This window comes from Parageobacillus sp. VR-IP (genome assembly GCF_013357975.1).
Lineage (GTDB): Bacteria > Bacillota > Bacilli > Bacillales > Anoxybacillaceae > Saccharococcus > Saccharococcus caldoxylosilyticus.
This window is the reverse complement of the sequence record NZ_JABVYQ010000005.1, coordinates 228984-285254: the sequence shown is the minus strand read 5'-3', so window position 1 is coordinate 285254 and position 56271 is coordinate 228984. Positions and strand designations below refer to the sequence as shown.

Genomic DNA, 56271 nt, shown 5'->3' with positions numbered 1-56271 from the left:
CAGCGGCGACTCCGTGCTGCCCTGCACCTGTTTCGGCAATAATTTTTTTCTTGCCCATCCGCTTCGCCAAAAGCGCCTGTCCAATGGCATTATTAATTTTATGAGCGCCGGTATGGTTTAAATCTTCGCGCTTTAAATAAATTTTAGCACCGTTTAACAGTTTCGTTAAATTCGGCGCAAACGTAAGCGGAGTCGGGCGCCCGGAATATTGCTGCAAAATGCGGATATACTCCGCTTTAAACGTCTCATCAGCCAGCGCCTTCGTTAGTTCTTCTTCTATTTCCTCAAGCGGAAGCATTAACGTTTCCGGCACAAATCTTCCGCCGAAATCTCCAAATCTGCCATTCTCGTTTGGAACGTTATACATAGTTCGCCACCTTCTTTTCGATTTCTCTCATTTTTTCCACGCTTTTTTCGCCGTTTTCTTCAATCCCGCTGCTAATGTCAATGCCGTACGGCCGATAGGCTAAAAGCCGCTCAACATTTTTCGGCGTAATCCCCCCGGCAATAAAGCAGGGGACGGCTTGTCGGGCCGCTTCTTCTAAATAAAACGGAACATTGCTCCAGTCAAAGGCGACTCCCGTTCCTCCCCACGCCCCGCTTACCCGGCTATCAACGACATAGCCGTCGGCGACGCCAGCATATTGTTGCATCTTCCTAACGGCATCTTCATCATGATGAATCGCTTTCCAAACAACAAGTCCAGTCGCTTCTTTGATCGCTGCGACATGCGCCGCCGTTTCATGACCGTGGCATTGAATGACCGCAAGCGGCAGCTGCGATGCTACGTTGACAACCAGCTCCGTCGGCGCATTGACAAACACGCCGACAAGCTGCTTATTGCCAAGCTCGATTGTTTGCAGCCATTGCTTCACTGCTTCCACTTCTACTTTCCGCTTGCTGTCGGCAAAAATCAGTCCGATGTAATCCGCTTTGCTTTGCAGCGATTTTTGCAAATCAGACGCGGAACGGTTGCCGCAATATTTAAGACGGACGGGCAAGTGAATCAACCTCCCCAAACAATCCATACACCGCCGCCTGCACATCGGCTTTGCGCATCAGCGCTTCGCCGACAAGCATGGCATTGGCTCCGTACGTTTGCACTTTCTTGACATCGTCGAAAGTGGCGATGCCGCTTTCACTGACGAGGATGCTCGAATCCGGAATGAACGGAGCCACTTTTTCGGTTGTTTCCAAAGCTGTCACAAACGTATGCAAATCACGGTTATTAATCCCAATTATTTCTGGAGTAAACAAGTCCAAAATTCGCTCCAGCGTTTCGCGCGCATGCACTTCGACTAAACATTCCAGCCCTTTGTCATACGCCTCTTGATACAGTTCGTACAACAATCTTGGCGGCAGCGCTTCGCCGATTAATAAAATCGCATCGGCGCCAATGCGCACGCTCTCCTCGATCTGCAAGCGATCGATAATAAAATCTTTGCGTAAAACCGGAACGCCTACCGCCTCCTTCACCTCGCGCAAATAACGGCGATGTCCCTGGAAATAACGTTCATCCGTCAATACGCTGATCGCATCAGCACCTGCTTTTTCATACGCTTTAGCAATATCGACTGGATGGAAATCTGGGCGGATGACCCCCTTGGACGGAGAAGCCTTTTTCACCTCAGCGATTAAGCCAAGCGAGCGGTTAGGCTGCTCGAGCGCCGCCCGCAGCGAACGCTGCGTTCTCGTTGGCATCGGCTCCGGCAAGGTGAATGTTTTCATTTCTTCGCGTTTCGTGGCAATAATTTGTTCAAGCATATTTTTCCACCTCTTTCAGACGCAGGCGCTCGAATTGTTCATACGCTTTCTTTGTCATCAGCGCTTCTTTCGCCATTTCCACCCCTTCGTGAATCGTATCCGCTTTCCCCGCCGCATATAAGGCGACGCCAGCATTTAAAACGACAATATTGGTCGCACTTTCATTAGCCTTTCCTTCCATAACCGCTTTCAACAGCTCGGCGCTTTGCTGTACAGTGTTCACTTGAATATGTTCCAATTTTCCGCGCGTAAGCCCGTATTGTTCCGGCGTGATGACAAAGCGGCGGATTTCCCCGTGTTTCAGTTCGACCACATCCGTTTCTGCGGCGATACTGCATTCATCAAGCCCATCTTTCCCCGTTACGAACAAAACATGTTCAGAGCCAAGGCGGCGCAACGTTTCCGCAAGTTTTTCCGCATGCTGCGTCGAATAAACCCCGATGACTTGCCGCTTGCAGCGCGCTGGATTGGCGAGCGGCCCAATGAGATTAAACACGGTGCGAAAGCCGATCTCTTTCCGCGGCAATGCAGCATGTTTCATCGCTGAATGATACAGCGGCGCAAATAAAAACGCTAATCCTTTCATTTTTAATGCTTGTTTCGCTTCCTCTGGAGTGGTTTGAATGTCAATGTGAAGCGCTTCTAGCACGTCCGCGCTTCCGCTTTTGGAAGAAACGGCGCGATTGCCGTGCTTCGCCACTTTGACGCCGAGCGAGGAAACGACGATCGCTGCTGCTGTGGAAATATTAAACGTCGATGCCCCATCTCCTCCTGTTCCGCACGTATCGATGACTTCTTCTTCATAATCGAGGGTCATCATGCGGCTGCGCATTGCTTTCACCAATCCTGTCAATTCATCGACCGTTTCCCCGCGCAAGCGCAAAATCGATAGAAAGCTAGCAATTTGGCTCGCTGTCGCTGCCCCGGACATAATCGCTATCATCGCTTCATACGCTTCTTCCTCCGTCAGCACATATCCGTCAATACATTTATGAAGAAGTTGTTTCAACATATAGGTTCTCCCCTCTCATAAATAATTGCTCCGCACGCTCAATCGCCTTCATTAAAGCGCTCGCCTTATTGCGTGTTTCCTTCCATTCGAGTTCAGGAACCGAATCGGCGACAATCCCCGCGCCGGCCTGCACATACGCGCAACCGTCTTTGACGATCGCCGTGCGAATCGCAATGCATGAATCAATATTGCCGTCAAAGCCGATGTAGGCAATCGTGCCGGCGTACAAATTGCGCGCCGTCGGTTCTAGCTCCTGTAAAATTTGCATCGCTCTCACCTTTGGCGCACCGCTTACCGTCCCGGCCGGAAACGCGGCAAGCAAGGCGTCAATCGGATGCACCTCTTCCTTTAATTCGCCTGTTACTTTCGAAATTAAATGCATGACATGCGAAAACTTGCCGATTTCCATTAACACAGGCGTCCGAACCGTTCCATATTTGGCCACTTTTCCGATATCGTTGCGGGCTAAATCGACGAGCATATAATGTTCGGCTCGTTCTTTTGGGTCATGGCAAAGCTCCTCGGCAAGCCGCTCATCCTCTTCTGTCGACCGCCCTCGTCTTCTCGTTCCGGCGATCGGATGAATTTCCATATGGCGGTTATACACCTGAATGAGCTTTTCCGGGGAGCTGCCGACAATCTCAAAATTGTCAAGGCAAAAATAAAACATATACGGCGATGGATTAATGTGGCGCAGCATCCGGTATACTTGAAATCCGCTGACGCGAACCGGGACGGCAAATCGCTGCGATAAAACCGCTTGAAACACATCCCCGCTGGCAATATACCGTTTAATCGTCTCTACATCTTGTAAAAATCTTGCCTTGTCATAATTGGAGATAACCCCTTGAAAGGAAACGCCCGCTTCTTCGTCTGCGCGATCAAGCAATAACAAACGCTCTTCTCTTCCGCTTGCTGCTTTTTTCATTAATGCGGCGATCTGTTTAAGCCCTTGTTCATACTTTTTTTTCTTCGTTTCTTCCGTATCTTGCTCCGTTAAACGGACGTAATGGATGAAGACAAGCTCACGTTTATGATGATCCAATACGATCAAAGATTCGCAAAAAGTAAAATAGCCGATCTTCATGGAAAGGTCCCGGTTCGGATGAATGGGAACTTTTTCGATGGCAGAAATAAAATCATATCCTAAAAAACCAACCGCGCCGCCGGTAAACGGAACCGCTTCGTTCAGCTGCTTGACGCAAAGCTTCTGCTCAATGAAGCAAAACGCTTCTTTCAGCGAAGAAGTGTTTGCTATTTCTTCACCGCGCTCATCAATGACGGAAAACGTATGGCCATTTTTGCTTTCCAGCGTCAAAAACGGTGACAAGCCGATGAAAGAATAGCGAGCCCACGGCGACTGGTCATCTTTGCTTTCTAGCAAAAACACCGCATCCTCGCGCAAATTTTCAAAGATTTTTAGCGGCTCGAATACATCGGCTAAAAAGCGTCGCACAATCGGAATCGTGCGGAAGTGGCGCGCATCTTCCAAAAATGCGGCAAGCGTGTAGTTGGACATGATTCTCCTCCTCCGTTTATTCGGATGGAGAATGAGGGTTTGTGAGGCGAAATAGGGGAATGAAAAAACCCAAAGACAGAGATGTCTTTGGGTAGACTGTGCATTCATTGAACAAACGCTCACCTCAACTAAACTCGCTCATTCTCATCTACCCTAAACTCTGCTCTCACTCTGCTTATGGATAACTTTGCTTTCTATCATATTACATTTCGTTTTTTTTTGTCAACGATAAATCTGGCCGCAGGACGACTGCATCCCGCAAATAAACATGAGAGATTTCTTCTTGCTTTTTCGTTGTATGAACGGTCATCATCACCCGGATGCAGCGCGGCAGGGAATTTGGCACCGGAATTTCCCTCATGCACATGACCGGAACGTACGTCCACCCTTCCAAGCGGCGGAGCGCTTGCGCCGGAAAGGTCGCGGTAATATCTTCCGTCACCGAAATAAGCACAAACGATACATCGCTTGCTGCGACGTCGTTGGCCCGAATCATTTCCCTCAGCAACGTTTCCGTGGCGTCGACAATTTCGTTTGCTTCATTGTGCTCTACCGTAATCGCTCCCCGAATGCCGCGAATCATACTCTACCCCCTCCCGTTGGACAAATTCATGAAGCAAAGTGGATAATGTGTCGTCATCCAGCGTTTCGATGTCTACTTCGCCAATATCTTTTAATAGCACCATGCGCACCGTTCCCGCCTTTGCTTTTTTATCGCCTTTCATTTTTTTGAGAAGGCGCTCGAGTTTTAGCGATGCTGGGATGGAAACAGGAAATCCGTATGTACGAAACCAGGCTGAAAACTGATGGTCGGCAAACGAGCGCTTATATACTCTCTCGCTGACAAAAATGGCAAACAGCATCCCAAGCGCTACACCATCGCCATGGGTGATCGCTCCGTAGCCAAGTTCGCTTTCTAACGCGTGCCCAAGCGTATGGCCGAAATTTAAATGGGCGCGGACTCCCGTTTCTTTCTCATCTTCACGCACAACGCTTGCTTTGATTTCAATTCCTTTTTGAATGCAATATTGAAGCCGCTCTCCCGTTAAGTCGGCAAGCGTATGGATTTCCTGACGCAGCCATTCGTAAAAGCGGCGGTCGCGGATCAGCGCATGCTTAATGACTTCGGCAAAACCGGAGCGCAATTCTTTTTCCGGCAGAGAGCGCAAAAAAGCGATGTCATAAACAACCGCTTCCGGCTGGTGAAACGCCCCAATCATGTTTTTTCCGAGCGGATGGTTGATCGCGACTTTGCCGCCGACGGCGCTGTCATGCGCAAGCAACGTGGTTGGGATTTGTATATATCGAATGCCGCGCATATAAGTGGCTGCGACAAACCCGGCCAGATCGCCGACCACGCCGCCGCCAAAGGCAAGAATAAGGGAATGGCGGTCAAGGCCGCACTCGAGTGCGGCAGTTTGACATGCATAATATTGCTCGAACGATTTTGCTCCTTCCCCGCTCGGAATGACATGCGTGTACACTTCGTAGTCATCGGCCAGCATTGCACGAAGCTCCGCTAAATACAACGGTTCCAGCGTTTGATCGGTGATAATCAGCAGTTTCGTTCCTCTAGGGAAAGATAAAGATCGGAGAATTTCCGGCAGGGAATGGATAATCCCCTCCCCGAGAAAGAGCGGATACCGTTTTGTTTTCGTTTCAATAAGCAGCTGTTTCATCATTAAAACTCCCTCGCATAACGGCGCATTTTTTCAACGTTTTCCTTGATGAGGTCCATGCGATCCTGTCCGAATTGGTCGACGATCGCAGCAGCCACTTCCCAGGCCACCACCGCTTCGGCAACGACACTGGCCGCCGGCACGGCGCAGCTGTCCGATCGCTCAATGCTGGCCGCAAACGGCTCCTTCGTTTCAATGTCTACGCTTTGCAATGGCTTGTACAGCGTCGGAATCGGCTTCATCACTCCGCGCACGACAATCGGCATGCCGGTTGTCATTCCGCCTTCAAAGCCGCCGGCGCGGTTCGTCCGGCGCGTGAACCCTTTTTCTTTGCTCCAAATAATCTCATCATGCACTTCGCTTCCCGGGCGGCGCGCCGCTTCAAAGCCGATGCCAAACTCCACCCCTTTAAAGGCGTTAATGCTGACGACCGCCGCGGCAATTTTAGCATCAAGCTTGCGGTCATAATGAACATGGCTGCCTACCCCTGCCGGCACTCCTTCGACAATCACCTCGACGATGCCGCCGATCGAATCGCCGTTTTTCTTGGCGTTGTCGATCGCTTCCATCATTTTAACGGCTGCTTCTTCATCAAAACAGCGCACCGGTGAGGCCTCTGTCACTTCCTGCAGCTCCTCGAGCGATTGATAATCAAGCCGCTTGGCGCGGACGCCGCCGATTTCCAACACATGTCCGGCCACGCGGATGCCAAGCTCCTCTAAAATCCGCTTCGCCACCGCTCCGGCCGCAACCCGCACCGTTGTCTCGCGCGCTGATGAACGTTCCAACACATTGCGCATATCACGATGCCCGTATTTTAACGCTCCGTTTAAATCGGCATGCCCTGGACGCGGACGCGTCACTTTTCGCTTCACTTCTTCCGCATTATCGATCGGTTCGATAGCCATGATACTTTGCCAATGTTTCCAGTCGCGGTTTTCGACGACAAGCGTAATCGGCGAACCAAGCGTTTTTCCATGGCGGACGCCGCTTAAAATTTTCACTTCGTCTTTTTCGATTTTCATCCGCCGCCCGCGCCCGTATCCTTTTTGCCGTCTTGCCAGCTCTTTATTAATATGTTCGGCAAGCAGCGTCAATCCCGCTGGCACTCCTTCCAAAATCGTTGTCAGCTGCGGGCCGTGTGATTCTCCTGCTGTTAAATAGCGCATGTTTTTCTCTCCCTTCAACTCTTTAACGCGGTTAAGTAAAAATATATCATAAATTTAAAAAATGAAAATAGTTTTGGATAAAAAAAGAATTCATCTTAGCGATGAACTCTTTGGCGAATGATTCACTTTTTGCGATAAAAAAACGTATCTTCTATTTCGAAACCGTACAAAACCGGATTAAAAATTTGCTCCGTGCTTCCGACAAACAAAATCCCGCCTGGCCGCAGGGCTTCGTTAAATTGATGATAAAGCTTTTGTTTTGCCTCTTCCGTAAAGTAAATAAGCACGTTGCGGCACACGATTAAATCAAAGAAACGCCCAAACGGGTCGGCAAGCAAATTATGTTTTTTAAATTTCACCGCTTTTTTTATCTTTTCGTCTATCTTATAATACATTCCTTCTTTTGTAAAAAACTTTTTTTTCATTTCTTCCGGAATTTCCTGCAAGGAGCGCTCTGTATACAGCCCGATTTGCGCGCGGGCGATCGCATTTTCATCGATATCGGTAGCGAGAATCGAAATATCAGCCAGCGGCACAAATTTGGATAATATCATGGCCAGCGTATACGGTTCTTCCCCAGTGGAGCAGGCGGCGCTCCATATTTTTAAACGGCGGTTTTGTGCAAGCAGTTTCGGCAGTATTTTCCTTTCTAGCACTTCCCACCGTTTCGCATTTCGATAAAATTCGGATACGTTAATCGTAATCCGGTCCAAAAACTCGTGAAACAGCCCTTCATCCTTTTCCATCGCTGCGAAAAATTGCTGAAAGTTTTTCAGCTCTCTTTTTTCATAAAGCGATGTCAGCCGTCTTTTCATTTGTGCTTCTTTATACAAAGACAAATCAATGCCCGTTTTTCGCTTGATATTCGCGATAAATTGCTGATAGTCGTTCATCCCTGTTTTTCCACACTTTTCTCCCTTTTTCCAGCGATAGCTATCTATGCCATAAGTATATCGCAATGCTGATAGGGAAGAAAGGAAAAACCGCAACACAAAAACCGGTCATATCGCTGACCGGCTTTTTAGTATACCCATTGATTGATTAATTTCGAATAATTGACAAGTTCTTCTTCTTTGAAAAAGAGATTGATTTCGCGTTCTGCGCTTTGCGGTGAATCGGAGCCGTGAATCACATTTTTGCCCACTGTTAGTCCGTAGTCGCCGCGAATCGTGCCAGGTGCCGCTTCTTGTGGATTCGTTTTTCCCATCATTTGTCGTGCAGTCGCAATGACATTTTCTCCTTCCCAAACCATGGCAAACACCGGACCGGACGTAATAAAATCGACTAATTCACCGAAAAACGGGCGTTCTTTATGCTCCGCATAGTGCTGTTCTGCTAATTCACGCGATACTTGCATTAATTTTGCCCCGACAAGCTGGAAGCCTTTTTTCTCAAAGCGGGAAACGATCTCGCCGATTAAATTGCGCTGAACCCCGTCAGGCTTGACCATGATAAACGTTCTTTCCATCACGTATACTCCACCCCTACTGTAATATGTACTAGGAATACTAGGAAACCGGGTTCCCCACCAAAATAGTACCATTGTTTTCAGCCAATAGCAATAATATCCTTGAAAACGCTAAGAATCCCTTTTTCCAATATACTTCGCTATATCATATAATGTCGAACGCGCTTTATTGTTCGGCAGCGTTTCTAATACACACAGCGCTTTGTGTAAATAGCGGTCGCTCAGCTCATACGATTTTTCAATCGCATCCGTTTGTTTAATTAGCGCAATAATTTCCTTCATTTCCTCCGCCGTTGTTTCCGGACGCACCACTGTTGTAATTTTAGCTTTGAGTTGCTCATTATTTTCCATGGCAAACAAAACAGGCAACGTTACATTTCCTTGCAATAAATCGCTCCCTGCCGGTTTGCCGAGCTGCGCTTCCGTCCCGGTAAAATCAAGAATATCATCGGTGATTTGAAACGACATACCAACGTAATATCCAAATAAGTAGAGGCGCTCCGCCACGTCTTTCGGCGCGTCGGCGACAATCGCCCCAAGCTGGCAGCTGGCGGCAATCAACAGCGCGGTTTTTCGTTTAATGCGCCGCAAATAACAGCGTAAATTTTGTTCAAAGCGATATTTATCTTTAATTTGTTCAATTTCCCCCCGGCATACTTCCACGATCGTATTCGCTAACACTTGATGGGCAAGCGGGTTGTCAAGACGTGTTATCTGTTCGAGGGAACGAGCGAACATATAGTCGCCGGTATACATAGCAAAACGATTGCTCCATTTCGCTTTAATCGTCTGTCTGCCCCGACGCAGCTCGGCATCGTCAATCACATCATCATGCACAAGGGAAGCCATGTGAATGAGTTCTAACGCCACCGCTACATGCTTAATGCGCTCGATATCATAATCACCGAATTTGGCGGCAAGCAATACAAAAACGGGACGGATCCGTTTTCCGCCCGCCTGCAATAAATGCAGCGCCGCCTCGCTAAGCTGCGCATAATCGGACTGGATTGTTTCTTCCAACTCTTTTTCCACTTCACGTAAATCCGTATTCAAAAACGAATACATCGCCTTTAGCTTCATGATGTTCACCTTAACTATTATCGTTTATAACCTAAGTGCATCGCCGCAACGCCAAAGGTGTACGGTTTCACTTCGATATCGACAAAACCGGCTTCGCGAAACATTTGCGCCAGCTCATCTCTGCCCGGAAAATCGCGCGCCGATTCTTGAAGCCATGAATATTCTTCATAACTTTTCGCCAATAATTTTCCGAATAAAGGCATAATAAAACGAAAGTAAAAATAATATAACTGACGAAAACCGATTAACGTCGGCTGAGAGGTTTCGAGACAAACAACCATTCCCCCCGGCTTTGCGACGCGGTACATTTCTTTTAGAACCGTCATATAATCAGGCACATTGCGCAATCCAAAACCGATCGTCACATAGTCAAACATGTTATCGGGAAACGGCAAATTCATCGCATTGCCGTGAATAAGCTTGACGTTCGTCAGCTGCCGCTCTTTTATTTTTTGTTCTCCTACTTTTAACATGTTTTGGCTGAAGTCAAGCCCGTATACTTCACCGCTTGGCCCGACCGCTTCGGCGAGCGCAATCGCCCAATCAGCCGTGCCGCAGCAAACATCGAGCGCTTTTTTTCCTTTTTGCACATTCATCCGCTTCATCGTATCTTCCCGCCATTTGAGATGGCGCCGGAAGCTAATGACCGAATTCATGCGGTCATAATGTTGATAAATTTTTTCAAACACATGATGAACCCGTTCTTCTTTCGATTGATGCATACTTCTACCCTTCTTCCACCGTCTTTTTCGCGATGGTTGAAAAACCGCCAGTTAGCTCAGAAATGCGGATTTGCAACATCTCATTGACTTGTAATTTCGCGTTTAGCACCGCTTCTTTGCAATGATCGATATATCGATTGCAAATATGAAGCAAATATTGCTTCTGCTCTTTCGTTACCGTTTTGGACTTTGGAAAGAGAATATTTCCCATTAGTTCAAATAAAGCGGAAGAACCGGAGCGGACGAACGTTTCCTTTTCCGCGATTAACCGCCTTAGCAGCAAATAATAATAGGAAAACTTCCCCCATACAGGTGTGGAAAAATGGGCGGCCATCTTGCAAATTAATGCGGATTCAATCGTTCCGACGCTGTCAAATAACGTTTCGATCCGCTCGATGTCTTTTTGATACAATCGGACTTTTTGCTCATTGATGTCGCGAATCGCCTCTGCAAAGAGACGAATGAGCGGTATTTCATTCAACTTCGCTAAATAATCGTAATATAAACCGCTATATAGATCGCCGGCGAGAACAACTAATTGCCGCGTTTTCAAATCATCCTGTTCAGAAACAGAATTCGTTACTTCATCGTGGGTATCAAGGGCGATTTGTACAAGCATCATTGGAATAATATAGTGATCGACTTTTTCTGGATCAATGGATGCATCTTCCAATACGGATAAGGATAATAAAATGCGGTCTTCATCAATTTGTCTCGCTGGTATATGCTCGAACAAATAGGAATGATGGAGAAAACGTTCGATTTGCTCTTTTAATAGCGCAATTTTTTTTATGATGTGTTTCAAAATCATCACCCTTGTCCCCCAAAAATTTGCATACAATATAACGGAGTAATTATACCATAATTTTTTTGCAAACGCTCTAGTTTCGTAGAAAATAGTACAATTACTTTTTCCCTTCCGACTCAATTTCACCGTGTCTTGTTTGAATATACGCCTTTCCTCTCACTTTAATCGCCGATGTATGCTCCGTAAATTGGGCGATTAACACTTCGCCTTTATCAAGCTTTTCCGAATGATGGAAACGTGTATCCGCCCCTCTTGTTAATCCGATGACATTCACTCCATCCTCCAGCGCTTTAATGACCACATAATCGCTGTTTACGTACATCATTCTCTCCTCCTTTTTTAATGATTTGCATTTTTTATGATTTTATAAGAGACAGAACCTCGGCCCGGGCGTTTTGATCGGTTTCAAACACGCCGCGCACCGCCGTTGTCACTGTTTTCGCTCCCGGTTTTTTTATGCCGCGCATCGTCATGCACATATGTTCCGCCTCGACAACCACCATGACCCCGTGGGGGTCGAGCGCTTCCACAATCGAATCGGCCACTGTCGCGGTAATGCGTTCTTGCAGTTGCGGACGGCGCGCCACCGCCTCGACTGCCCGCGCCAGCTTGCTTAATCCTGTCACTTTCCCTTCGCGAGGAATGTAGGCGACATGGGCAACGCCGAAAAACGGGACTAAATGATGTTCACACATCGAATAAAACGGAATATCTTTCACCAGCACAAGCTCTTCATGGTCTTCGCTAAACACTGTTTGAAAATGTTCCTTTGGATCTTCGTGCAATCCTGCAAATACTTCGGCATACATTCTCGCGACCCGCTTCGGCGTGTCGATCAGTCCTTCGCGATTTGGATCTTCGCCAATCGCTTCTAAAATTAACCGAACGGCATATTCGATTTGTTCATAATTCACGTGTGACATAAAAGCAACATCCTCCTGCATCATAAAAGCTGAATGTAATCCGATTCTAGCATAACTAGCAAAAAAAAAGCAAAAAAGAAGGGCAGCGCGTCGCTTACCCTTCCCTTCTAAGCTCCTTTTATGTAAGCTTATTTTACAGCGTCTTTAAGAGCTTTGCCTGGTTTGAATGCAGGAACTTTGCTCGCAGGGATTTCCATTTCCTCGCCTGTTTGCGGGTTACGCCCTTTACGAGCCGCGCGCTCGCGCACCTCAAAGTTCCCGAAGCCGATTAATTGGACCTTATCACCTTTTCTTAGCGCTTCTGTAATAGATTCAAATACAGCGTCTACCGCTTTCGTTGCATCTTTTTTGGAAAGACCGCTAGTTTCGGCAACTGCGTTAATTAATTCTGTCTTATTCATACCATTCACCTCCTCCCAAGAGGATTATCAAAATTGCTTGCTTAATACCATTTCTTCACACTTTCTCGCATTTCTATACGTATAAAATGCGGTGACATGCCTAATATTAACCAATTTATCGCTATAATTCAACATATTTTTCCGCGAATCGATAAAATTTAGGTATATTTCATCAAAAAACCAAACCCCTGCACGATGGAAATCGGCACACTCTATCATACAAAAAGGGTTTTCTGCACCTACAAGTCGAAGCTCATTCTTATTCCGCTAGACTTTCCTAGCAACCCTTTTGTTCGTGCTTTGCATCCTGCGGCTCGGTTCAAAAGCGGTCCCGTTTCATCCCGATGACTTCCGCACAGGCTTTCGATGCCAATGAATGCAGCTTTTTCTGATAAAAGATTACCATATGCGTTATAGGTTATCAAGACAAAATCCTTGTTTTTAAGGGTTTCTATTCATTTGTACCAGCTGCCAACAAAAAAAGACTCCAAACATGGAGTCCTTCTTATAAAATAATGGCGATTAACCCGCCGGAGCCTTCGTTAATGATGCGCTCTAGCGTTTCTTTTAGTTTATAACGGGCATTTTCCGGCATCATCGCTAGTTTTGCCTGAATTCCTTCGCGGACAATCGAGCTGAGCGAACGTCCAAAAATATCGGAATTCCAAATCGAGAGAGGATCATCTTCAAAATCTTGCATTAAATAGCGGACGAGTTCTTCGCTTTGTTTTTCCGTACCGATGATTGGAGCAAACTCCGATTCGACGTCTACTTTAATCATATGAATCGATGGAGCGACCGCTTTTAAACGGACGCCGAAACGGGAGCCCTGGCGGATGATTTCCGGCTCGTCTAAGCTCATATCGGAAAGCGCCGGCGCTGCAATGCCATAGCCGGTTTGCTTCACCATTTTTAATGCATCGGCAATTTGATCATATTCCGCTTTCGCATGGGCAAAGTCCTGCATAAGCTGTAATAAATGATCTTTTCCGCGAATTTCTACGCCGACAATTTCTTTTAAAATTTGATCATACAATTCATCCGGCGCGTATAAATCGATTTCGGCTATTCCTTGCCCCATTTCAATGCCGGCCAGGCTTGCTCTTTCAATAAAATCATATTCGCTAAATTGCTGCACCACTCTGTCGACATCGCGCAGCCGTTTGATGTCTTTTACCGTATCGCGCACGGCTTCTTGATAGCTTTCGCGAAGCCAATGATCTTCGCGGAGCACCATGACCCAGCTCGGTAAGTTCACATTCACTTCTAACACCGGAAATTCATATAATGCTTCACGAAGCACGTTATACACATCGGATTCTCTCATGCTTTCGACACTGATGGCTAACACCGGAATATCGTATTTTTCCGCAAGCTCGCGGCGCAGCGCTTCCGTTTCCGGATGGTGCGGACGTACGGTATTAATAATCATAATAAACGGTTTGCCGACTTCTTTTAACTCGTTAATGACGCGCTCTTCCGCCTCAATATAATGTTGGCGCGGAATCTCGCCGATCGTGCCGTCCGTCGTAATAACTACACCGATCGTTGAATGTTCTTGAATGACTTTTCTGGTGCCGATTTCCGCCGCCTCCTGGAACGGAATCGGTTCCTCGTACCATGGGGTATGAATCATGCGCGGGCCGTTTTCGTCTTCATATCCTTTTGCGCCAGGGACGGCATAGCCAACGCAGTCAACAAGGCGGATATTTACCTCCAATCCTTCGTCGACTTTTACAGTTACCGCTTGATTTGGCACAAATTTCGGCTCGGTGGTCATAATCGTTTTCCCTGCGGCGCTTTGCGGCAATTCATCTTGCGCACGCGCTTTATCTGCTTCATTTTTAATATTCGGGATGACGACAAGCTCCATAAACCTTTTTATGAAAGTCGATTTGCCGGTTCGGACCGCACCGACTACTCCTAAATAAATATCGCCACCTGTCCGTTCGGCGATATCTTTAAAAATATCGACTTTTTCCAAATGACTCCCCTCCAGTCTTTGGGTCGTTATCATAAACAACCAAATTTTTTGCTAGTATTGTAGGACACTATATGCATATGATGTTGTCCTATTCATTTATGACTAAAAATGTATAAAAAATCCCTTCTCTAGAATGTATTTTCCTAGAGAAGGGTTCATGACTCATTTTGTTAAAAAAATCGGTTCATTTGTTTTCGCATCAACGGTGTATGGAAGGGAGTAGGCGGGTACGAATAACGAATGCTTCACCAAAATGTCGCGAATATCATCGCCGGGACGGTAATGATGTTTCTCTTTTTTTAATGCGTTATATAAGTCGATGCGATAATCGATATAAATTTCCCCGCTCCCATTGATGACAAACGGCAAATTGTTGCCGGAAAACGGGCTGACCGCATACGGCGGCTCTTTATAACCGAGCTTTTTATAATCCAGGGTAAACACTCCCGGTGCGATCATTTTCTTAAATGGCGGATATCGATGATTGTCTTGGTACATTTGCAAACGCAGCTTTAAGTCGCGAATCCGTTCAGCCAGACGCAAGTCCAGCAATTTCACCGTTGGGTTCTTTTCCGCGTCGACAATGACATATTGGAAAACACCGCCGCTTTCATATGCGTTTCCCGGTGGTTCCTGCATATAGCGGGGAATTAGCTTGTTGAAATCAACCGGATATTTCTGATAAATCGGTGTTTTCATGTCGCGAGTTTTAATTGGCAAAAGCCCCCCTGTTGCTTTGCGGTACTGGTTTACTGCTGATTGTACCGCCGCCACTTGATCTTCATACGGAATTTGATTTTGTTTTAGGCGCTCTTTTGGGTATAAACAACCGGAAAGAGATAATATGATCAGACATGAGGCAATACAACGAATGATCCATCTCATTTACAATCCATCCTTTAACTGCGACTGTTATTCTGGTGTAGGGCCGCTAAAGACGACAAAAATAACAATAATTCCCGCTAAAATCATCGAAATATAGGCGATGAATGCCAAAATAAAGCGGATGGTCTTGTTTTTTGCTTTATAGCGGCTAATGTAAATAGAAGCGACAGAAATAAACATAAATACCATCGATGCAATGGCAACCCACATTTTCGCTAAAGCTGGCGACATCCGTTTTTCCTCCTTTTTCGACACTTATTATAACAGCAAACGTGTTTCATTGCACCTAAGTCTGTTTTCTTCGCCGCGCAAAAAAAAACTGAAGTAAAGCGGGGCTTTCTTTACTTCAGTTCAACTATAATACCCTTTCCGGAAGCTCAAGTCTATAATTGTTCGTAGTATTGTATGCAGTGCGTGAACAACTTGTATCATCGAACGCCTATTTTCTTCATTTTTACCGCTGCGGTTCCGTAAGAATATTCATTAAATCGTCCATCTCTTGCGTTTTCACGCGCGACATTAACGAATCGACCGCATCTTTTGGATTCTTTCCGGCGAACAATACTTCATAAAGCACTTCCGTAATCGGCATTTTTACTCCAAGCTTTTTCGCGAGCTGATAAGCCGCTTTCGTTGTTCTTACCCCTTCTACGACCATTCCCATGCTTTCAAGAACTTCATCAAGCTTTTTTCCTTTTCCCAACATATGACCAGCGCGCCAATTTCGTGAATGAACACTTGTGCATGTTACAATTAAATCACCAACCCCTGTTAAACCAGCAAAGGTCAGCGGATTAGCGCCAAGCGCGCAGCCTAAGCGGGCGATTTCTGCCAGCCCCCTTGTCATAAGCGCCGCTTTTGCATTATCTCCATATCCTAATCCATCCGAAATGCCGGCCGCTAGCGCAATGATATTTTTCAGCGCCCCGCCCAGTTCGACTCCGATTAAATCAGGATTGGTATAAACGCGGAAATATTGATGATTCATAAACAAATCTTGAATGCTCTCCGCCGCTTCCATGTTTTTCGCGGAAACGGCCACCGTCGTCGGATGGCGCAAGCTCACTTCCTCGGCATGGCTCGGACCGGATAAAACGACAACATCTTTTAAAAGCTCGCCCATTTCCTCTTCGACCATTTCGGAAACACGCTTATGTGTATCCGGTTCGATTCCTTTACTGACAGCGACGATCGTAATCGGTTCACGAATACAATCGCGCACTTTCCTCAGCACTTCGCGAATCGCCTTTGTCGGTACAGCCAGCACCACGGTTTGAATACGGTCTAACGCCTGGCAAAGATCGGTATAGCCAACGATTCCTTCCGGCAGTTGAATGCCGGGCAAATATTTTTCGTTCGTTCGCTTTTGATTTATTTCTTCGATTTGTTCTGCACGGTGTCCCCAAAGCCGGACTTGATGCCCATTATCGGCGAGGACCAGCGCAAGCGCTGTCCCCCAGCTTCCCGCTCCTAGCACTGCAATCTTCTTCACCGTTTCTCACTTCCTTTTATCCATGATCTGTCACCTATCGCGCCGCCTCCGCTTTTCTTTATTTCCGCGGTCTGGCGATGATTTTAATCGGCGTCCCTTCAAAACCGAACGCATCGCGGATGCGGTTTTCTAAAAAGCGCTCGTAGGAGAAATGCATCAGCTCCGGGTCGTTGACAAAAACAACAAACGTTGGCGGTTTTACAGCCACTTGCGTCATGTAATAAATTTTTAAGCGCCGCCCATTATGCGTCGGGGTTGGATTCATCGCCACGGCATCTATAATCACTTCGTTCAGCACGTTTGTTTGCACGCGCATCGCATGATTTTCACTCACCATGCGGACAAGCGGCAACAGCTTATGTAACCGCTGCTTTGTTTTTGCCGAAACGAAAAGGATTGGCGCATAGTCCAAAAACGGAAAGTGATCACGAATTTTCCGCTCAAATTCGATCAGCGTTTTGTCATCTTTTTCAATGGCGTCCCATTTATTGACGACAATAATGACACCGCGCCCTGCTTCATGAGCATATCCCGCAATTTTTTTATCTTGTTCAATAATGCCTTCTTCCGCGTTTAAGACGACAAGAACGACATCCGAACGTTCAATCGCTTTTAGCGCGCGCAGCACACTATATTTTTCGGTATTCTCATAAATTTTTCCTCTTTTTCTCATTCCTGCTGTGTCAATAATAACATATTCTTGTCCCTCCCTTACAAATGATGTATCGACAGCATCACGCGTCGTACCGGCAATATCGCTGACGATGACACGCTCTTCTCCTAAAATGGCGTTAACAAGGGACGATTTGCCAACGTTCGGCCTCCCGATTAAACAAAACTTAATCACATCTTCTTCATATTCTTCTTGACCTCGTTTCGGAAAATGGCGGACGACCGCATCCAGCAAATCGCCAAGCCCTGTTCCATGCGCGCCGGAAATCGGGTATGGATCGCCAAATCCAAGCGCATAAAAATCATAAATCAAGTCGCGCATTTCCGGATTATCGATTTTATTGACGGCGAGAACAACCGGCTTGTTCGAACGATGCAAAATTTTCGCTACTTCCTCATCAGCAGCCGTTACACCGTCCCGGCCGTTTGTCATAAAAATAATGACGTCCGCTTCATCGATCGCGACTTCTGCCTGTTGGCGAATTTGCACTAGAAGCGGTTCATCGCCAATATCGATTCCGCCTGTATCAATCAAGTAAAATTGATGGTTCAGCCATTCTGCACTGCTGTAAATTCTGTCGCGAGTTACCCCGGGCACATCCTCGACAATGGAAATACGTTCACCGACAATGCGGTTAAAAATCGTTGATTTTCCGACATTCGGACGGCCAACAATAGCCACGACTGGATTGGTCATACTATCACCCTTTCTTTACGTATCGCGACGGTAAAAAACGCCCTTTTCGGAAGGGCATGGCTACAACTGTTTTATTTTATCAAAAACACCATCTCCCAACAATCATCTAATGTTTGGCGATAATGAGCCATTTGATAGTTCGTCCGCAATAAATAAAGCCGTGTCAGCACCCCGATGACAACTCCGTATAAAATTGGAAAAGTATATTCGTTCATGACTGCCTTGTCCCCCTTATTGATTTCTTTCCGTCTATATACACCGGAATGTGATCGACTAGCGCCCAAATAAACATACAGCATGCGCTAAGGGACACCATATCTAAAAAAGTATAAGATCCAATAATATACGAAAATGAAATTTTGTGCGAAATAATAGAATACAACATTTCCCCCTGACAGCTGCCAATGACTAAACATAGTAAGCGCGATTGAATATTTTCGTAAAATAAAAAACATAGGATGAGTAATATGATTGCCAGCATCCATGTACGATCCATCCATATCCATACAGGATCAAAGAGAACAAGCAGTTGAAAGGATGTGTAAGCAAAAGCAATCGTCAATACAGCTATCGCCATATAGACAAGTTTTCGCCGAGATTGCTTTGCGGCGTAATAGCAAGACAAGAAAAAAAGAAACAGAAAAGAAAGCGTTATTTGGAAGCCGCCTATATTTAACGAAACAGAGGAAAGAATAATCGTGATGAGAGCGACTGCTGCCACCATCGTCCGCCAAGCTGTTTTTTTCATAAAAAAAGTGGCAATCACCCATACTATCCAAAAAAATGAATAAAAATAAATACCATCCATATTTTCCACCCCTTATTATGTTCATTATTTCATCTTTTATGAACATTCATTCGTGCATAAGCAAAACAAAAAATAGTCATAGTAAGAATGATATCTATATAAAAGAAAGGAGCGAAATTCATTGGGTAGAGACCGGCAAGAAAAAAAGCTAAAACAATCGAGACGCGTCGAATCAGACCGTGATCAATCCCTTGAATACAAAGGCGCGACAAGACTGGAAGACCCGCAAGCAACGAGAGAACGAAATCAGCACTAAGAAAAGCGGAGGGCGCCTGAAGCTAGCCAAAGAAGAAAAGCGGAAGCGACGCATTGATCTGCAACACGCGCAGGCGGACTCGGAAGGATGGCATCAAAAAAGCTGACTCCATGATTACAAATCGAGTCAGCTTTTTAAAGTGTTGAAAAAACTTTTCCCAAATAGTTGAAATGGATTTAAGTATTTGGCGTTCTCTTCCTTTCATCGCGGTAAGAAATGAACCTAGATCAGCCCAACCACAAATCTTCCTCTGCACCTTCTATGTTTCATCCATCATCTCCATAGACAAAGAGCCCGCTTCAGATGATACTGTTGTTCCCTAAGACCAAATACGTGTGGCAGAACAGGAAACCCTCCTTTATTTTTCCATTATTCGCCCAAGAGGTTGATAAATGTAATCAACCATCTGCGTCGGCCCTGGAAGATTGGGATTCCATATTAACACCATCGCAAGAATCGTTCCCAGACTTAAAAGTATAATAAAAACGACTTTTTCTTTTTTCTGTGTCCGGTTGATTCGCGGCCACTCGTATAGAAAGATGAGGGCAACCAAAACAAGAGTGCCCAGTATAAAAACAATCTTCATTATTGTTTCACCTCTTGTTCAGGCAATCCTTGCGGAGTGGTGCCTATGCCTGGTCTACGGACGTATGCCTTTGTTTTCACAACCACTTCAACGTCAGGGAAAATTTCCTCCCAACGATCCTTCACCCGGTTCCATTCTCTTGGATATTTTCGATGGAAAACCTCTGCAAAGCCAAAAATATCGGCCTTCATCTCTTTTTGTACTTTTTTCAATGCGGCTCTAATGCGCTTATCCGTCTCCTTTGCCAATTCTTTTTCGATCATTTTCGTATACTTAGGATTCATTAAGTTCAGTTTCGTTCCGTTTAATATGATATCATCTTCTGCGGTCGCCTTTACGATCATCTTCCATTTGCCTTTCTCATATTTAGGAATGAGTTCCGTATGCGCTCTTATCAGCATGGCCGTGATCTTTCCCTTTTCCCCTTTTAGCGTAACCGTGATATTCGCCTGTTTGACCTCATCTCTGAGCCAAAGCACCCCTCGAGTCAATTTATCATTAATATACCCGACCATTTTATCCTTCTTAAAAATGGCGGTACGTTGGATAAACGCAATGGTCTGCAACTCTTGTTTCCCTTTTTCCGGGGGCAAAATCTTCACCATGGGAAGAGCCGCTGCGCCGGCATCACCACTTAGCATTTGCAGAGCGTCTTTTGCCGTTACTCGCAGTAAAAGCTGCGATTCTGACAATTCCCGCAGCACCTCTGCTGAGCTTTGCTCGATTAGGGGGGACAATTCAAGCACACTTTTCGCGGTTCCTTTACTCACTAATACATCGGCACGAAGGCGGGCTTGCGGATTGCGGCCCAGAAAGTCGAGATGCTGGCGAATCCCTGCTTTTGCTGCTTTCTCACCGAACACGATCATCTCCGTGTGTCCCCAGAAAATACGTCGAGGAAGCTTCTCTTGCAGGTTTGAGATCGCATCAGCCACGGTGGCACCCGTTCCCGATCTTATTATCGTTTCAGCCCCGCCACCGCTATCGCCACCACCTATCATCTGACCTCCTCCACCGACTGCTTTCGGGACGATTATTTCCGCTGTAAGCATGATTTTCCCATCTTTTGTTTGATCAATCCCTAATCCTACGATTAGCGCTAAATCGTTGACTTCCTTCCTGTCCCAACAGCCGCTTAGCAAAATAAGATGAACACAAACGAAAAGAAGTTTTGCTGCTTTTTGCAAGATGCCCATTTTTGTTTATCTCCTTTCTCCCCTTGTTTCATTGCTATCCTGTTAATTTTTGGTTATTGGTTCTTTTGCGCCATTTTGCGATAAATAGGAGAAGGAGAGGAAGTCCCGTTTGAATCGAAAACCGGTAAAACAAGGAAGAACCTCCTAGAAAACGGGTCAATTCCATTAAATTCGGCGCCGACCAGACGGCAAATAACAGCATTAAAAATCCCATGGGAAAAACGACCGGGCGATAATCCGACAAATTCAACCATTGCGCCGTTCCCAACACCAAAGCATAATAAAAAACAGAAATTTTCAAAAATATACCCACTACCCAAAGAGCCGTTAAGAAGGCTTCAAGGTGTTCAAGAAAATCCGCGATGCTAATGTAACGGACGGCGCTCGCTACGGGATAAACAAAACGGTCGGTGATTCCTCCTAGGACGAAAAGGGTGGCAATGTTGATGAAAGTTAAAGTCAACATGACCGCAGTGACCGAGATCATGCCCCATTTCTTTCCTTTATTTTGATCGGCTACATAAGGAAGAAGAAAAGCGATGAGAAGGAATTCGCTAAACCAGCCTTGCGGGACCATCGCACCCATGAGCGAGGGCATTATTCCCTTTTCCATAATTGGAAACATATTCTCTACTTCCATATCCGGAATCAAAAGGATAATAATGATCAATATAAAGATCATCACAACAGGTACGGACAATTCCGCAAGCCTGCCTATTACTTCTACACCACCGCGGACAGCAAAGGAGCACACTAGGATCATACTTCCCATTACAAAAACTAATGGAGTATGAAAAAGAAAGTTACCTACAACAAATTCACCATACTCTCGGATAATAATTCCAGTTATATGCAAATAGAACAATAAAAAGATCAACCCAACCGCTTTCCCTAAAAATTTGCCGAGAATTTCCCCGCTGTACTCGATAAGGGTTTTCTGTGGATAGAGCTGATGCAGCCGGACAGCAATATGGACCGTCAAAAAACCAACGAGAGAAGCCCAAAGAGGAGAGAGCCACATATCCTGATTCGCGTGCCGGGCGGTGATCGCGGGAACTAAAAGAATGGCTGTGGCGATAATTGTAGGATACATCATCATCGCCATTTGCGCCGCAGATATTTTTCCTTTTTCGATCATATCATGATCCTCCTTTCCCTTTACTCGTCTCGTCATCTCCGTGATTAGGATTCGGTTTCTGATCCGGACCTTGCCGCTCAATGTTATTATCCGTTCCTGTTAAATGAGGGCGTGTATTGTACTTCCACAAAGGCGCGCGCAGCAGCACGTCTTTCATTTCGCCCCTTTGTATTGGAGCCATCGGAGATAAATAGGGAACGCCAAAAGAACGAAGCGTCGCCATATGAGTAACAATCATAATCAGCCCAAGCACAATCCCGAGAAGCCCTAACGTCCCTGCAAGGAAGATCATCGGAAAGCGCAGCATCCTTAATGCCATTCCAGCCGTATAGCGCGGGATGGTAAAAGAAGCAATCCCTGTCAAAGCAACTACCATGATCAGTGGAGCAGAAACGAGGCCTGCTTGAACCGCAGCTTGCCCAATCACCAGTGCACCAACGATACTAACCGCAGAACCCGCTTGTCTTGGGAGCCTCAACCCCGCTTCACGCAGGGCCTCAAATACAACTTCCATGAGCAATGCTTCGACCAGTGCCGGAAAGGGAATTTTCTCCCGAGAAGCAGCGATGGTTATCAAAAGTGTAGTAGGAAGCATTTCTTGATGAAAGGTAAGGAGCGCCACATACAACGACGGCAGTAAAAGAGATATCAAGAGAAATATGTAACGCAGCCAGCGAATTGCCGTGCTTATTAAGGATCGATTGTAGTAATCTTCACTTGATTGCAGAAAGGTATAAAAAGAAATCGGTACAATCAAAACGAAAGGAGTGCCGTCTTGAAGAATCGCTACTCGCCCTTCAAGCAGGTTTGCCGCTACAACATCAGGCCGTTCGGTACTCAAGACTTGAGGAAACGGGGAGTAAGGATTGTCCTCAATTAACTCTTCAATATAGTTCGTTTCCAAAATGCCGTCTAACTTGATCCGGTTAAGCCGTGCCTCTACTTCTTGGATTAAGTCTTGCTCGGCAATTCCTTCAATATAAGAGATGACTACTTCGGTCTGGGTGTACTTGCCAATTTTCATTGATTTCATTTTTAGCTGCGGACTTCTTATTTTTCTGCGCAACAAAGCAAGGTTAATCCCTAATGATTCGGTGAATCCCTCCCGCGGCCCCTTTACCACGGATTCTCCCACCGGTTCTTCGATGGAACGTTTTTCCCAATTTGCCAAACCTAAAGCGAATCCCTCGCTTTGTTGATCGATAAGCAAAATTGGGTTTCCACCAGAGATCTGTTCAATGCACTCTGTAATCGTTTGTACCTTCTTTACCTTGGAAACCGTCAATTTTTGTTCTAGTATATGATTGACATCAATGAACTGATCGGTATCCTCCTTGGCGTTATTTTCTTCCATCAAAGGGATGAGTACGCTCGCATCGATTTCTTCGATGTTGGCCAAACCGTCGATATAAATAAGAGCAGCCTTTGTTTTTCCACCAATTTTAAATGGGCGAAAAACGACATCCATACAATTTTTATAGATATTTTGCAGATTTTGTAGATTTTGATCTAAGTCGGTAGAAAGAAAGGCCTGTTGTTGCTGATTTTGATTTTGCTTTTTCTGGTTCTTTGCCATTTGTTTTTTTTTCTTGCTTTGTTTTAAAAAAAACATACAATATTCCCTTCTTTCTATCGATGGACGTTCTCAGCCTCTATTTTTTCCATTTTTCAATGCGATAATCACTTTTCTGGCAATAAAGTTATGCTAACGCATAATCTCATTTCTGAGAAAAACTGAATTCCAAAGGGGATGGGAAGCTAGCCGATAAGTGATGGGTGCCCATCAACCATTCGAATTTTTCCGTTTTTTATGGATAGTGAAGCCGTCTTTCGCCCATTTCGTGCTTGAAGTTTTTAGAGATAACGAGGTGGAAAATGTTAAATAAAAAAAACCCCTTCGTCCCGTGATTTTCGTTATCGGGATGAAGGAGGTGAATTATCGGCAACTATATACTTTCGTATCAAAACCTCTTTCTGTCAACCAATGATGGGTGTTGCCACGAATCACAAGCGGCACGCGTTGCAGCCCGGCGATCGTCTTTGCCCCCAGCGCTCCCATAATCAGCGTTAAATCATGATGAAGCTCCTCGATATAGGCGACTAGCCCTTCCACCCCTTGTTCGACAAGCGTCCGCAACAACGAGCCCGCCATTCCTACCGCCGATGCCCCCAACGCGATCGCTTTCGCAGCATCCAGCGCTGTGCGGACACCGCCGCTGCCGATCACCGCTAAGGAAGGAGCGGTTTGGACTACCTCGACGATCGATGCTGCAGTTGGAATTCCCCAATTATTAAAATGCGTTATGATGCTGGAACGTCGTTTATTTTCAATGCGGGCAAAATTGGTGCCGCCAAAGCCGCCAACGTCGACGATTTTCACGCCCACTTCTTTTAAACGCAAAGCGGTTTCCTTGCTCATGCCAAATCCTACTTCTTTTACGATAACAGGGACTTGGACGGTTTGAACAATCTGTTCGATACGAAGCAGCGCCCTGGTAAAATCGCGATCCCCTTCCGGCATGACAAGCTCCTGGACCGCATTTAAATGAATTTGCAGGCCATCCGCTTCAATCATATCGACGGCGCGCTTCGCATCATCCACGCTCACTTCGCTGCCAACGTTTGCGAAAATAATGCCGTTTTGGTTCACTTTTCGTACGACCGTAAACGTTTCCCGTTCTGCATCATCTTTTAACGCCGCCGTCTGCGAACCAACCGCCATCGCAATTTGGCCATGCTTTGCCGCTTCTGCTAATCCTTTGTTAATTTCTAACGTCTTTTTCCCTCCGCCGCCGGTCATGGCATTGATAAAGAAAGGCGAACTTAACGAAAGTTCGCCTAAAGTAGTATGCAAGTGAATATCGTTCATGCGTACATCAGGTAAACTTTGATGAACAAACGTAATGTCATCAAATCCGCTTTCACCTTGGTCGGCAGTAGAAAGCGCATGCTGAATATGTTCTATCTTTCGCTTTGCTCTATCCATTGCCTCATCCTCGTTATTTTAATTTTTTTAGCTGTTCCCCGAGGACTTCGCCAATTTGAAAACCACTTACTTCATTGGACGGTTTTGTATATTGGCTATAGTCTTCTTCGGAGGTTGTTTCTTCCCCGATCAGCTCGCGTATACTTAACGAAATGCGGCGTTCCGATTCGTTTACATCAAGCACTTTCGCTCTGACTTCTTCTCCTTCTTTTAGCACTTCATGCGGCGTTCCGATTCGTTTATTAGCGATTTGGGAAATATGGACAAGGCCTTCCACGCCTGGGAAAATTTCAATAAACGCGCCAAACGGCACAATCCGTTTTACCTTGCCAGTGACAATATCGCCAGGGGCGATTTTTTCCGCAATTCCTTCCCAAGGGCTCGGTATTGCTTCTTTTATCGAAAGGGAGACGCGGCCATTTTCTTCATCAACCGCAAGCACTTTTACTTTGACGGTTTCTCCCTCTTTTACAACCTCAGACGGATGGGCGACACGAGTATGGGAAAGCTGCGAAATATGTACAAGACCATCAAAGCCGCCAACATCGACAAACACACCAAAATCGGTGATGCGGCGTACGACTCCCTCAAGCACCTGCCCAGGTTGTAAACGGTTCAGCGCCTCCTTCCGTTGACGTTGCTGTTCTTCTTCGACAACGGCACGATGCGATAAAATGACGCGGTTTTTTTCGCGATCCAGCTCGACTACTTTCACGGCAAGCGCCTTTCCTTTATAATCAGAAAAATCCTCGACATAATGGGGTTCAACAAGGGAGGCAGGGATGAAGCCGCGCACTCCTATATCCGCTACAAGCCCGCCTTTGACAATATCTTTTACTACCGCCTCAAACGTTTCGCCGCTGGCAAATTTTCTCTCCAGCTCTTCCCAGGCACGGTCTGCATCTACCGCTTTTTTCGATAAAATCAGCAAATCCTCTTCTCCCTCTTTGCCTTCCTCTACTTTTTTCACTTTCGCTGTCACTTCGTCCCCGACGGAAACGGCGTCGCTTGTTTTTTCAATATGCAAGTTGGATAATTCACTAATCGGGATAATCCCGCTTTGTTTGCTATCTTCAATATCGACAAGTACCTGCTTGTCTTCTAGTTTCACCACTTTTCCTCGAACGATATCACCCACTTTATAGACGTTTACCTGCAAATTCATATCCTCTGCCATCGTTAACCCTCCTCCATCAACTGACGATCCTATAAAAAGCGTGCCTTCTTTGATCAACACCGCACCATCGAAAAACATTGACGATAACGGACGATAGGAACGCTTTTCTATTTAGTATACCATATTTTCTCAATATACATGTAATCGAATGCTTAACGATGTTGATCTAGCAGTGCCTGAATATGCTGCATAATATAATCTGTCGCTTCTTCCGGAGACGCTTTTCGTTCGCGCAGCGGTGCCATATCAATCGGTGCCCCGTAAACCACCTTCAGCGGCACAAATGCTCGGTACGGACCAATAATGGCGCAAGGAACAACGGCGGCGCTTGTCCGGAGCGCAAAAAAACCGATGCCGGGCAGCCCTTTCTTTAACTTTCCATCTTTGCTTCTTGTTCCCTCAGGAAAAATGCCCAACACCTGCCCTTGTTTTAGCACTTCCAACCCGGTTCGCAACGCTTGGCGGTCGCTCATTCCCCGCTTAACTGGAAACGCGTGCAAATGGTTGATCAAGTTTTTTAAAATGGGAACGCGAAACAATTCTTCTTTTGCCATAAAATGAATCGGCCTTGGCGCGGTAATGCCAAGGATCGGCGGATCGAGATTGCTAATATGGTTTGCGCAAAGAAGTACTCCACCGTCTTTTGGAAACTGTTCCACCCCTATTACTTTGATGCGGTAAAGCGGGGTTAAAATCCCTTTTACAACTCCCCTGGCAAACGAATAAAAGTCCAACGTCATTCAATCCTTTCGTTTACGATTTCCATAATGCGTTCAACAACTTCTTCGATGGATAATGATGTAGTATCGATTTCGATCGCATCTTCCGCCTTCTTAAGCGGCGCTACTTCACGTTCGGAATCGAGTTGATCGCGGCGGGCAATTTCTTTTTTCAACGTTTCTAAATCGGATGGAAATCCTCGCGCAATGTTCTCTTTGTGTCGGCGTCTTGCTCTCTCTTCTACGGAGGCTTTTAGAAACACTTTTACTTCCGCATTCGGAAGGACGTGTGTACCAATATCACGTCCATCCATGACGACGCCGCCATTTTTGGCCAGCGCACGTTGACGCGCTACCATTTCTTCCCGGACTAGCGGATGTTTAGCGACTAATGACACCGCATTGGTTACTTCTTTGCTGCGGATTACGTTTGTAACGTCCTCTCCATTAACCAGCACAAGCTGTCCTTCATGCGATGGCCTTAATTCAATATATGTATCTTTTAATAACGAAATCAACGCTTGTTCGTCGTCAAGCGCGATTCCTTGCTGCAGCGCCCGATATGTGAGCGCCCGGTACATCGCGCCCGTGTCAATATAAATATAAGAGAGCCGCTTGGCAATCATTTTCGCAACAGTACTTTTCCCTGCTGCCGCCGGTCCGTCAATAGCAATATTGATTCTTTTTCCCATAACTCCTGGTTACTAAAATCTATAAAAATCGACTCCTCGCGATGGAACCAGCAAAACTGCCTGCCGCTCAGGAAACACCTGAGTTCCATCAGGAAGGGAAATCCCTTGTCATTCACCTATTGTGAAAGACACCTCGTGGCTCGCCGTCAGCGACGGCGCCTGTCGTGCACCATTCCTTCCATCAGTCCGTACACGACAACGATTTTAGTAACCAGGGTTACACCTCCTTCAGTTAAATTTAGTCCTGGTTCAGCCAACAGAATTTGTGCAAGATGTTCCATAATAACCATTCATGCTCTTGTTTAAAATTCTCGATTGTGTGTAACATCATCGCGGTATATTGGTGTTGTTTCGTTCCGCTTTTTGATTGCTTGTAGGATTCTTCCATCGACCCTAACACCGCAATCAAATGGCGTTTCACTTTCGTTTTTATGAGGTGAATGAGTTCTTTTGGCAGCCGTTCACAATACCCTAATCCCCGTCTGCCAATCACCAAAGCGACGCTTTCATGAACGGATAACCCATACTTTTTCCTATACTTGAAATGTCCGATGACGCTGATATACGCCGGATTCACTTTTTTGACGCGAAACCCAAACCTTAAGCCCCGACGAATCATGATGTCAGTCAGCTTTTTCTTTTTAAAATGATGGGTGAAGCGATGGAATCGTTTGTCCGTATCATGCCGCTGTCTTAGTTGAATGTTTTCAATGACCACTGCCCCAACATTCTCTTGAAGCAGCCAGTCATATACATCTCGTATGGTTTCTCCAACGATGTTGTTTCGTTGATTTCCTTTCACATATTCGAGTTCATGACAGTAAAACACCTTCGACTTAATGAAGTTTCCTTGTTTTGAAACGATGCTTACGGCGATGCGGCCCATATTGATATCCATCCCATCGATTCGTTCCGCTTGAATCGGTTCCTCATAGGCAAGTTCCTTGCCATATACCTCTTCTTCATAGACGAGATGGACATAATATTCCCCGTTTTTGCGTTGGATTTCGACGGTATATGATATTGAATGACCGGCTTTCCTTTTGCATTCACTCCGACTGGGTTCTCCCATGACAAGATCGATGATTTCCTATTCATATTTTTCAGGAACAGACACAGGCAGCCTCAAGCGGGGAGCGTGTTTCCCTTCTTGTTGTCCAAGTGGATTGGTGATTTCTACATAACATTGGTACGTCTTGCTTTTATCGCCTCTGGCGTACAACTGATTCGATCGCAAATCTTTCCATTCTTCGTTCGTGATGTTTCCTTTCAAACGTTTGTAAAAATTTCGTTTTCCGCCAAAAATCACACGTGGAATTGTTCGTTGGTCGAGATGGCGCTTTAGCTCGGCTTTTTTCGCTTTGAGCTTCTCTAACCGTTGATGCAATCCACCTAGACATGTTGGAAGATCGACTTTTTTCGGTGTTTTTCTTCCGTGTTGGTAGTCATCGATTTTCTTTTCGGTTTTTTCGACTTTCGCCTGCACATCCTCCAAACGCGTTGGAAGCAACTCACGTTGGGAAGAAATCAACGCTTGAACAAGCAGAACCGCATCTTCGGCAAACCGTTTGTTGAGCCAAAATTGGCGCGGAAGGCGCTTGATGACGTCTTTGGCGTTTCATCCCTCGAGCAAACGGTGGAACGCGTATCGCTTCGCGGAACCAAAGACGCGCATCAGCTCATCTAATGAGCGAAGCTGTAATTCTTCATTGGAAACGATTTCCATCCCTCGAACCGTTTTCATCCCCTTGCCTTCCCCCTCGTTTGGATCCTTAAGAACATATATTCGCTAAATCTTCTTTATTTCCTTTTTACATGCAAAAGGGGGAGAGGATTTTTTATCAAAAGACAGGGGACGATGGAAAAGATGAAAAACATCCATCTCTTTACGTTCAATAACAGGAGATATTACATGATTTTATAAAGTTTAACAAACTGCTTATACCTCCTGCTCACTTAATATTTTTATCAAAGAAAAAAGCAGGAAACCCCTGCATGCTTCGATGTCATTTTATCATATAGACCGTCAACGGTCGACGGTTGTTTCGATCGTTTTTGTTTTTTCCTGCTTGCTAACCCCTTCATATTCATAAACTTTTCCCAAATAAAGATGAAGCGGAGTATATAAAATAAGCCATTGCGCTATGATTAAAAAAATAAATTGAATAATGACAAGCTTCCATAAAAGGGATTCAAACCGTTTCATTGCGATATCGGCCTGCCTTTCATTTTTTATAGGCCATTATTCCACGCTTTCCTCCCATTTATTCACTATGTTCTCTGCCTTTTTTGCTTCTAATTGCCGTTCAAAACTATAGCGAATTAATCGCAAGCGGTCCTGGGGAGCTACGTCTAAAAATTGCAGCGATGCTTTATAGACGCCATTTGCACCTTGAAATATACGGATAATTTTTGCCTTTAATTTTAAATAGTGATATTTGCCTGACCTCATTGCGAGCACTAGCCATGTTTCGACAACCATTCCAGGGAGCAGCTGCTGATGGTATGACGGCGGCAATACGACCGCCGCTCCGCCAGCACTAATATCGGTCGTCATCGTCGTAAATGGCGCAAACTCTTGATGAAACGAGTGAATCGCCACATCGGCATTGGCTCTTACTCTCACATAGCGGCGGCGCTGGATGCGCACGAGCTTGTCTGCACTAGGATAAGCAAGGACGATCATCGGCACCGGCCGCCGCAGCTTTCCGGTCACTTCTGTCTCAAATAAATAAAGGCAGCCATCTTGCCCGACAAAACTTGCTTTCAATCGCATTCCGTTTAGGAAAAACACAGTTTCCCCTGCCTTTTCATCAACCGGATAACCTATGTGGATATAGTGATCTCCTATTTCCATTACTTTGCCTTTATATTTTTCTTTCCCGCCATCCAATGGCTCTAACGTTAACATGTCCCCTATTTTCAACATGGTCTCTCCCTTTCGTTTTCCCCTTAATATTTTTATTAAAACAAAAAGGAAAAGCTTTCATCAAGCTTTTCCCTAAACAATGACCTTAACTGTAACTTGGTTCTGTGCTTTGCAGTCTTTCCACTTGTTCCTCCATTCCACTGTTTGCGTTAATAAAAATTTGATAGGTGTCTTCTCCGAGCGTCCCTAAAAATTCATAGCAGAGCACTGGTTCGTTCATGTCGTTCATAATGACGGCCTGGCGCTGTTCCATAATCTTTAAATTCGGATTGATTTTTTTCTTTGCTTGTTCCACCGTCAATTTCGGTTTCGGGAGCGGACGCTGGATGGAAGAAGACAAATAATCACGCGCAGAAAAGCCGACAATCGCCCCATTGTCAAGAGCTACTTTCATTTTAATTGTTTCCGGATAGATGCGAATTCCGTTTTCATTTGTCACAAATGTTAATACCGCAACGTTATCATATTGGGTGCTGTCATAAAGCTCCAAGTTTTTAAACTGATGTTGCTGCAAAAACTTCATTCCTCTATTTGCCGCTTCATGTAAACTAATTGCTTGTTTAGCAATTGGACGGCTATTGATCACCCAAATTGGGTAACCGCCTTTTGCTGTAATATCCATATAAATATCGCCTTTTGTTTTCGGATCATGAATCGTCAGACTGTAAAAACGCTCATCTGCTCCTTTTCCGCTCGCCGTTACTTTAATGCTTTCCGTACCCTTTAACCCAAGAAAAGAACGGGCTATGCGCTTTGCTTCATGTTTGGAAATCGGTTTTCCTTTTGCGCGGACAAAACCTTTTTCCGTATTTTCGAGGCCAATAAAAGTCGGTCCAAATTCAGACGACTTCGAGAAGGTATCTACATTTTTTTCTACTGCTTTAAACCCATCAATAATGACGTTATCTCCGGAACGATCGTTAGTGGCGAGCGCCAATTCGACATCCATCCAGCGCAAGTTATTTTTTAAAACTAAATGCTGGACGTTGCGCAGTTCTTGCTGAATGGTTGCCGCATTTTTATATAGTGCTTGCAGCGTACGGTATTCTTCTTTCGTAAGCGGCTCTTTTTCTAGATCGCGAATCGCTGTCCGGTAGCTGAACTCCCCTATTTTAGCGAGAAACTCCTGTGTTTTGTTAAACGGTAGCAGGGAAAGCGGCAGCTGCCCGACATCGGAGTGGGCTTCCGCAGCAATTTTCCATACTTCCGCTAAAGCTGGAGACAAGGAAGTGGAGGAATTCATGGCAAGCGTGTTTCCGATTTTATCATGCAGCAAATCGATTTGGTACGTTAAGTCATGAAAAGCACGCTGATAGTTATTTTCCGCATGAATTAAGATGGCATTTTTCTCCTGATGCTCCCGGTATCCCCAATACGCTGTTCCTACCACAGCAAGTGACAGTGCGCCGATTAATAAATTCCGTATCATTTCACTCACCTCCTGCATTATTTACAAAAGATATGTTTACCAATTCTTTTAACTTGCGGTCGATTCCAAATCCATGAACTCGTTGCGGTGGCCGGGTTGAAATAATAAATGGCTCCATTGGTAGGATCCCAGCCGTTAATCGCATCGAGTACCGCTTTTTTCGATGTTTCATCCGGCGTCAGCCAAATTTGTCCATCGGCTACCGCGGTAAATGCCCCAGGTTGAAAAATTACGCCCGCCACTGTATCCGGGAACGAAGGATGCTCAAGACGGTTTAAAATGACGGCCGCCACCGCGACTTTACCGATATAAGGCTCCCCGCGCGCCTCCCCATGTACCGCGTTTGCCATCAGTTGAATATCGTTTTGCGAAAAACCTTTTGGCACATTGGCTGCTGTCGCTTTTACCGATCTGTTTCCGTTGCTGCCTCTATTATTTTTCTTTACTTGCTGGCTTAACGGCTTGCCTCCATAATGGGTAAACTCATTTCCTTTGCGAATTTGCTCCTTCACAAATTGCTCATAATATTTCGATACCTTTACTAGTTTTGCTTTTGTGCTATTACCGACGAGGCCATCCACTGGAAGCCCATATTCATATTGAAAATTGCGCACCGCCCAATACGTTCTCCAGCCGAAAACGCCGTCAATTTTTCCATTGTAAAATCCGATATACTGCAGCCGCGCCTGCAATTCGATGACGTCATCTCCAACTGCCCCGCGCTGAATCACCTGGTTCGAAAATGCTTTTGCCTCTTCAGCCGGTTTTATACAAATAAACAGACAAGCAATAAGAATGCTAAACCATAGATATCTCTGCATTTTACTAACCATGCGCAAACCCTCCCGTATTGCAACTATTGTTTTATCCCTATTTTCTTTCGAATTTGCCTTTTTATGCAAAAAAAGCAAAAAGCCAAGCTTATTATGCTTGACTTTTTGCAGAAAAAATTTTTTCGTAACCATGTAATGCTTTTGCCTGTTTTATCTTGCGAAGCGCAAACCACCATAATAACAACATGAAGGGAACCATGTAATAACTCCATTTCTCCTGCGTTAACAAAATGAAATCGTACATTCCGTGCAGAAGAAAGGACAACAAAAACGCCAAAAATAAGTAGCGCGGTTTCTTTCTCGTAAATTTTGCTTTGCCAAAATAAAAACCCATGATGACTGCAAATAAAGCGTGGCTGGAAACCGGCAAAAGCGCCCTTGTCACAGCAAACTCCACACCGTTCGCCAATAAATACAAAATATTTTCCATCGTCGCAAACCCGAGCGACACACTGGCGCTATACACAATGCCGTCGTACGGCTCGTCAAATTCATAATGGTCATAAACAAAAAAATAAACAATAAACCACTTGACGAACTCCTCCAACAATCCTGACAAAAAAAAGGCGCGGGCGACTTTAGAAGTCGCCATTCCTTCAGCATGAAACACATATTGAATAAACATAATCGGAAACACCAGCAGCGCTCCGATGATAAATATTCGCAATACAAAAGATAACGGTTCTGTTTCGTATTCATCTTTCAAATAAAAATAGCTAAGCAGTGCAATTCCTGGAGCAACACCAGCGGAAATTAATGTGAACATACAAATCCCCGTTTCCATTCGTTTTCTTTATGGTAACATGAGAATGGAATATTTGAAAATGACCTTCTTCTATTATTGCATCATCGAACTTTCGAATGGAGGGAAAATAATGAAAAAAATCTTAATTATTCATACAGGCGGCACCATTTCCATGAAAGAGGATGAAGAAACAGGAGCCGTACGTCCTGATGAAACACATCCGTTGCATGATGTGGCGCCGCCATTGGCAAGCCTTGCCGATATTTATGTAGAAGAGCTGTTCCACTTGCCATCACCGCATATGACGCCGCAGGAAATGCTGCAATTGCGCAATCGCATCGAAGAAAAAATTGCCAATGAACAAATAGAAGGCATTGTTGTTACACATGGAACAGACACCCTTGAAGAGACGGCATATTTTTTAGATTTAACCGCACGGACCGATGTGCCGATTGTCGTTACCGGCGCGATGCGCTCCAGCAATGAAATCGGCGCGGATGGGCTGTACAACTTAATTTCGTCAGTAAAAGTGGCGATAAGTGACGAAGCGCGCGGAAAAGGAGTATTGGTCGTACTCAATGACGAAATCCACACGGCTAAAAACGTGACGAAAACCCATACATCCAACATTGCGACATTCCAAAGCCCGCAGTACGGACCGATTGGAATCGTCACAAAGCGGGGGGTGTTTTTTCACCACGCGCCGACGAAACGCACGACATATCCGGTTCAAACGATATCGAAAAACGTGATTTTATTAAAAGCATATGCAGGTATGGATGAAGCAATTTTTCATGCCATTCAAACGCTTCCGCTTGATGGAGTTGTCATTGAAGCGTTAGGGCAGGGAAACCTGCCGCCGCGCGCCGCTAAAGGGGTGCGCTCTTTGCTTGACGCCGGCATTCCGGTCGTTCTTGTATCCCGCTGCTTTAACGGAATTGTACAAGACATCTACGGATATGAAGGAGGCGGAAAACAGCTGAAAGAAATGGGCGTCATTTTTTCCAACGGGCTAAACGGGCAAAAAGCACGCATCAAACTGCTTGTCGCCCTAGAAATCACAAACAACCCGCAAAAACTGCAAGAAATGTTTATGGAATAATCAAGGGAGGCTGGCTTGTTCCAGCCTCCTCCCGTTATTGCTGCTTCTCCCGCTCCCGTTTGACAATGCAAGCGGCAATTTGCCCGCCGTGAAAGCGGCCGTTTTCAATAAAAATCTCATTGGCATCATTGCCGGCGGCGATGACGCCGGCAATGAAAATGCCAGGGACGTTCGTTTCCATCGTTTCGGGATTATAAAGCGGCCGCCCCGTTTCAGGGTCGACTTCCACTCCCATTTTCTTTAAAAATTCATGGTCAGGATGATATCCCGTCATCGCAAAGACAAAATCGTTTTTGATTTTTTTCGTTTCTCCTTTTACTTCGTAAATGACAGCATCTTCAGTAATTTCCTTTACATGAGCGTTAAACTCCATTTTAATGATACCTTTGCGCACGAGAGAATCGAACTCCGGCAAAACCCAAGGTTTTATGCTTGGCGAATAGCCGCTTCCCCGATACAAAACCGTGACGCGCGCCCCCGCTTTGACAAGCTCAAGCGCTGCATCAACACTCGAGTTTTTTCCGCCGATGACCACGCAGTCGGTATTGAAATATGGATGCGCTTCTTTAAAATAGTGTGTCACTTTCGGCAAATCTTCCCCCGGCACGTTCATATAGTTTGGGTGGTCATAATACCCTGTCGCCACAATGACATATTCAGCACGGTATAGTCCTTTTGTCGTGCTTACAAGGAACGTTCCATCTTTTTGTTTTTCTACTTGCTTCACTTCCTCAAACGTTTGCACGCGCACTTGCTTTCGCGCGACTACTTCGCGGTAATAGGCAAGCGCTTGATTGCGCTTTGGCTTCCGATTTTCCGTAATAAACGGCACGCCGCCGATTTCGAGGCGGTCGCTCGTGCTAAAAAAGGTTTGATGAGTTGGAAATCGATAAATGGAATGGACAATATTTCCTTTTTCTATCACTAACGGACGATAACCGACATCTTGTAAAGCAATCGCTGCAGCAAGCCCGCAAGGCCCCCCGCCGACAATAATGATCTTTTCTTCTTTCACCATGCCCTTCACTCCTTATAGCATCAAAAAATCCCCTATCATATGATAGGGGATTTTTCAGCATGTTGCAAATAAGTTAATTCATCTTCATTATACCCAGCCACGGAAACGGCACGCTTCCGCCATTTTGCGGACGCCGACCATATAAGCGGCCAAACGCATATCGACACGGCGTGTTTGCGCCATTTCGTATACGTTATTGAACGCTTTCACCATGACTTTTTCTAACCGCTCTTCCACTTCTTCTTCCGTCCAATAATATCCTTGATTGTTTTGGACCCATTCGAAATACGAAACCGTTACACCGCCGGCGCTCGCCAGTACGTCCGGGACAAGCAAAATGCCGCGTTTTGTTAAAATTTCCGTCGCCTCTAACGTCGTCGGGCCATTGGCCGCCTCCACGACGATGCTCGCTTTAATATTCGGTGCATTTTCTTCCGTAATTTGATTTTCAATCGCTGCCGGCACTAAAATATCGCAGTCGAGCTCCAACAACTCTTTATTCGTAATCGTATTTTTAAATAATTTCGTTACCGTGCCAAAGCTGTCGCGGCGCTCGAGCAAATAATCGATATCCAAACCGTTCGGGTCATACAGCGCCCCGTACACATCGGAAATGCCGATGACTTTCGCGCCAGCATCATGCATAAATTTCGCTAAAAAGCTGCCCGCATTTCCAAAGCCTTGGATGACAACGCGAGCGCCCTTTAAATCAATGCCGCGTTTTTTCGCCGCTTCGCGGATACAGATCGTAACCCCTTTTGCCGTAGCGGTTTCGCGTCCATGCGAGCCTCCCAGCACTAGCGGCTTCCCTGTAATAAATCCAGGCGAATTAAATTCGTCAATCCGGCTATACTCATCCATCATCCATGCCATAATTTGCGAGTTGGTAAATACGTCCGGCGCCGGAATGTCCTTGGTCGGACCGACAATCTGGCTAATTGCGCGCACATAGCCGCGGCTTAACCGCTCTAATTCACGGAAGGACATCGTGCGCGGATCGCAAACGATCCCACCTTTTCCGCCGCCGTATGGCAAATCGACAATGCCGCATTTTAGGCTCATCCAAATAGATAGCGCTTTCACTTCACGCTCCGTGACGTTTGGATGGAAACGAACTCCTCCTTTAGTTGGACCAACCGCATCATTATGCTGGGCTCGGTAGCCGGTAAAAATTTTCACCGTACCGTCATCCATGCGCACTGGAATTCTCACTGTCAGCATGCGAATCGGCTCTTTTAGCAACTCGTATACTTCTTCCGGATATCCCAGCTTTTCCAGAGCTCTATGTATAACGATTTGCGTTGCTGCTAATACGTCATATTCTTTTTCTTTCTGTTCTTTTTCTTCGCTGGTATGCTTATCGGCTACCATACGTAAACCTCCTATAAGTTCACTCTGATATTTGATATTGTCGCCTTCCATGTCATAGTATACACCTTCTTACTATTTATGCAAAGGGAAAAAATAAAATGGTAAACGATTTATGGCTATTTATAACTATTTCCATCTTTATTATGTTTATATGCTGTTTTTTCTTTATTATATAGCGGCTTTTCTTGTCCTTGAACAACAGAGCCGAGATAAAAAAAACAGACTCCTTGTCCACATGAAGGAGTCTGACTATGCGTTAACCTGCTGGAAAATAATGAACGAGTTGTTCAATCGCTCGATGCTCGATTAATTTTTTACCATATTCTTGCACACGATGTATCGTTATCGTTGAGGGGCTGCCGAATTCCGCCAACAAAGCGATAAAGTTATCGACCGGAATTGGAGGTTCTTCCGCGACATGCAAGTAAAATCGGTTTTGGTAAGAATAAAGCGTTCCGTCTAAACAACCGATCGCATAGAGACGATGAGCAAGCTGAATGACATCTTCAAACGTTTGAAATTCGTAAAATATGTCATCGCTCTCATCGAGCGTTACTTGCATTTCAATATAATCGTCGGAAAATTCTTCCTCCATTTCGTCATATTCGCCCTCGTTTGTCACGATAACAACCATTCCCTGTGCCGGTAAAGAGTATACTTCCACCGCGATCGACCCGTTTACTTCAAAGCCGAGCTCCTCGCTTGCCTCCTCAATCATATCGCGAAACAATTGATGAACTTTAAACGTATCTTTCCATAAATCCTCTTTCGTTAAACCGCGATCCATCAAATCGTCAAACGTAAGGAAAATTTTAATTTTATTGTGGGTTAAGCGTTCAAGACGCATCAACACCCCTCCTTACCTACACAGCCATCTCTTATGTTTATTGTATGAAATAATTCATAAATGGTTCGTTTGTTATTATTAATGAGTTTACATCGTTTTCCGTCATTTAGACAAGCATTTTTTCTTTATCTTCTTCTTTCCATGAACGAATGGTAATCAAATTCGTTTCCGCAGGGGCTCCAAGACGAAGCGGAATGGTTGTCGTCCCGTATCCGTTACTGACATAAACAGCTGTTCCGTTCACGCTTTTTAGACCGCCTTTTTCATAAAGCCCAAACGAAAAGAGACGAATTTGCCCTCCATGCGTATGACCGCTGATCACAAGCGAAATACGATGTTCAGGGCGAAGACGCCCGACAATTTTCGGATTGTGCGAAGCAAGGATGCGGAAGGCATTCTCATCCACCCCTTGAAGCGCTTTTTCTAATTTTGCGCGCCGTTTGCTCATATCCTCCACTCCAATGAGGGCAAGCTTCTCCCCATCTCGGGATTGCAGCATCACAGCACTATTTTCCAATATATGCACTCCTTCCTCGAGCAAAAGCGAGTGCAAATCATATTCCGCTTCATAATCATTATTCCCCCAAATAAAATAAACCGGTCCAATCATTTTTAAGCGGCGAATATTTTCCTTGACACGCGCAGCGGGCACCCCTTTTTCTGTAAGGTCCCCGCCGACTAAAACAATATCCGCCTTTCCTTTGATCTCCTCCACAATTTTTTTCGCCAATATCCGCCGATGAAGGTCGGAAATAAAAAAAATGGAAAACGCCCGAAAACTACTTGGAAACTGAGGAAAAGTCAACTCAATGTGAACAACGCGGTTTCGATGCGCTTCCCACCACATATAAGCCAATATACAGAAAAAAGAAAAAAAGACGATCCAAACCAAGTATAATGCCCCCTATAAATTTCGATGATATTGCCGAGAACGATCCAAATCCATCGATATCATACCATAAATAAAGGAGAAAATAAAAAATAAAACAGCCAGCTTTCTTTCCCATTGAAATAACCAATAAAAGGTCGCTATCCCTCCACAGCAAACAAACCATTCCACCCAGCGTACCCGCTTTCCCTGCAGGCATAACACAATTCCTTCGATGACGGTGCGAATCACTACCGCATTTGCCAAAAAACCAATAAAAAAGCAGATCAGCGCCAAAAACGTCCGCAAAGGATTAAAAATAAGCTCGGTGATAAAAAGGGTGAAATCAAACGGAGTCAATGGCGGCATCCAATGAATCAGCAAATATCCGCATAAAAATCCAACCATCACACACAACAGACGAACCCTCATACCATTTCCCCCTCCCTCTTCTACATGTATTCACGAAAAAGGGAGGCATGAGTAAAATCTTGCATTCATAAATATAGACTGAAGTTTTATAAAAAGGAGGTTTTTTATGTTCACCACACGAAAGCAATATGAACCCTATGTAAGCCCATTTGATCCTTGTCCGCCAATTCGCGTCAAAACATATGTCACCGCGCCGAACCAATATGTCGGATTTCAACCGCCTAACTTGCCGCAATTCCCTTTGCATGAAGCATTGAAAAAAGGTACCCTCTGGAAAATTTTTTATGATCCATATTACGGTCCTTACGAAATGAAAACTAAAGGTGATGGACAATGAAGCAGGTGCCACAAGAATACTATGAACTTTTAGAGCAGCTCCAAGCGGTTGATTTTGCCCTCGTCGACTTAACGTTATACCTCGACACCCATCCTACCGACTACCAAGCGATCCAGCAATTTAACCAGCTTGCGCAAAAACGGAAACAGCTAAAGAAACAGTTTGAGTCCTGTTATGGTCCACTGCAACAATATGGAAACAGCTATTCCAACTATCCGTGGAATTGGAATGATTCTCCTTGGCCTTGGCAAGTATAGCAACGCCACTCGCTGTAAAAGGAGGAAATGATAATGTGGATTTATGAAAAAAAATTGCAATATCCCGTTCGTGTCAGCACGTGCAACCCAAAACTGGCGAAATATTTAATTGAACAGTATGGAGGGGCGGATGGGGAACTCGCTGCTGCGCTTCGTTATTTAAATCAACGCTACACCATTCCTGATAAAGTAATGGGTTTACTCACAGATATTGGAACAGAGGAATTGGCTCATTTGGAAATGATTGCAACAATGGTATACAAATTAACAAAAGACGCCACTCTAGAACAGCTGAAAGAAGCAGGTCTCGACGCACACTATGTCGATCATGACCGCGCTTTATTTTATCATAATGCCGCCGGCGTTCCGTTTACGGCGACATACATTCAAGCGAAGGGAGATCCGATTACCGATTTGTATGAAGATATCGCTGCCGAAGAAAAAGCGCGGGCAACCTATCAATGGATTATTAATATGAGCGATGATCCAGATTTAAACGATGGGCTTCGTTTTTTACGCGAACGTGAAATCATTCACGCTCAACGTTTTCGCGAAGCAGTCGAAATTTTAAAAGAAGAACGTGACCGGAAGAAATTTTTCTAATCGGAAAATAGCTGAATGGGAGTACCATTCAGCTATTTTCATAATACAAATTAATATCGTACTCCTTTTTCATCATTTCAAACAGTTTATGCCGCTCTTTCCATTGCTGTTCATCTTTCCATAAATCGATGCTTTTTTGAATGATTTCGCAACGAAGGGAATGAAATTCCTCTTCCGCTTTATCACATTTTCCTTTGTAATATAAAACGGCCCAATACGAGGTAAACAGCAGTAACAATATATATAAATGCACTGTTTTTCCCAAAAATCCGTTGATCAGCTCCGCCCATGTGCCGCTTGGAAAAATTAAATAAAATAAAATGTAGATAGAAAACAGCGCGAACCCGCCGAAAGTAACGAGCTGCAAGGAAAAAACTTTTTTCTTCAGCCGTTCCCATTTTTGTTTTTTTTCAATCACTCCAATCAGCATTTGCCTTGTCACTTCATCTATCGGCACATGCTCGAGAAAATTTCCCATCATTCCATCCCCTCGATTTTTCCTCCACCCTTTCTTATTATAAACGTATGTACGAGCCTGCTTCGTTAGAACGAAAAAACGACCGTTTGTCTATCTCTCTATTTTTCCACATCTGTCACCGGAATTTGCAATACTTGTCCTTGATGGAGCTTTGCATTTTGCAAATGATTCCATTTTTTTATGATTTCCATTCCGCGATCGCTCTGATAATATTTCATCGCAATACTGTATAGCGTTTCATTTTCCTGCACGATATGTGTGATTACTTTTTTTCTTGTTTCTTTTTTGTTTTTCTTTAATGCAGGCTGATTTTGTGCCCTTGTTGTTGAACTGCTCGACTCGGTCGTTCCCTTCTTTACTGGATCAACATCAACTAATTCATAACTGCCTGTTTCGCTGCGGGTGACAACCGTCACCGTTTTTGAGTCTTGATTCGCATAATAAATGCTTAACATCGAGATCGGCAGCAAAATGAAAAACAGTACTAACAAACGTATGAGCGGATATTTCAGCTTCCACTTCTTTTTCTTTTCCCGCTTTCTTGTCTTCTTCTGTCGACGCACCTCGCTGCGCGATGGAAGCGGCAGCCCGTCTTCTTTTGCCGGCTTATTTTTTGGCTGCGCCAATTCCCGCAATACTTCCGCTTGATCTTCGATACGCTGCTCACTCACTCACGATTACCCCCGTTTTGTTTCCTTTCGCGCACATAATGGAGACGAATATCTACCGCTAAAATAAAATCGATCAGAAAATGGGCAAAAATCGTTGCCCACAGGCTTTTAGTCCACTCATAAATACATCCGAGAAAAAAGCTTAACAGCACTACCATCACAAACAAAAACCATTTTTCTAAATAGCGGATGTGCAACAAGGCGAACACCGTGCTGGCGACAAACAGGCCGAAATATGTCTGGATGACGCCGCGAAACAGCCATTCTTCGCTGAAAGCGATCAATAAACATAAAAAAAAGATATGCGGAATCGAGCGGCTACGGAAAATTTTTTCATTAATTCCCCCGTCATCCTGCCATTGCTTCGGCAAATAGCGCATTGCCAAAAAATCAAGCGCTAACACGAGGGCGGCGCTTCCCCCGCCATAGGCAATCACCGCAGCTAAATCAAACTGCCAAATTCGCCGCAACGTCGAAAGATCAAAAAGAAAAAATGCGATCACGACGGACGCGACAATTAGCAATAATTGCGTCAAATATAAATGGAGCAGTACTTCGCGATCGCTCATCATTTGGATTTGTTCACTTTGCCGCTTCATGTTTCACTACGCCTCGCTTTAAAAGAAAATACGCTGCAATTCGACCCGCCAACCAAGGAAACGGGTAGGGTGTTTTTCCTCGTTCGTACGCAAGTAGCCGTCTAATGACAGTCCGCAACAATCACAGCACTGCTCCGGCTTGTCCGTCAGGGTCTGCCCAAAGGTCTGGACAATCGCCTCGCGCCGGCAGGAACGACGAAAAATCCATTTTTCCATTTCCTTCAACTTTTTCCGCTTCCATTGCCGGCGTAGTTCGATGTTCTTTGTTACTTTTCCATATAGGCGGTCAATTTCCTGCTTGGCAAGCGGCCGGTTGGAAGAAAAAACCCCTTCTTTTTCCAAAAAGTACGTAAAAATCCGCTTCTGGACATCCGTAAACAGACACATATCCATGTATTGCTCGACATCATCTCGGGAAGCGCCATATAATAAATTTTCACACAGCTGTTTCACCTGCGCGTCGTCCGGCAGTTCCGCTTCCATTAGCGATTGTATCATGCCATCGTCCCCATTGGTATATAGTAAAATCGCAATGCTCTTTTCTCCGTCGCGCCCCGCCCTGCCGATTTCTTGAAGATATGCTTCCATTTGGCCGGGCATATGAAAATGAAGAACAAAGCGGATATTTTCTTTATTGACTCCCATGCCAAACGCAGCCGTGCAGCATACGATGTCTAACTGACCGCGTAAAAACTGCTGCTGCACCAGCATCCGCTGTTCGGCATCCATGCCTGCATGATAATACGCCACCCGCTCGATTCCTTCCTGCTGCAGTTGGCGCGCCATCGTTTCTGTCCATTGCCGGCTCGAAAAATAAATGATTCCAGGGCCTTGAAGACGCTTGACATAGTCGAGCAAGCGGTCCACTTTTTCGGAAAGTGAGCTCAACTTTTCTACCTTGATTGCGATATTCGGACGGTCGACGGAATGAATATGGCAACGCAGCGGAGAAAGCTGCAAAATATCGATAATATCATTCATCACTTCCGGAGGCGCTGTAGCTGTCAATGCGAGGCACGGCGGAGACCCAAGCTGGCGCCGGATCTCCCCTAACTTTAAAAAATCAGGACGGAAATCATATCCCCACTGAGAAATGCAGTGAGCTTCATCGACGACAAATAAAGAAATAGGAGTATTCGTTAAGGCAATAAGCAGCCGCTCCGACTGCAGCATTTCTGGAGAGACATAAATAAAGCGAAACTGATCGAGCTGCTCAAGCGCCCGCCACTTTTCCCTTGTTTCTAAAAAACTATTAAAGGCAATGGCCCGTTTTTCCCCGCGCTCCCGTAGCTGCCGCACTTGATCTTCCATGAGCGAAACAAGCGGAGAAATGATCAAGACGCTGCCTGGCAATAAATAGGCCGGAAGCTGATAGCAAAGCGATTTTCCTCCGCCCGTCGGCAGCATCGCCAACACATCATATCCGCGCAAAAGGTCTTCGATAATCTCCTGCTGTCCTTTGCGGAACGAAGAATAGCCGAACTTTTTCTGAAGCAGTTGCGTCAACGTCACCACATTTCCCCTTCCTTTGCCAATACGAGGCGGATTTCAAAATAGCTGACGTCGTCACCGATCGCATCGCGAATTCGCTTTAATTTGCGAGTCTTGAGCTTTCGCGCCGTCTCGATAATTTTCGCCGCCTTTTTTTCATGCACAAACGGCGCGATTGAAAACTGTGGAATATTGGCAGCAATTTCCACGACATGATCTTCAATCGTGCTTCTTTTTAAACGGCGCAGCCGCGCAATTTCGCCGAGCGATTTCCCGCGCAACAGCCATTCATACGTTTTTTGTGCGGACAGCGTCAGTGGTATAGGTAATGACAATCCGTGCATTAATTCATATAAAATAGAGGAACGGTCCGCTTCTGCTGACGCCATCATGTAATGAAGCACATTTTGAAATTGAAACTGAACGCATACGCGATCTTTTTGCAAATACGATGCAATTTGTTCGTTCGTCCAGCCGATTCGCTCATAACTCGTCAAACGCAAGGTAAACACCGTCGCCTCTTCTTCGGAAACATCATCGAGAAGACAGTATAGCTCCCCATAAAGCGTTTCTGCTAATGTTCGCACCGTTCTTCGCTGTGATAGTAAATAGCGCTTCACCCACATCAATGTTTTTTCATGGCGGTGAATCGGCTCAAAACTGGTGTGGTGAAGGAGGTTCGATAATGTTTGCACAAGCAGGGACAAACGGTACCAAAACCATTTTTCCAAGTCGTGATAGCGCCATCCATTGAGATGCGTCGGAAAAAATGTCCGCTGCAGCTGTTCATCCAGCCATCCTCTTCCTTTTTCTGTCAATATATAAGCGCGATTTTGCACAGGGACAATCAAGCCGTTTTCGAACAACGACTGTGCTGCTGCCTCGATCTCGCTGAACGTAATATCTTTCCATACGCCAAAAAACGGCGCAAGCTGAAACCATTTACTGTCCTGCAGCGTTTGCGCTGACTTTTTTCCGGAAAATAAATGATAGACCGCCGCCAACGACCTTTCGCCGTTGAAGCGGTGCAGACAAAACGACAGCAAAAACGCAGCATATCCGTCTTTCATGTCAGCTGCTCCTTTACGTAAATCTACATTTATTGTAACAGAATTACCCACCTTGTTTCGCGCATAAAGTTTTTCCGTTTAGAAAGAATGCATAATAGGTAAAGTAGGCACTGTTTTTTATATAAAAGTAGGCACTGTTTATATATTTAAAAATGCAGTTGTGACATTTTTATGTTGAAAAGTTTCTGAAACAGCCTTATTATAAAATTGAAAGTTCATTTCCGAGTATAGAACACGGAGATGACTCGTCCGTTTCGAATAGAACTTGGGGAGGTTTTTATCATGCCAAAATATACGATTGTGGATAAGGAAACATGTATCGCCTGCGGAGCGTGCGGCGCGGCGGCTCCAGACATTTACGACTACGATGAAGACGGCATCGCCTACGTTACTTTAGATGATAATCAAGGCATCGTAGAAGTTCCGGAAATTCTGATCGACGACATGATGGACGCCTACGAAGGCTGCCCAACCGAGTCGATTAAAGTCGCCGATGAGCCGTTTGACGGAGACCCAAATAAATTTGATTGATAAACATCCCCCCTCTTGCCAACAATGCAAGAGGGGTTTATTTATGTTTTGCCGAGAGTGTTGATTGGTCAATAAAATCAAGCGAAATGGATGCAAAAGCTGCTTTTCCGCGGGCAAATGCATTTGCCGGCCGGCGTTCTCGTCCATCTGTTACGACAGAAAAGCGTGAATCGTCTGAACTGCTTTCCATCGCAACATGAAATATTTGCAAGCAATGGATCATCCACATTCACGTGTTTGCGAACGGCCTATTTCTGTAGTTGCTACCCTTTACCATCTATTCTATAATAGAAACGCATACATAATTTAAAGGAGGAACGTGTTGTGGCATTCGAAAATAAAGTGGTTGAAGCATTTATCGAAATTCCGGCAGGAAGCCAAAACAAGTACGAATTCGACAAAGAACGGGGCATTTTCAAACTAGACCGCGTCCTGTACTCACCGATGTTTTATCCAGCAGAATACGGATATTTGCAAAACACGCTCGCTTTAGACGGCGACCCGCTCGATATTTTAGTCATTACCACCAACCCAACGTTCCCTGGCTGCGTGATTGACACACGTGTCATCGGTTATTTAAACATGGTTGACAGCGGCGAAGAAGATGCAAAGCTGATTGGCGTTCCGGTTGAAGATCCGCGTTTCGACGAAATCCGCAGCATTGAAGATCTTCCGCAGCACAAATTAAAAGAAATCGCCCATTTCTTTGAGCGTTATAAAGATTTGCAAGGAAAACGGACGGAAATCGGCACATGGGAAGGTCCAGAAGCTGCTGCCAAATTAATTGAAGAATGCATCACCCGCTACAACGAACAAAAAAATAAATAAACAAAACAGCGCCCAAGTCTCCATAACGGCTTGGGCGCATTTTATTAAGCAAAATCCGAACATTCGATGATAAAAACGTTTACATTGGTATGACTTCTTTTCATATCATTGACAGAAAGCGCTTTAGTATGGTAAATTATCAGAAATTTAAAATTCTTGAATAAGAAAGGAGCACATCGACGTGTTTCGCATTTTAGTTTCCGACGCAATTAACGAAGAAGGATTAGCCCCACTACGAAAATCCGAACAAATTGAAATCGTGCAAAAAAATGTCAGTGAAGCAGAAAACGAACTGCATGAATTTGACGCCTTGCTCGTTCGCAGCGCGACAAAAGTGACAGAAGAACTGCTTTCAAAAATGCCGAACTTAAAAATTATCGGCCGCGCCGGCGTCGGGGTTGACAATATTGATGTAGAAGCGGCGACAAAGCGCGGGATTGTCGTCATTAACGCGCCAAATGGAAATACGATTTCCGCCGCCGAACACACTTTTGCAATGATGGCCGCGCTCGTACGCCACATTCCGCAGGCGCATATTTCGGTCAAATCGCGGGAATGGAACCGCTCCGCGTTTGTTGGCATGGAGCTGAAAGGAAAACATTTAGGCATCATCGGATTCGGCCGCATCGGCTCTGAAGTAGCGAAACGTGCGCGCGCCTTTGGCATGACCGTGCACGTGTACGATCCGTTTTTAACGAAAGAACACGCCGAAAAACTCGGTGTGTCGATTCATACGCTCGATGAGGTGCTCGCTTGCGCCGACATTATTACCGTGCACACTCCGCTGACAAAAGAAACAAAAGGACTTCTCGGCGAGAAAAATTTGGCAAAAACGAAAAAAGGCGTGTATCTCATCAACTGTGCCCGCGGCGGCATTATTGACGAAAAGGCTCTCATTCCGTTTTTGCAAAATGGCCATGTGGCCGGGGTCGCCCTCGATGTCTTTGAACAAGAACCGCCGGGAGACCATCCATTATTGTCGTTTGATAATGTGATCGTCACTCCGCATCTTGGCGCTTCTACTGTCGAAGCGCAATTAAATGTCGCTACTCAAGTTGCCAAGGAAATATTGCAGTTTTTAGAAGGAAAACCGGTTACATCTTCTATTAATCTGCCAGCCTTGTCCAAAGACGTATACGAGAAAATTCAAGCATTCTACCATTTAGCGAAGAAGATGGGCATGATTGCCTCACAATATATGAATATTCCGGTTCAAGAACTGTCCGTTACGTATGCAGGAACCGTCGCCGATTTAGAAACGACTTATATCACGCGCAGTCTGCTCGCTGGATTTTTACGGCCGCGTGTCGCTTCGACGGTCAACGAAGTGAACGCCGCCATGATCGCAAAGGAACGGGGAATTACGTACGGCGAAAAGTTTTCTGACGAAACACACGGCTATGCCAACTGCATCTCCCTTACCGTTCATGGCGAAAATAGAACATTTACGATCAAAGGCACGCACATTCCAAACTACGGCGACCGCATCGTCCACTTTGACGGATTTACGATTGATTTTGCGCCGGAAGGACATCTCCTTTACATTCAACACCAAGACCGCCCGGGGATGATCGGAAAAGTCGGAAACGTGCTTGGCGAACATCAGGTAAACATCGCCACGATGCAAGTCGGACGACAAGAAGCGGGCGGCAGGGCGATTATGTTGCTTTCGCTAGATAAGCCAATTGATGATGCTGTTATGCAACAATTAACCGAAATCGAAGATATTGACACCGTAAAAAGATTAGAAGTGTAAAACAAAAAAGGAATGGGCACGACCCCATTCCTTTTTTGTGTGAGCACCGCTTTTATCCTAGCGGCACCGCCTTCCGTTCCCCCTTATGAAACGTCATCAACTCCGTATAACCAACACTTCTCGCAAGCGCAATCGCTTTGTCGTAATCTGCCCCTACATGCTCAGGGACATGCGCATCGGAGGAAAGCACAATTGGGATGCCTTTATCGTAGCACATTTGCAATAGCCGTTTATCCGGGTACAGCTCGCCAACCGGTTTCCGCAGCCCTGCTGTGCTGATTTCGACGCATGTTTTCGAATTTGCCAGCGCGGTTGTCGCGCGATCGTATTGCTCTAGCAAAAATTCTTCATCTTCTGGAACGTATTTAAATATTTTGACCAAATCCAGATGACCGATAATATCGAATAAATTCGACTCAGCCAAGGTGACAACTTGGTCAAAATATTTGCGGTATGTATCGTATAGATCCCTGCGTTCCCATTCTTGACGGTACTCTGCCAAATCAATGCCAAAATCATCAACCCAATGAATTGAACCGATCACATAATCAAACTCATAAGATTGGATAAATTGCGCCATTTCTTCATGTTTTCCCGGCGTATAATCCATTTCAATGGACATTTTTACGTCAATTCCGGCATCCCACGCTTCATGGAACAGCCGGACATAGTCATCCATATCATAGTAACGGCGCGCGTCGACCCATGGATTGGATAAAATATTTTTTGTTTGGTAAAAATGGTAGGCATGTTCCGATATGCCAAAATGCTGAATTCCCTTTCTTGCTGCTTCATCCGTAAATTGCCGCAAATATTCGAGGGTCAGCGTTCCCCGCTCAAGATGATTGTGATAATCGGTTAACATGTTTCTCTCTCCTCCCTCTACGTTTCTATCATTATATCGCATAGAGATGAGGAGGACAACGGTTTTGCGAATTTTCGCACATTCACCCCGCCATACCAACCATAAATAGCAAACGAATGCAGGCAGCCATGCCTGCCACAACAAGCAAACGTCTCATCACATCTCCCATCATCCGTTCCTCCTTTTCGTTATCATTCCGCCATATATTGTATTATGTGAAAAAAGCGGCAAATAGAACGTTGCCATTGCTACATTAACAAAATTGTAACAAAAAACACTTCCTTTTTATTGGGCAGATGCATATACTGTAATCGGATTTGGACCAACGGGTACGGCGATTTTTTTCCCAAACATATACGGGCCAATTTGCTTGACTCCCCCGCCTTTAAATGTAACGGTGCGAAAGCCGAACTCTTTCGCCGTAAGCAAAATCGCCTCCATCATCCATTGAATCGATGGCAGTCCGTTTAGCTTGGAATCTTCCGTAAACTGGATCACAACATGATCATTCTGCACGCTCACCTTCTTAATGCGAACCCCTTTTGGAACAGTGGAGCGCAATGGCCCACCTTCATCTTTTTTCATCTGTTTTAATGCTTCTAAAAACGTCGAAACATGCTGCGGCGACGGAACAAGAAACACAGAATGCGTCGAACCGGACCAATATAAATAATACGCCCGCTTCTTATTCGGAATTTCCATTTCCTTTATATATCCTTTATGATGAAACGCCATTCCTTCCTTCTTTTCAGTAAAAAAACGGATTTTCTTTCCACCCATCCAGCGAATCGTTTCTTCAACGCTGGCAAGAAACAATGATTCACCCATCGACCCTTCGGAAAAAACTGGATGTTGTTTTGACACCCGGACCAGCCAGACTCGATTGCTTTCACGAGAAGGGGCAATCGTGACACCATTAAGCAGCCGCTTTGATAACCCCCATTTTTGTTCATCAATTTGTGATTTGGCCATTTTGAGCTGCTCAGCCGCTTGTTCATATTTTTTTACCGGAACGCTAATGGGAATGATGATTTGCGACTGTTGATCAGGGATTCCTACTACGACAATATCTTGATCATTCAATGCATCTTTGGTCACAATGTGCGATAAAAACGAATTGTGCTCCCTAGCAGACAAAAGCGTTTGACTCTCCTTTGCCGGCTGTTCCGCCTGTAGCGTTATCATATGCCGATCTAACTTCTCAGAGCTTTTTTCCGGACGTTGTGTGAATGGAAGGCTAGGTGCATAGATCGCCACCACAGACACCGCCGCAACGACGGAAATCAGTGATGGAAGAAACCAGGCTTTCCAGCATGCCGTTTTTCTTGCTTTGATTAATTGTTGATATATTTCTTCCTTCGAACGATGATCTTTAATCATCGGCATCTGCTGTAGCGTATGCTCAAGGCATTCGTCATTCCACCGAAACTTTTTCACGCTGTCCTCTTCCCTTCTCCATTTCTTCTTCCATATACTTTTTCAACACTTTCAACGCCCGGTGCTGCGTCGTTTTGACTTTGCTCTCCGTCCATCCTAACGCCTCCGCTGTCTCCGTAATCGACAGCGATTGGATAAAGCGAAGCACGATAACAAGCTGCTGATCGATCGTACAACGTTCTAAACAACGGTACATTAGCTGAATCTCCTCTTTTTGAATCGCGATTTCCTCCGGCAGCGGCTGTCCATCACCAAGCTGTTCTTCACTCCAATCTAATTTTCCTAATTTCTGCTGCCGGCTTTTTTGTTTGCGGAAAAAATCGATCGCCACATGGCGTGCAATCGACAGCAACCATGTTTTTTCACTGCTTTCCCCTTTAAACCGCTTATAAGAACGCAGTACTTTTATGTATACTTCCTGAACGAGATCTTCTGTCTGCTCTCGATTTCGTACCATATAAAATAAAAAATTAAAAATATCATCATGATACTTTTCGTACAACTCCTCAAAGACGGAGTCCATCCTTTCTCCTCCCATTCTACTTCATTTGTCGCCGCGACAAATCGTTTCGTTACAATCATGATAAAATTTCCACGCGAAAAAAGGAAGAATATTGCAAAATATTCTTCCTTCTTTTCTCTTCCATTTTACTAATCTATGAAGAGCGGAAAAAATAAACTTTTGGCAATCTTTTTGACTTCCTCTTCCACACAAGGATGGTAACTAATTAATACAGCGGTAGACGGACCGGCAGAAGCAAAAAGGGGCAGCTTGCAGGAACACGATGAGAAAGCAAGGCCGTTTGCCTGCAGCAATTGCTGCAGTTCGTAATAAATTCCTTTTGAACCAATCGGGACAATTTCATAAATATACGTTTGTCTCAATAATGCTTGAAATAACGAAAGAGAGAGAACTCGTTCATTGCGCTTCAACACTTCATCACCGACAAGGGGTTCGCCGATTACCGCAAATTTTGCGTCTTTTGGTGTTATTCCGACCCGTTTCCGCTCTGTTTGCACCGTACCAACAACCGTTATGCCAACAGCGGACTGAAGCGTTGGAAAATTCGTTTCACTGCTCCCGATGACCGGAATGTCTATATGTAATTCTTGACACGTCCTGCGAATGCCATTGCAAAGTGTTTCCCACGCTTCATCATGCACAAAATTTTGCAGTACCACGGCATGCGGCTTTGCTCCAACACTCAATACTTCCATGAATGCAACGCGCGCAGCGAAATACGCAACGACATCATATGGAGCGTGTACAATATCCTTCTCTTTCTCTCCAATAGCTGCCGAACCATCCGCCGCAACGACTAACTCTGTGCCATCGTAAAAAGGTACAAACAATACATCACGCACGTGGCATCTTCTCCGATTCCATGATTGTCAATTTCCAAAGCACCGGAATAACGAGAGATGAAACAATGATGTTCGCAGCCGTCGCAGCCGCCAAAGAAGGAATAATCGCCAAAACAAACGCTTTTCCCATCCATAAAGCAAATGGAAGCGGCGCTAAAAAGGTGTTGCCAACAAAGAAAAGGAAAAAAGCAGCCTTTTTCCATTTATGTTGATATAGCCAAGCAAATCCATATACAAGCGCTGCCATTTCCACAGCGACTAGCAAATGAAACGCTCCTAACGGAAACCCTGCAAAAAACGCTGATATGAAATGACCAAACGCGGCAACGAGAGCGCCGCTGTTCGCTCCAAGAATCGCTGCCGCAACAAGTGCTGGAGCGCTATCCAATGCAATGCTGCCAAGCGAAGTTGGCAGCTTCAATAACGAACCGATCACCGATAAACTAATCAACACGATTGTCGCGGCAAATCGTTTCTGGCTTCCTATCATTTTTTCTCCTCCTTATCGCGAAACACGATGGCGCTCCGTTCATATTCGACGTCTTTTACTCCCAAACGCGCGTTAATGACACGGGCAACAGCAAAAAAGTAATCAGATAGACGATTCACATATTGCAATACAATTTCATTAACCGGCTCCGCTTTGCTCAAAGACACGATGCACCGTTCCGCTCTTCTTGTTACCGTACGGGCAACATGAAGCGCCGCTGCAGCCGGGGAGCCGCCAGGTAAAATAAATTTTTCAAGCGGCGGAGCTTCTTTCACATATTCATCGATACGCGTTTCCAAAAAGGCTACCATATCCGCCGTTACTTTATACGGAAGCTTTCCATTCACAATGGCCAAGTCGCCGCCGCAATCAAATAATTCATGTTGAATTTTTTGCAATTCAGCGTAAATATCTTGAAATTTCTCCTTATCTAACAACGTCATCGCCTGCCCGACAAATGAATTTACTTCATCTAACGTACCGTACGCCTCCACGCGCAGATGGTCTTTATCGACACGTCCGCCGATTAAACTCGTTTTCCCTTTGTCACCTGTTCTCGTATATAGCCTCATATCGTTTCTCCCCCTTATTTCATTCGTTCTACTAATCCACACCAAACACGATCAACGCGGTCGCAAAGCTGCGTCAATTGCTGGTAACACCAACCGGTTACATCGCGCCATAATCGTTCCTCTTTTTCCACCGGGACAACCCCCTGCGTAATGTCTGAACCAATCCACACAACCGTTCGTCCAGAATCTTGTCGTTCCCACTCATGCCACATTTGAAACATACGTTTCCAATAAGTTAAATCTGGAATACGCCGAATCGCTGCTTCCAATCCTTCCATTACAACGATTCGTTCGAGTATATTCACATCTGGTTCGCCATATTCGCATTCATATCCGTTATACCAAACGACATCCTTCCGTTCTGTTATTCGGTAGTAAGTGCACGCCCATTTTCGTTTTCCTTGAAAAGCACCTCCGACAATGAAATGCATCGTTTTTTCTCCTTCCACCTCTCAAGCGTCGATTGCAGTGTAAACCCGCCGCCAAATGGCACTGCCCATTCCCAAAACGGCCGTTCTACCGGAGCGTAGCGTTCCAATACGTAACGAATCGGGCCGCCATGCGTGACGACGGCGACATGCCTCGCGTTTGTTTGTTCGGCAAGCAGTATGGTTTGTTCAAGCGCTTCTTCCACCCGCCGGCAAAAAGCTTTGTAGCTTTCCCCATTGGGCGGCGCTACGGAAAACGGAGAATGCAGCCATTGCTGATACTCTTTTATTTCTTTCAACTCTGGAAAAGTTTTTCCTTCCCAATCGCCAAAATTTATTTCCCGCCATTGCTCCATTTCGCATTTCGCGCCGCAATAGTTTCTAAACAACCTCTCGCACGTTTGCCGGCAGCGCAGCAAATCGCTTGATACAAGCAAATCAACAGGCTTGAAAAACTGCAAGTCTGCTTGGAGAAGCCGTGTTTTTTCCTGCCCTGCAAGCGGCACATCCGTATGCCCAATATATCGCCTTGCTTCATTTTCCGGCGTTATACCGTGACGTATGAACGTAATAGCCAAATAATAAACCATAGCCACGTCTCCATCCCTTCCACAAACGCCCCAAGCGTATCACCGGTAATGCCGCCAAATTGTCTTTCAAAAAATAAACGTGCAGCGAAAGCAGCAAATATGGTCCCGCATGCTAGAAAAATAATAGTGTTAAAAACAGAAAAATGGGTAGCGCATAAACATGCGAGCAAACAGCTGCCAATTGTCATTGCGGCATGCGCATCGTAACGATCGGCATGTTCCCGAAAAGCAGCAGCCATGCCGGTTTGCTTCGCTGGTTTTCCGCAAATAAGCAGCCATGCCATCGCTGTTCTCGAAAACACCGGAATAACAGCAATAAGAAATATATCAAAATCGGAACATATTGTTTCAAACATAAATAAAAAGCGAAATGAAAGCAAAAACAAAATAGATAATACCGCAAACGCTCCAACGCGCGAATCGCTCATAATTTCTTGGCGCCGCTTTACATCCCGATACGAAAAAAACGCATCGCTGACATCCATCCAACCATCGGCGTGCAAACCGCCAGCAAGCCAAACCGACAGCCACATAAGAAACAGCGCCAGAAACAGCGGAGAAAAGGAAGAAAAAGCAGAAAACAGGTAGTACATCACGGTCGCGACAGCTCCGATGATGGCGCCGATAAGCGGGAAAAGACGGACGGACCAGCGCGCTACGTCACCGTTCCACTCGATTTGCCTCCGAACCGGAATCACCGTTAAAAATTGCAACGATAATAATAACCCGCTCCAAGCTGCTTTCATCAGAACAACTCTCCTTTTTTGACCGTTGCCACCCCGTGCTGGACTAAAACAGCGACCTCCGCTTCCGCGACAATTTTCTGGTGAAGCCAGCCGAGCATTTTCATATAGTGATAGGTCCCGATATCAGCGGGTACTCCCCCGCAAAATAATTCATTGGAAACAATAATCAACGCTTTGCACGCTCCCGCCAGCCGCTCTAGCGTTTCCCACATGTACGCCGCTTTACGGAAACATAATTTTTCCTCTTTCCAGCTGCCATCACGAAACAGCTCATTGGCGAGCCAATTAGTCAAACAATCGAGCAGCACGACATCTTCTTTCGTAAACGATCCGACCAGCTGGTCAAGACAAACAGGTTGCTCCCACGTTGCCCATTGAATCGGCTGTTTCTCCCGCCGCTTTTGGTGATGGATGATGCGTTGCTTCATTTCATCGTCATCAGCGCTTGCCGTCGCAATATAGTGCAAGGAGAATTCCGGGATCGCTAGCTTTCGCGCGTACCCTTCGGCCACTTTGCTTTTTCCGCTGCGGACGCCGCCGCTAATAAACACCATCATGTTTCCCACCGCTTTAACACATGCAATAATTCGTCATTTTCTTCTTTCGTTTTCACGGCAAAGCGCAAATAACGACCGTCAAGACCAGGAAAATTGACGGTATGGCGCGGCACGATTCCTTCCTTTAATAAAGAAAAAAATAGTTCTTCTGTTGGACACCCCGGCCGCCGCAATAAATAAAAGTTAGCGACAGACGAAGAAACAGAATAGCCATATGCGCGCAATATGCCCGTGATTCTTTCCCTTTCTTGGGCAATCATTTGCTTCGTTTGCGCGGCAAACTCCTCGAGCGGCAAAAAACGGAGCGCCAGCTGCTGGGCAATCTGGCTTACACTCCATGGAGGCTGCAACGCCTTTACTTTTTCAATGACTGCTTCATTTGCAGCCATATAGCCAATACGCGCTCCTGCTAAATGATGGATTTTCGTTAAGGAGCGCAACACGATTAAGCGGGAAAAGTCATTTATCCACTGCATTGCCGTAAAGCCGCCAAACCAAAAAGGGTAAAACGCCTCGTCAATCACCGTAAACGTCCTTGCTTCCTCCGCCGCGGCAAGCAACGCATAGAGCTCATCTTCTTTCATCACCGTTCCCGTTGGATTGTTTGGATGGCATAAAAAGAGAATATCGACTTCCTCTATTAATTTCATTAACTCCTGTTGCTCATATTTCCAATTTCGCTCTTCCGTTGCAACAAGCAGGACAATGTTACAGCCGTGCGCCTGACAGGCGCGGCGATACTCGGAAAACGTCGGTTCGAGAATGCCGGCCCGTTTATTGGCAAACAGTTTGGCGAGCAAATAAATGCACTCGGAAGCACCGTTGGCGATAAGCAATTTTGCTGACGATACCCCTTCTGTTTCAGCAAGCAGCTCCGCCAACTGCCGCGCCTCGGGATCGGGATACTCCATCGCCCATTGGCAAAACTCCGCCTGCGAAGGCCAAAGCGATGGCGGAAGCATATACGGGTTCGTATTGACGCTAAAATCGATGTACCTTTCCGGAAGCGGAATATTGCAGTATTCATATAGCTTGCGAGGATTCGCCCCATGCGCCGGTAAACGCAACGATCATCCCTCCTATCAACAATAGCAGCACAAACGACAAAACGGTCACCACCATAATTCGGAGCGCTCGGCGAATATGATTGGTTTGCAAAGGAACAAGCGGGTCACCGATCGTCGGCCGCCTGG

General features: G+C 45.4%; 70 protein-coding genes (2 of these 70 running past the window's edge). 9 read left to right on the top strand and 61 right to left on the bottom strand.

Features of this window, described 5'->3' with window-relative positions:
- The 23 genes from trpB to HT574_RS14440 all read right to left on the bottom strand — a co-directional run.
- Positions 1 to 367: the 5' end (the start) of a tryptophan synthase subunit beta gene (gene trpB, locus HT574_RS14550; protein WP_175245139.1), read on the bottom strand. The gene continues 854 nt to the left of window position 1, outside the view; 367 of the gene's 1221 nt are visible here — the first part of the coding sequence; its start codon is at positions 365 to 367; its stop codon lies beyond the left edge, outside the window.
- Positions 360 to 1001, bottom strand: coding sequence for a phosphoribosylanthranilate isomerase (locus tag HT574_RS14545; RefSeq protein ID WP_254698685.1), 642 nt, complete (start codon positions 999 to 1001; stop codon positions 360 to 362). Before HT574_RS14545 ends, trpB begins: the two co-directional genes overlap by 8 nt.
- A complete protein-coding gene (gene trpC, locus HT574_RS14540) occupies positions 985 to 1764 on the bottom strand; it encodes an indole-3-glycerol phosphate synthase TrpC (RefSeq protein ID WP_175245137.1) in 780 nt (259 codons plus the stop codon). The genes HT574_RS14545 and trpC overlap by 17 nt, the downstream gene beginning before the upstream one ends.
- The gene (trpD, locus tag HT574_RS14535) at positions 1757 to 2776 is read right to left on the bottom strand and encodes an anthranilate phosphoribosyltransferase (protein WP_175245136.1); all 1020 of its coding nucleotides are present in this window, start codon (positions 2774 to 2776) and stop codon (positions 1757 to 1759) included. Before trpD ends, trpC begins: the two co-directional genes overlap by 8 nt.
- Positions 2754 to 4295, bottom strand: a complete 1542-nt coding sequence (gene trpE, locus HT574_RS14530; RefSeq protein ID WP_175245135.1) for an anthranilate synthase component I — start codon at positions 4293 to 4295, stop codon at positions 2754 to 2756. The genes trpD and trpE overlap by 23 nt, the downstream gene beginning before the upstream one ends.
- A gap of 202 nt (positions 4296 to 4497) precedes the next feature.
- Positions 4498 to 4878: a chorismate mutase gene (aroH, locus tag HT574_RS14525; protein WP_175245134.1), complete on the bottom strand. Its 381-nt coding sequence runs from the start codon at positions 4876 to 4878 to the stop codon at positions 4498 to 4500.
- Entirely contained in the window at positions 4835 to 5974 is a 1140-nt protein-coding gene (aroB, locus tag HT574_RS14520) for a 3-dehydroquinate synthase (protein WP_175245183.1), read from the bottom strand. The genes aroH and aroB overlap by 44 nt, the downstream gene beginning before the upstream one ends.
- Before the next feature lie 2 nt (positions 5975 to 5976).
- Positions 5977 to 7143 (bottom strand): chorismate synthase, encoded by a 1167-nt coding sequence (gene aroC / locus HT574_RS14515; protein ID WP_175245133.1) that lies wholly within the window; start codon positions 7141 to 7143, stop codon positions 5977 to 5979.
- A gap of 122 nt (positions 7144 to 7265) precedes the next feature.
- On the bottom strand, positions 7266 to 8036 hold the full coding sequence (locus HT574_RS14510; protein ID WP_175245132.1) for a CheR family methyltransferase: 771 nt from the start codon (positions 8034 to 8036) through the stop codon (positions 7266 to 7268).
- 128 nt (positions 8037 to 8164) lie between these two features.
- Positions 8165 to 8611: a nucleoside-diphosphate kinase gene (ndk, locus tag HT574_RS14505; RefSeq protein WP_017436785.1), complete on the bottom strand. Its 447-nt coding sequence runs from the start codon at positions 8609 to 8611 to the stop codon at positions 8165 to 8167.
- Positions 8612 to 8722: 111 nt separating this feature from the next.
- Entirely contained in the window at positions 8723 to 9691 is a 969-nt protein-coding gene (gene hepT, locus HT574_RS14500) for a heptaprenyl diphosphate synthase component II (protein ID WP_175245131.1), read from the bottom strand.
- A gap of 17 nt (positions 9692 to 9708) precedes the next feature.
- Positions 9709 to 10413, bottom strand: a complete 705-nt coding sequence (menG, locus tag HT574_RS14495) for a demethylmenaquinone methyltransferase (protein ID WP_017436783.1) — start codon at positions 10411 to 10413, stop codon at positions 9709 to 9711.
- Positions 10414 to 10417: 4 nt separating this feature from the next.
- Positions 10418 to 11224, bottom strand: a complete 807-nt coding sequence (locus HT574_RS14490) for a heptaprenyl diphosphate synthase component 1 (RefSeq protein WP_175245130.1) — start codon at positions 11222 to 11224, stop codon at positions 10418 to 10420.
- A gap of 94 nt (positions 11225 to 11318) precedes the next feature.
- A complete protein-coding gene (mtrB, locus tag HT574_RS14485) occupies positions 11319 to 11543 on the bottom strand; it encodes a trp RNA-binding attenuation protein MtrB (RefSeq protein WP_017436781.1) in 225 nt (74 codons plus the stop codon).
- 34 nt (positions 11544 to 11577) lie between these two features.
- Entirely contained in the window at positions 11578 to 12144 is a 567-nt protein-coding gene (folE, locus tag HT574_RS14480; RefSeq protein ID WP_017436780.1) for a GTP cyclohydrolase I FolE, read from the bottom strand.
- A gap of 128 nt (positions 12145 to 12272) precedes the next feature.
- Positions 12273 to 12545: an HU family DNA-binding protein gene (locus HT574_RS14475; RefSeq protein ID WP_017436779.1), complete on the bottom strand. Its 273-nt coding sequence runs from the start codon at positions 12543 to 12545 to the stop codon at positions 12273 to 12275.
- A 505-nt stretch (positions 12546 to 13050) separates the two neighbouring features.
- Positions 13051 to 14529, bottom strand: coding sequence for a stage IV sporulation protein A (spoIVA, locus tag HT574_RS14470; protein ID WP_175245129.1), 1479 nt, complete (start codon positions 14527 to 14529; stop codon positions 13051 to 13053).
- 162 nt (positions 14530 to 14691) lie between these two features.
- On the bottom strand, positions 14692 to 15414 hold the full coding sequence (locus HT574_RS14465; protein ID WP_175245128.1) for a hypothetical protein: 723 nt from the start codon (positions 15412 to 15414) through the stop codon (positions 14692 to 14694).
- A 27-nt stretch (positions 15415 to 15441) separates the two neighbouring features.
- A complete protein-coding gene (locus tag HT574_RS14460) occupies positions 15442 to 15645 on the bottom strand; it encodes a DUF2768 domain-containing protein (protein ID WP_175245127.1) in 204 nt (67 codons plus the stop codon).
- Positions 15646 to 15868: 223 nt separating this feature from the next.
- Positions 15869 to 16906, bottom strand: coding sequence for an NAD(P)H-dependent glycerol-3-phosphate dehydrogenase (locus HT574_RS14455; RefSeq protein WP_175245126.1), 1038 nt, complete (start codon positions 16904 to 16906; stop codon positions 15869 to 15871).
- Between the two features lie 58 nt (positions 16907 to 16964).
- Complete coding sequence (der, locus tag HT574_RS14450) at positions 16965 to 18275, bottom strand: ribosome biogenesis GTPase Der (protein WP_175245125.1); 1311 nt, start codon at positions 18273 to 18275, stop codon at positions 16965 to 16967.
- 71 nt (positions 18276 to 18346) lie between these two features.
- Positions 18347 to 18490, bottom strand: coding sequence for a hypothetical protein (locus HT574_RS14445; protein ID WP_175244910.1), 144 nt, complete (start codon positions 18488 to 18490; stop codon positions 18347 to 18349).
- Positions 18487 to 19083 (bottom strand): YphA family membrane protein, encoded by a 597-nt coding sequence (locus tag HT574_RS14440; RefSeq protein ID WP_175245124.1) that lies wholly within the window; start codon positions 19081 to 19083, stop codon positions 18487 to 18489. The genes HT574_RS14445 and HT574_RS14440 overlap by 4 nt, the downstream gene beginning before the upstream one ends.
- Before the next feature lie 121 nt (positions 19084 to 19204).
- On the opposite strand from HT574_RS14440, the gene HT574_RS14435 reads away from it, so the two are divergent.
- Positions 19205 to 19339 carry a YpzI family protein gene (locus HT574_RS14435; RefSeq protein ID WP_175245123.1) on the top strand — a complete coding sequence of 45 codons (135 nt, stop codon included), beginning with the start codon at positions 19205 to 19207 and terminating at the stop codon, positions 19337 to 19339.
- Between the two features lie 358 nt (positions 19340 to 19697).
- Here HT574_RS14435 and HT574_RS14430 read toward each other — a convergent pair whose 3' ends face one another.
- The 10 genes from HT574_RS14430 to HT574_RS19980 form a co-directional block, all read right to left on the bottom strand.
- Entirely contained in the window at positions 19698 to 19925 is a 228-nt protein-coding gene (locus tag HT574_RS14430) for a hypothetical protein (RefSeq protein WP_175245122.1), read from the bottom strand.
- On the bottom strand, positions 19925 to 21121 hold the full coding sequence (locus tag HT574_RS14425; protein WP_175245121.1) for a Ger(x)C family spore germination protein: 1197 nt from the start codon (positions 21119 to 21121) through the stop codon (positions 19925 to 19927). The genes HT574_RS14430 and HT574_RS14425 overlap by 1 nt, the downstream gene beginning before the upstream one ends.
- Positions 21122 to 21155: 34 nt before the next feature.
- Complete coding sequence (locus HT574_RS14420) at positions 21156 to 22259, bottom strand: GerAB/ArcD/ProY family transporter (RefSeq protein WP_175245120.1); 1104 nt, start codon at positions 22257 to 22259, stop codon at positions 21156 to 21158.
- Between the two features lies 1 nt (position 22260).
- Positions 22261 to 23871: a spore germination protein gene (locus HT574_RS14415; protein WP_175245119.1), complete on the bottom strand. Its 1611-nt coding sequence runs from the start codon at positions 23869 to 23871 to the stop codon at positions 22261 to 22263.
- Positions 23872 to 24195: 324 nt separating this feature from the next.
- On the bottom strand, positions 24196 to 25245 hold the full coding sequence (gene fni / locus HT574_RS14410; RefSeq protein WP_175245118.1) for a type 2 isopentenyl-diphosphate Delta-isomerase: 1050 nt from the start codon (positions 25243 to 25245) through the stop codon (positions 24196 to 24198).
- 13 nt (positions 25246 to 25258) lie between these two features.
- Positions 25259 to 26422, bottom strand: coding sequence for a 30S ribosomal protein S1 (gene rpsA, locus HT574_RS14405; RefSeq protein WP_175245117.1), 1164 nt, complete (start codon positions 26420 to 26422; stop codon positions 25259 to 25261).
- 152 nt (positions 26423 to 26574) lie between these two features.
- Complete coding sequence (locus HT574_RS14400; protein WP_175245116.1) at positions 26575 to 27162, bottom strand: lysophospholipid acyltransferase family protein; 588 nt, start codon at positions 27160 to 27162, stop codon at positions 26575 to 26577.
- Positions 27159 to 27833, bottom strand: a complete 675-nt coding sequence (cmk, locus tag HT574_RS14395) for a (d)CMP kinase (RefSeq protein WP_175245115.1) — start codon at positions 27831 to 27833, stop codon at positions 27159 to 27161. Before cmk ends, HT574_RS14400 begins: the two co-directional genes overlap by 4 nt.
- Before the next feature lie 238 nt (positions 27834 to 28071).
- Positions 28072 to 28905 (bottom strand): IS200/IS605 family accessory protein TnpB-related protein, encoded by an 834-nt coding sequence (locus tag HT574_RS19985; protein ID WP_254698684.1) that lies wholly within the window; start codon positions 28903 to 28905, stop codon positions 28072 to 28074.
- 18 nt (positions 28906 to 28923) lie between these two features.
- Positions 28924 to 29319, bottom strand: coding sequence for a hypothetical protein (locus HT574_RS19980; RefSeq protein WP_254698683.1), 396 nt, complete (start codon positions 29317 to 29319; stop codon positions 28924 to 28926).
- 48 nt (positions 29320 to 29367) lie between these two features.
- On the opposite strand from HT574_RS19980, the gene HT574_RS19975 reads away from it, so the two are divergent.
- Positions 29368 to 29520 (top strand): hypothetical protein, encoded by a 153-nt coding sequence (locus HT574_RS19975; protein WP_254698682.1) that lies wholly within the window; start codon positions 29368 to 29370, stop codon positions 29518 to 29520.
- A 339-nt stretch (positions 29521 to 29859) separates the two neighbouring features.
- Here the strand turns inward: HT574_RS19975 and HT574_RS14385 are convergent, their stop codons facing one another.
- The 5 genes from HT574_RS14385 to prsW form a co-directional block, all read right to left on the bottom strand.
- On the bottom strand, positions 29860 to 30039 hold the full coding sequence (locus tag HT574_RS14385; protein WP_081162003.1) for a YpfB family protein: 180 nt from the start codon (positions 30037 to 30039) through the stop codon (positions 29860 to 29862).
- Between the two features lie 36 nt (positions 30040 to 30075).
- Positions 30076 to 30762, bottom strand: a complete 687-nt coding sequence (locus tag HT574_RS14380; protein WP_175245114.1) for a flagellar brake protein — start codon at positions 30760 to 30762, stop codon at positions 30076 to 30078.
- An 85-nt stretch (positions 30763 to 30847) separates the two neighbouring features.
- Positions 30848 to 32191 carry a germination protein YpeB gene (ypeB, locus tag HT574_RS14375; RefSeq protein ID WP_175245113.1) on the bottom strand — a complete coding sequence of 448 codons (1344 nt, stop codon included), beginning with the start codon at positions 32189 to 32191 and terminating at the stop codon, positions 30848 to 30850.
- A 17-nt stretch (positions 32192 to 32208) separates the two neighbouring features.
- Positions 32209 to 33024, bottom strand: coding sequence for a spore cortex-lytic enzyme (sleB, locus tag HT574_RS14370; RefSeq protein ID WP_175245112.1), 816 nt, complete (start codon positions 33022 to 33024; stop codon positions 32209 to 32211).
- 91 nt (positions 33025 to 33115) lie between these two features.
- Positions 33116 to 33790 carry a glutamic-type intramembrane protease PrsW gene (prsW, locus tag HT574_RS14365; RefSeq protein WP_175245111.1) on the bottom strand — a complete coding sequence of 225 codons (675 nt, stop codon included), beginning with the start codon at positions 33788 to 33790 and terminating at the stop codon, positions 33116 to 33118.
- Positions 33791 to 33899: 109 nt separating this feature from the next.
- Here prsW and HT574_RS14360 point away from each other — a divergent pair, with 109 nt between their 5' ends.
- Positions 33900 to 34871: an asparaginase gene (locus tag HT574_RS14360; RefSeq protein WP_017435358.1), complete on the top strand. Its 972-nt coding sequence runs from the start codon at positions 33900 to 33902 to the stop codon at positions 34869 to 34871.
- A 34-nt stretch (positions 34872 to 34905) separates the two neighbouring features.
- Here the strand turns inward: HT574_RS14360 and HT574_RS14355 are convergent, their stop codons facing one another.
- The 5 genes from HT574_RS14355 to HT574_RS14335 form a co-directional block, all read right to left on the bottom strand.
- Positions 34906 to 35886 (bottom strand): YpdA family putative bacillithiol disulfide reductase, encoded by a 981-nt coding sequence (locus HT574_RS14355; RefSeq protein WP_175245182.1) that lies wholly within the window; start codon positions 35884 to 35886, stop codon positions 34906 to 34908.
- Between the two features lie 90 nt (positions 35887 to 35976).
- Positions 35977 to 37260 (bottom strand): Glu/Leu/Phe/Val family dehydrogenase, encoded by a 1284-nt coding sequence (locus HT574_RS14350; protein ID WP_061579939.1) that lies wholly within the window; start codon positions 37258 to 37260, stop codon positions 35977 to 35979.
- A gap of 256 nt (positions 37261 to 37516) precedes the next feature.
- Entirely contained in the window at positions 37517 to 38107 is a 591-nt protein-coding gene (locus HT574_RS14345) for a genetic competence negative regulator (protein WP_175245110.1), read from the bottom strand.
- 106 nt (positions 38108 to 38213) lie between these two features.
- Positions 38214 to 38999: a metallophosphoesterase gene (locus HT574_RS14340; RefSeq protein ID WP_175245109.1), complete on the bottom strand. Its 786-nt coding sequence runs from the start codon at positions 38997 to 38999 to the stop codon at positions 38214 to 38216.
- A 12-nt stretch (positions 39000 to 39011) separates the two neighbouring features.
- Positions 39012 to 39407 (bottom strand): hypothetical protein, encoded by a 396-nt coding sequence (locus HT574_RS14335; protein WP_175245108.1) that lies wholly within the window; start codon positions 39405 to 39407, stop codon positions 39012 to 39014.
- Between the two features lie 106 nt (positions 39408 to 39513).
- Here HT574_RS14335 and HT574_RS14330 point away from each other — a divergent pair, with 106 nt between their 5' ends.
- From HT574_RS14330 to HT574_RS14320, 3 genes are read left to right on the top strand one after another with little or no spacing between them, the layout of a single operon-like run.
- Positions 39514 to 39744 (top strand): spore coat associated protein CotJA, encoded by a 231-nt coding sequence (locus HT574_RS14330; protein WP_017435352.1) that lies wholly within the window; start codon positions 39514 to 39516, stop codon positions 39742 to 39744.
- On the top strand, positions 39741 to 40001 hold the full coding sequence (locus tag HT574_RS14325) for a spore coat protein CotJB (protein WP_017435351.1): 261 nt from the start codon (positions 39741 to 39743) through the stop codon (positions 39999 to 40001). The genes HT574_RS14330 and HT574_RS14325 overlap by 4 nt, the downstream gene beginning before the upstream one ends.
- Positions 40002 to 40034: 33 nt before the next feature.
- Positions 40035 to 40604, top strand: coding sequence for a manganese catalase family protein (locus tag HT574_RS14320; RefSeq protein WP_017435350.1), 570 nt, complete (start codon positions 40035 to 40037; stop codon positions 40602 to 40604).
- Positions 40605 to 40632: 28 nt separating this feature from the next.
- Here HT574_RS14320 and HT574_RS14315 read toward each other — a convergent pair whose 3' ends face one another.
- The 5 genes from HT574_RS14315 to HT574_RS14295 all read right to left on the bottom strand — a co-directional run bounded on the left by HT574_RS14315 (position 40633) and on the right by HT574_RS14295 (position 44913).
- Positions 40633 to 41082: a YpbF family protein gene (locus HT574_RS14315; RefSeq protein ID WP_375154124.1), complete on the bottom strand. Its 450-nt coding sequence runs from the start codon at positions 41080 to 41082 to the stop codon at positions 40633 to 40635.
- 98 nt (positions 41083 to 41180) lie between these two features.
- Entirely contained in the window at positions 41181 to 41753 is a 573-nt protein-coding gene (locus HT574_RS14310) for a LysM peptidoglycan-binding domain-containing protein (RefSeq protein WP_309138303.1), read from the bottom strand.
- Positions 41750 to 42352 carry a CPBP family intramembrane glutamic endopeptidase gene (locus HT574_RS14305; protein WP_017435347.1) on the bottom strand — a complete coding sequence of 201 codons (603 nt, stop codon included), beginning with the start codon at positions 42350 to 42352 and terminating at the stop codon, positions 41750 to 41752. The genes HT574_RS14310 and HT574_RS14305 overlap by 4 nt, the downstream gene beginning before the upstream one ends.
- An 18-nt stretch (positions 42353 to 42370) precedes the next feature.
- Positions 42371 to 43867 (bottom strand): RecQ family ATP-dependent DNA helicase, encoded by a 1497-nt coding sequence (locus HT574_RS14300; RefSeq protein WP_175245106.1) that lies wholly within the window; start codon positions 43865 to 43867, stop codon positions 42371 to 42373.
- On the bottom strand, positions 43861 to 44913 hold the full coding sequence (locus tag HT574_RS14295; protein WP_175245105.1) for a YpbB family protein: 1053 nt from the start codon (positions 44911 to 44913) through the stop codon (positions 43861 to 43863). The genes HT574_RS14300 and HT574_RS14295 overlap by 7 nt, the downstream gene beginning before the upstream one ends.
- Positions 44914 to 45195: 282 nt before the next feature.
- On the opposite strand from HT574_RS14295, the gene HT574_RS14290 reads away from it, so the two are divergent.
- The gene (locus tag HT574_RS14290; protein WP_003249499.1) at positions 45196 to 45444 is read left to right on the top strand and encodes a ferredoxin; all 249 of its coding nucleotides are present in this window, start codon (positions 45196 to 45198) and stop codon (positions 45442 to 45444) included.
- Between the two features lie 37 nt (positions 45445 to 45481).
- On the opposite strand, the gene HT574_RS14285 is transcribed toward HT574_RS14290, so the two are convergent.
- Positions 45482 to 45655 carry a hypothetical protein gene (locus tag HT574_RS14285; RefSeq protein WP_017435344.1) on the bottom strand — a complete coding sequence of 58 codons (174 nt, stop codon included), beginning with the start codon at positions 45653 to 45655 and terminating at the stop codon, positions 45482 to 45484.
- Between the two features lie 113 nt (positions 45656 to 45768).
- Here HT574_RS14285 and HT574_RS14280 point away from each other — a divergent pair, with 113 nt between their 5' ends.
- Entirely contained in the window at positions 45769 to 46272 is a 504-nt protein-coding gene (locus tag HT574_RS14280) for an inorganic diphosphatase (protein ID WP_175245104.1), read from the top strand.
- A 181-nt stretch (positions 46273 to 46453) separates the two neighbouring features.
- The gene (serA, locus tag HT574_RS14275) at positions 46454 to 48028 is read left to right on the top strand and encodes a phosphoglycerate dehydrogenase (protein WP_175245103.1); all 1575 of its coding nucleotides are present in this window, start codon (positions 46454 to 46456) and stop codon (positions 48026 to 48028) included.
- A 52-nt stretch (positions 48029 to 48080) separates the two neighbouring features.
- Here the strand turns inward: serA and HT574_RS14270 are convergent, their stop codons facing one another.
- From HT574_RS14270 to cbiB, 12 genes are all read right to left on the bottom strand, one after another.
- Positions 48081 to 48893, bottom strand: coding sequence for a histidinol-phosphatase (locus HT574_RS14270; protein ID WP_017435341.1), 813 nt, complete (start codon positions 48891 to 48893; stop codon positions 48081 to 48083).
- Positions 48894 to 49178: 285 nt separating this feature from the next.
- The gene (locus tag HT574_RS14265; RefSeq protein WP_175245102.1) at positions 49179 to 50330 is read right to left on the bottom strand and encodes a GerMN domain-containing protein; all 1152 of its coding nucleotides are present in this window, start codon (positions 50328 to 50330) and stop codon (positions 49179 to 49181) included.
- The gene (gene sigX / locus HT574_RS14260; protein ID WP_042410950.1) at positions 50308 to 50853 is read right to left on the bottom strand and encodes an RNA polymerase sigma factor SigX; all 546 of its coding nucleotides are present in this window, start codon (positions 50851 to 50853) and stop codon (positions 50308 to 50310) included. Before sigX ends, HT574_RS14265 begins: the two co-directional genes overlap by 23 nt.
- A 128-nt stretch (positions 50854 to 50981) precedes the next feature.
- Positions 50982 to 51695 carry an AIR synthase related protein gene (locus tag HT574_RS14255; RefSeq protein ID WP_175245101.1) on the bottom strand — a complete coding sequence of 238 codons (714 nt, stop codon included), beginning with the start codon at positions 51693 to 51695 and terminating at the stop codon, positions 50982 to 50984.
- Complete coding sequence (locus HT574_RS14250; RefSeq protein ID WP_175245100.1) at positions 51688 to 52185, bottom strand: ECF transporter S component; 498 nt, start codon at positions 52183 to 52185, stop codon at positions 51688 to 51690. Before HT574_RS14250 ends, HT574_RS14255 begins: the two co-directional genes overlap by 8 nt.
- Positions 52182 to 52757: a cob(I)yrinic acid a,c-diamide adenosyltransferase gene (locus HT574_RS14245; RefSeq protein WP_081161275.1), complete on the bottom strand. Its 576-nt coding sequence runs from the start codon at positions 52755 to 52757 to the stop codon at positions 52182 to 52184. The genes HT574_RS14250 and HT574_RS14245 overlap by 4 nt, the downstream gene beginning before the upstream one ends.
- A 14-nt stretch (positions 52758 to 52771) precedes the next feature.
- Positions 52772 to 53188, bottom strand: a complete 417-nt coding sequence (locus HT574_RS14240) for a bifunctional adenosylcobinamide kinase/adenosylcobinamide-phosphate guanylyltransferase (RefSeq protein ID WP_175245099.1) — start codon at positions 53186 to 53188, stop codon at positions 52772 to 52774.
- The gene (locus HT574_RS14235) at positions 53122 to 53775 is read right to left on the bottom strand and encodes a histidine phosphatase family protein (RefSeq protein ID WP_175245098.1); all 654 of its coding nucleotides are present in this window, start codon (positions 53773 to 53775) and stop codon (positions 53122 to 53124) included. The genes HT574_RS14240 and HT574_RS14235 overlap by 67 nt, the downstream gene beginning before the upstream one ends.
- Positions 53733 to 54521: an adenosylcobinamide-GDP ribazoletransferase gene (gene cobS, locus HT574_RS14230; protein ID WP_175245097.1), complete on the bottom strand. Its 789-nt coding sequence runs from the start codon at positions 54519 to 54521 to the stop codon at positions 53733 to 53735. Before cobS ends, HT574_RS14235 begins: the two co-directional genes overlap by 43 nt.
- A complete protein-coding gene (locus tag HT574_RS14225; protein ID WP_175245096.1) occupies positions 54521 to 55078 on the bottom strand; it encodes a bifunctional adenosylcobinamide kinase/adenosylcobinamide-phosphate guanylyltransferase in 558 nt (185 codons plus the stop codon). Before HT574_RS14225 ends, cobS begins: the two co-directional genes overlap by 1 nt.
- Positions 55075 to 56145, bottom strand: coding sequence for a threonine-phosphate decarboxylase CobD (gene cobD / locus HT574_RS14220; protein ID WP_175245095.1), 1071 nt, complete (start codon positions 56143 to 56145; stop codon positions 55075 to 55077). Before cobD ends, HT574_RS14225 begins: the two co-directional genes overlap by 4 nt.
- Positions 56102 to 56271 carry the final stretch of an adenosylcobinamide-phosphate synthase CbiB gene (gene cbiB, locus HT574_RS14215; RefSeq protein ID WP_175245094.1) on the bottom strand. The gene runs 802 nt beyond the window's last position, so 170 of the gene's 972 nt are visible here — the last part of the coding sequence; its start codon lies off the right edge, out of view — the gene reads right to left on this strand; the stop codon is at positions 56102 to 56104. The genes cobD and cbiB overlap by 44 nt, the downstream gene beginning before the upstream one ends.

Bases quoted from the DNA above. Each gene is read 5' to 3' on its own strand.
- HT574_RS14350 (WP_061579939.1), bottom strand. From the start codon at position 37,260: ATGGTAGCCGATAAGCATACCAGCGAAGAAAAAGAACAGAAAGAAAAA.
- ndk (WP_017436785.1), bottom strand. From the start codon at position 8,611: ATGGAAAGAACGTTTATCATGGTCAAGCCTGACGGGGTTCAGCGCAAT.
- cmk (WP_175245115.1), bottom strand. From the start codon at position 27,833: ATGGGAAAAAGAATCAATATTGCTATTGACGGACCGGCGGCAGCAGGG.
- HT574_RS14465 (WP_175245128.1), bottom strand. From the start codon at position 15,414: ATGAGATGGATCATTCGTTGTATTGCCTCATGTCTGATCATATTATCT.
- HT574_RS14240 (WP_175245099.1), bottom strand. From the start codon at position 53,188: ATGCATTTCATTGTCGGAGGTGCTTTTCAAGGAAAACGAAAATGGGCG.
- HT574_RS14270 (WP_017435341.1), bottom strand. From the start codon at position 48,893: ATGTTAACCGATTATCACAATCATCTTGAGCGGGGAACGCTGACCCTC.
- HT574_RS14305 (WP_017435347.1), bottom strand. From the start codon at position 42,352: ATGAAGCGGCAAAGTGAACAAATCCAAATGATGAGCGATCGCGAAGTA.
- folE (WP_017436780.1), bottom strand. From the start codon at position 12,144: ATGTCACACGTGAATTATGAACAAATCGAATATGCCGTTCGGTTAATT.
- HT574_RS14225 (WP_175245096.1), bottom strand. From the start codon at position 55,078: ATGATGGTGTTTATTAGCGGCGGCGTCCGCAGCGGAAAAAGCAAAGTG.
- HT574_RS14400 (WP_175245116.1), bottom strand. From the start codon at position 27,162: ATGACGTTGGACTTTTATTCGTTTGCCAGGGGAGTTGTAAAAGGGATT.
- HT574_RS14235 (WP_175245098.1), bottom strand. From the start codon at position 53,775: ATGGTTTATTATTTGGCTATTACGTTCATACGTCACGGTATAACGCCG.
- HT574_RS14380 (WP_175245114.1), bottom strand. From the start codon at position 30,762: ATGTTGAAAATAGGGGACATGTTAACGTTAGAGCCATTGGATGGCGGG.
- prsW (WP_175245111.1), bottom strand. From the start codon at position 33,790: ATGTTCACATTAATTTCCGCTGGTGTTGCTCCAGGAATTGCACTGCTT.
- HT574_RS14420 (WP_175245120.1), bottom strand. From the start codon at position 22,259: ATGATCGAAAAAGGAAAAATATCTGCGGCGCAAATGGCGATGATGATG.
- HT574_RS14385 (WP_081162003.1), bottom strand. From the start codon at position 30,039: ATGAAACGGTTTGAATCCCTTTTATGGAAGCTTGTCATTATTCAATTT.
- HT574_RS14325 (WP_017435351.1), top strand. From the start codon at position 39,741: ATGAAGCAGGTGCCACAAGAATACTATGAACTTTTAGAGCAGCTCCAA.
- HT574_RS14335 (WP_175245108.1), bottom strand. From the start codon at position 39,407: ATGAGGGTTCGTCTGTTGTGTGTGATGGTTGGATTTTTATGCGGATAT.
- rpsA (WP_175245117.1), bottom strand. From the start codon at position 26,422: ATGGCAGAGGATATGAATTTGCAGGTAAACGTCTATAAAGTGGGTGAT.
- trpC (WP_175245137.1), bottom strand. From the start codon at position 1,764: ATGCTTGAACAAATTATTGCCACGAAACGCGAAGAAATGAAAACATTC.
- HT574_RS14490 (WP_175245130.1), bottom strand. From the start codon at position 11,224: ATGATTTTGAAACACATCATAAAAAAAATTGCGCTATTAAAAGAGCAA.
- HT574_RS14330 (WP_017435352.1), top strand. From the start codon at position 39,514: ATGTTCACCACACGAAAGCAATATGAACCCTATGTAAGCCCATTTGAT.
- HT574_RS19985 (WP_254698684.1), bottom strand. From the start codon at position 28,905: ATGGGAGAACCCAGTCGGAGTGAATGCAAAAGGAAAGCCGGTCATTCA.
- HT574_RS14445 (WP_175244910.1), bottom strand. From the start codon at position 18,490: ATGAACGAATATACTTTTCCAATTTTATACGGAGTTGTCATCGGGGTG.
- ypeB (WP_175245113.1), bottom strand. From the start codon at position 32,191: ATGATACGGAATTTATTAATCGGCGCACTGTCACTTGCTGTGGTAGGA.
- trpE (WP_175245135.1), bottom strand. From the start codon at position 4,295: ATGTCCAACTACACGCTTGCCGCATTTTTGGAAGATGCGCGCCACTTC.
- HT574_RS14250 (WP_175245100.1), bottom strand. From the start codon at position 52,185: ATGATAGGAAGCCAGAAACGATTTGCCGCGACAATCGTGTTGATTAGT.
- HT574_RS14320 (WP_017435350.1), top strand. From the start codon at position 40,035: ATGTGGATTTATGAAAAAAAATTGCAATATCCCGTTCGTGTCAGCACG.
- aroC (WP_175245133.1), bottom strand. From the start codon at position 7,143: ATGCGCTATTTAACAGCAGGAGAATCACACGGCCCGCAGCTGACAACG.
- HT574_RS14510 (WP_175245132.1), bottom strand. From the start codon at position 8,036: ATGAACGACTATCAGCAATTTATCGCGAATATCAAGCGAAAAACGGGC.
- menG (WP_017436783.1), bottom strand. From the start codon at position 10,413: ATGCATCAATCGAAAGAAGAACGGGTTCATCATGTGTTTGAAAAAATT.
- fni (WP_175245118.1), bottom strand. From the start codon at position 25,245: ATGGATAGAGCAAAGCGAAAGATAGAACATATTCAGCATGCGCTTTCT.
- HT574_RS14415 (WP_175245119.1), bottom strand. From the start codon at position 23,871: ATGTTTTTTTTAAAACAAAGCAAGAAAAAAAAACAAATGGCAAAGAAC.
- HT574_RS14360 (WP_017435358.1), top strand. From the start codon at position 33,900: ATGAAAAAAATCTTAATTATTCATACAGGCGGCACCATTTCCATGAAA.
- HT574_RS14345 (WP_175245110.1), bottom strand. From the start codon at position 38,107: ATGCGTCTTGAACGCTTAACCCACAATAAAATTAAAATTTTCCTTACG.
- HT574_RS14245 (WP_081161275.1), bottom strand. From the start codon at position 52,757: ATGAGGCTATATACGAGAACAGGTGACAAAGGGAAAACGAGTTTAATC.
- der (WP_175245125.1), bottom strand. From the start codon at position 18,275: ATGACCAATCCAGTCGTGGCTATTGTTGGCCGTCCGAATGTCGGAAAA.
- HT574_RS14460 (WP_175245127.1), bottom strand. From the start codon at position 15,645: ATGTCGCCAGCTTTAGCGAAAATGTGGGTTGCCATTGCATCGATGGTA.
- mtrB (WP_017436781.1), bottom strand. From the start codon at position 11,543: ATGTACGTAAACAGCGATTATGTGGTCATTAAAGCGCTGGAGGATGGA.
- trpD (WP_175245136.1), bottom strand. From the start codon at position 2,776: ATGTTGAAACAACTTCTTCATAAATGTATTGACGGATATGTGCTGACG.
- HT574_RS14430 (WP_175245122.1), bottom strand. From the start codon at position 19,925: ATGAAGATTGTTTTTATACTGGGCACTCTTGTTTTGGTTGCCCTCATC.
- sleB (WP_175245112.1), bottom strand. From the start codon at position 33,024: ATGGTTAGTAAAATGCAGAGATATCTATGGTTTAGCATTCTTATTGCT.
- sigX (WP_042410950.1), bottom strand. From the start codon at position 50,853: ATGGACTCCGTCTTTGAGGAGTTGTACGAAAAGTATCATGATGATATT.
- HT574_RS14440 (WP_175245124.1), bottom strand. From the start codon at position 19,083: ATGGATGGTATTTATTTTTATTCATTTTTTTGGATAGTATGGGTGATT.
- aroH (WP_175245134.1), bottom strand. From the start codon at position 4,878: ATGATTCGCGGCATTCGGGGAGCGATTACGGTAGAGCACAATGAAGCA.
- HT574_RS14315 (WP_375154124.1), bottom strand. From the start codon at position 41,082: ATGGGAAATTTTCTCGAGCATGTGCCGATAGATGAAGTGACAAGGCAA.
- cobS (WP_175245097.1), bottom strand. From the start codon at position 54,521: ATGAAAGCAGCTTGGAGCGGGTTATTATTATCGTTGCAATTTTTAACG.
- hepT (WP_175245131.1), bottom strand. From the start codon at position 9,691: ATGAAGCTAAAGGCGATGTATTCGTTTTTGAATACGGATTTACGTGAA.
- HT574_RS14425 (WP_175245121.1), bottom strand. From the start codon at position 21,121: ATGGGCATCTTGCAAAAAGCAGCAAAACTTCTTTTCGTTTGTGTTCAT.
- aroB (WP_175245183.1), bottom strand. From the start codon at position 5,974: ATGAAACAGCTGCTTATTGAAACGAAAACAAAACGGTATCCGCTCTTT.
- HT574_RS14295 (WP_175245105.1), bottom strand. From the start codon at position 44,913: ATGAAAGACGGATATGCTGCGTTTTTGCTGTCGTTTTGTCTGCACCGC.
- HT574_RS14290 (WP_003249499.1), top strand. From the start codon at position 45,196: ATGCCAAAATATACGATTGTGGATAAGGAAACATGTATCGCCTGCGGA.
- HT574_RS14475 (WP_017436779.1), bottom strand. From the start codon at position 12,545: ATGAATAAGACAGAATTAATTAACGCAGTTGCCGAAACTAGCGGTCTT.